General features: G+C 72.7%; 52 protein-coding genes, 1 tRNA gene and 3 pseudogenes (1 of these 56 running past the window's edge). 17 read left to right on the plus strand and 39 right to left on the minus strand.

All coding sequences use genetic code 11. The features are described 5' to 3' along the window. Positions 1–1753: 3-hydroxyacyl-CoA dehydrogenase family protein (locus BM414_RS24410; protein WP_093583853.1), on the minus strand; the 1753-nt coding region annotated here is incomplete at its 3' end. Positions 1754–1847: 94 nt separating this feature from the next. On the opposite strand from BM414_RS24410, the gene BM414_RS24415 reads away from it, so the two are divergent. Beyond that, on the plus strand, positions 1848–2336 hold the full coding sequence (locus BM414_RS24415) for an AAA family ATPase (protein WP_217644916.1): 489 nt from the start codon (positions 1848–1850) through the stop codon (positions 2334–2336). On the opposite strand, the gene nucS is transcribed toward BM414_RS24415, so the two are convergent. Next, entirely contained in the window at positions 2333–3004 is a 672-nt protein-coding gene (gene nucS / locus BM414_RS24420; RefSeq protein WP_093583855.1) for an endonuclease NucS, read from the minus strand. The two genes, BM414_RS24415 and nucS, sit on opposite strands and share 4 nt — an antisense overlap. A gap of 65 nt (positions 3005–3069) precedes the next feature. Between nucS and BM414_RS24425 the strand changes: the two genes are divergently transcribed. Next, positions 3070–3909 carry a hypothetical protein gene (locus BM414_RS24425; RefSeq protein WP_093583857.1) on the plus strand — a complete coding sequence of 280 codons (840 nt, stop codon included), beginning with the start codon at positions 3070–3072 and terminating at the stop codon, positions 3907–3909. Here BM414_RS24425 and BM414_RS24430 read toward each other — a convergent pair. Together BM414_RS24430 and BM414_RS24435 are read right to left on the minus strand one after the other, a co-directional pair. Further along, positions 3906–4484, minus strand: coding sequence for a DUF6273 domain-containing protein (locus tag BM414_RS24430; protein WP_093583859.1), 579 nt, complete (start codon positions 4482–4484; stop codon positions 3906–3908). The genes BM414_RS24425 and BM414_RS24430 overlap by 4 nt on opposite strands. Before the next feature lie 3 nt (positions 4485–4487). Then, a complete protein-coding gene (locus BM414_RS24435; RefSeq protein ID WP_093583861.1) occupies positions 4488–5261 on the minus strand; it encodes an enoyl-CoA hydratase-related protein in 774 nt (257 codons plus the stop codon). Positions 5262–5319: 58 nt separating this feature from the next. On the opposite strand from BM414_RS24435, the gene BM414_RS24440 reads away from it, so the two are divergent. Further along, positions 5320–6045, plus strand: coding sequence for a YqjF family protein (locus BM414_RS24440; RefSeq protein ID WP_217644917.1), 726 nt, complete (start codon positions 5320–5322; stop codon positions 6043–6045). Between the two features lie 59 nt (positions 6046–6104). Beyond that, positions 6105–7316, plus strand: a complete 1212-nt coding sequence (locus BM414_RS24445) for a sensor domain-containing phosphodiesterase (protein WP_093583865.1) — start codon at positions 6105–6107, stop codon at positions 7314–7316. A 75-nt stretch (positions 7317–7391) separates the two neighbouring features. Here BM414_RS24445 and BM414_RS24450 read toward each other — a convergent pair whose 3' ends face one another. Then, the gene (locus BM414_RS24450; protein WP_093583867.1) at positions 7392–9410 is read right to left on the minus strand and encodes a protein meaA; all 2019 of its coding nucleotides are present in this window, start codon (positions 9408–9410) and stop codon (positions 7392–7394) included. A 60-nt stretch (positions 9411–9470) separates the two neighbouring features. On the opposite strand from BM414_RS24450, the gene BM414_RS24455 reads away from it, so the two are divergent. Next, on the plus strand, positions 9471–9869 hold the full coding sequence (locus BM414_RS24455) for a hypothetical protein (protein ID WP_245784961.1): 399 nt from the start codon (positions 9471–9473) through the stop codon (positions 9867–9869). A gap of 7 nt (positions 9870–9876) precedes the next feature. Here the strand turns inward: BM414_RS24455 and murA are convergent, their stop codons facing one another. Next, the gene (gene murA, locus BM414_RS24460; RefSeq protein WP_093583869.1) at positions 9877–11157 is read right to left on the minus strand and encodes a UDP-N-acetylglucosamine 1-carboxyvinyltransferase; all 1281 of its coding nucleotides are present in this window, start codon (positions 11155–11157) and stop codon (positions 9877–9879) included. A gap of 90 nt (positions 11158–11247) precedes the next feature. Here murA and BM414_RS24465 point away from each other — a divergent pair, with 90 nt between their 5' ends. Beyond that, a complete protein-coding gene (locus BM414_RS24465; protein WP_093583871.1) occupies positions 11248–11850 on the plus strand; it encodes a cob(I)yrinic acid a,c-diamide adenosyltransferase in 603 nt (200 codons plus the stop codon). A 7-nt stretch (positions 11851–11857) separates the two neighbouring features. On the opposite strand, the gene BM414_RS24470 is transcribed toward BM414_RS24465, so the two are convergent. From BM414_RS24470 to argS, 23 genes are all read right to left on the minus strand, one after another. Continuing rightward, entirely contained in the window at positions 11858–12259 is a 402-nt protein-coding gene (locus tag BM414_RS24470) for a DUF2550 domain-containing protein (protein WP_093583873.1), read from the minus strand. Between the two features lie 30 nt (positions 12260–12289). Then, entirely contained in the window at positions 12290–12679 is a 390-nt protein-coding gene (locus BM414_RS24475) for a F0F1 ATP synthase subunit epsilon (protein WP_093583875.1), read from the minus strand. 141 nt (positions 12680–12820) lie between these two features. Further along, positions 12821–13033, minus strand: a complete 213-nt coding sequence (locus BM414_RS24480) for a hypothetical protein (RefSeq protein ID WP_093583877.1) — start codon at positions 13031–13033, stop codon at positions 12821–12823. Between the two features lie 252 nt (positions 13034–13285). After that, positions 13286–14722 carry a F0F1 ATP synthase subunit beta gene (atpD, locus tag BM414_RS24485; protein WP_093583879.1) on the minus strand — a complete coding sequence of 479 codons (1437 nt, stop codon included), beginning with the start codon at positions 14720–14722 and terminating at the stop codon, positions 13286–13288. A 65-nt stretch (positions 14723–14787) separates the two neighbouring features. Continuing rightward, positions 14788–15729, minus strand: a complete 942-nt coding sequence (locus BM414_RS24490; RefSeq protein ID WP_093583881.1) for a F0F1 ATP synthase subunit gamma — start codon at positions 15727–15729, stop codon at positions 14788–14790. A 1-nt stretch (position 15730) separates the two neighbouring features. Further along, entirely contained in the window at positions 15731–17446 is a 1716-nt protein-coding gene (gene atpA / locus BM414_RS24495) for a F0F1 ATP synthase subunit alpha (protein ID WP_245784962.1), read from the minus strand. Between the two features lie 55 nt (positions 17447–17501). Beyond that, entirely contained in the window at positions 17502–18320 is an 819-nt protein-coding gene (locus BM414_RS24500; protein ID WP_093583883.1) for a F0F1 ATP synthase subunit delta, read from the minus strand. Beyond that, positions 18320–18901, minus strand: a complete 582-nt coding sequence (locus BM414_RS24505; protein ID WP_093583885.1) for a F0F1 ATP synthase subunit B — start codon at positions 18899–18901, stop codon at positions 18320–18322. Before BM414_RS24505 ends, BM414_RS24500 begins: the two co-directional genes overlap by 1 nt. Positions 18902–18950: 49 nt before the next feature. Beyond that, positions 18951–19178, minus strand: a complete 228-nt coding sequence (atpE, locus tag BM414_RS24510) for an ATP synthase F0 subunit C (RefSeq protein WP_093583887.1) — start codon at positions 19176–19178, stop codon at positions 18951–18953. 91 nt (positions 19179–19269) lie between these two features. After that, positions 19270–20100 (minus strand): F0F1 ATP synthase subunit A, encoded by an 831-nt coding sequence (atpB, locus tag BM414_RS24515; protein WP_093583889.1) that lies wholly within the window; start codon positions 20098–20100, stop codon positions 19270–19272. Then, positions 20097–20423 carry an AtpZ/AtpI family protein gene (locus BM414_RS24520; RefSeq protein WP_093583891.1) on the minus strand — a complete coding sequence of 109 codons (327 nt, stop codon included), beginning with the start codon at positions 20421–20423 and terminating at the stop codon, positions 20097–20099. Before BM414_RS24520 ends, atpB begins: the two co-directional genes overlap by 4 nt. 13 nt (positions 20424–20436) lie before the next feature. Then, complete coding sequence (locus BM414_RS24525) at positions 20437–20913, minus strand: Cg1360 family ATP-synthase-associated protein (RefSeq protein WP_093583893.1); 477 nt, start codon at positions 20911–20913, stop codon at positions 20437–20439. After that, positions 20910–22229, minus strand: coding sequence for a glycosyltransferase family 4 protein (locus tag BM414_RS24530; protein ID WP_093583895.1), 1320 nt, complete (start codon positions 22227–22229; stop codon positions 20910–20912). The genes BM414_RS24525 and BM414_RS24530 overlap by 4 nt, the downstream gene beginning before the upstream one ends. A 197-nt stretch (positions 22230–22426) precedes the next feature. Then, a complete protein-coding gene (locus BM414_RS24535; RefSeq protein ID WP_093583896.1) occupies positions 22427–23068 on the minus strand; it encodes an L-threonylcarbamoyladenylate synthase in 642 nt (213 codons plus the stop codon). Between the two features lie 6 nt (positions 23069–23074). After that, a complete protein-coding gene (prmC, locus tag BM414_RS24540; RefSeq protein ID WP_093583974.1) occupies positions 23075–23938 on the minus strand; it encodes a peptide chain release factor N(5)-glutamine methyltransferase in 864 nt (287 codons plus the stop codon). Then, complete coding sequence (prfA, locus tag BM414_RS24545; RefSeq protein WP_093583897.1) at positions 23935–25014, minus strand: peptide chain release factor 1; 1080 nt, start codon at positions 25012–25014, stop codon at positions 23935–23937. The genes prmC and prfA overlap by 4 nt, the downstream gene beginning before the upstream one ends. 112 nt (positions 25015–25126) lie before the next feature. Continuing rightward, entirely contained in the window at positions 25127–25351 is a 225-nt protein-coding gene (rpmE, locus tag BM414_RS24550) for a 50S ribosomal protein L31 (RefSeq protein WP_093583899.1), read from the minus strand. A 140-nt stretch (positions 25352–25491) separates the two neighbouring features. Then, a complete protein-coding gene (gene rho / locus BM414_RS24555; protein WP_093583901.1) occupies positions 25492–27786 on the minus strand; it encodes a transcription termination factor Rho in 2295 nt (764 codons plus the stop codon). 243 nt (positions 27787–28029) lie between these two features. Then, a complete protein-coding gene (thrB, locus tag BM414_RS24560; RefSeq protein ID WP_245784964.1) occupies positions 28030–28965 on the minus strand; it encodes a homoserine kinase in 936 nt (311 codons plus the stop codon). Positions 28966–28980: 15 nt separating this feature from the next. Then, positions 28981–30060 carry a threonine synthase gene (thrC, locus tag BM414_RS24565; RefSeq protein ID WP_093583905.1) on the minus strand — a complete coding sequence of 360 codons (1080 nt, stop codon included), beginning with the start codon at positions 30058–30060 and terminating at the stop codon, positions 28981–28983. Further along, positions 30057–31349, minus strand: a complete 1293-nt coding sequence (locus tag BM414_RS24570; RefSeq protein WP_093583907.1) for a homoserine dehydrogenase — start codon at positions 31347–31349, stop codon at positions 30057–30059. The genes thrC and BM414_RS24570 overlap by 4 nt, the downstream gene beginning before the upstream one ends. Beyond that, positions 31346–32836, minus strand: a complete 1491-nt coding sequence (lysA, locus tag BM414_RS24575; RefSeq protein WP_093583909.1) for a diaminopimelate decarboxylase — start codon at positions 32834–32836, stop codon at positions 31346–31348. The genes BM414_RS24570 and lysA overlap by 4 nt, the downstream gene beginning before the upstream one ends. Then, positions 32833–34494 (minus strand): arginine--tRNA ligase, encoded by a 1662-nt coding sequence (argS, locus tag BM414_RS24580; RefSeq protein WP_093583911.1) that lies wholly within the window; start codon positions 34492–34494, stop codon positions 32833–32835. Before argS ends, lysA begins: the two co-directional genes overlap by 4 nt. A 190-nt stretch (positions 34495–34684) precedes the next feature. On the opposite strand from argS, the gene BM414_RS24585 reads away from it, so the two are divergent. The 3 genes from BM414_RS24585 (at position 34685) to BM414_RS24595 (ending at position 36382) form a co-directional block, all read left to right on the plus strand. Continuing rightward, complete coding sequence (locus tag BM414_RS24585; protein WP_093583913.1) at positions 34685–35542, plus strand: thioredoxin-like domain-containing protein; 858 nt, start codon at positions 34685–34687, stop codon at positions 35540–35542. Between the two features lie 7 nt (positions 35543–35549). After that, on the plus strand, positions 35550–36248 hold the full coding sequence (locus tag BM414_RS24590; protein WP_093583915.1) for a DUF305 domain-containing protein: 699 nt from the start codon (positions 35550–35552) through the stop codon (positions 36246–36248). Positions 36249–36310: 62 nt separating this feature from the next. Further along, positions 36311–36382 (plus strand) — tRNA-Arg (locus tag BM414_RS24595). A 208-nt stretch (positions 36383–36590) separates the two neighbouring features. On the opposite strand, the pseudogene BM414_RS24600 reads toward BM414_RS24595, so the two are convergent. From BM414_RS24600 to mobF, 5 genes and pseudogenes are all read right to left on the minus strand, one after another. Next, positions 36591–37595 (minus strand): annotated as a pseudogene (locus BM414_RS24600) (tyrosine-type recombinase/integrase); the annotation flags it as partial. Between the two features lie 114 nt (positions 37596–37709). Next, a complete protein-coding gene (locus tag BM414_RS24605) occupies positions 37710–38021 on the minus strand; it encodes a hypothetical protein (protein WP_093583917.1) in 312 nt (103 codons plus the stop codon). Then, on the minus strand, positions 38018–38293 hold the full coding sequence (locus BM414_RS24610) for a hypothetical protein (RefSeq protein ID WP_093583918.1): 276 nt from the start codon (positions 38291–38293) through the stop codon (positions 38018–38020). Before BM414_RS24610 ends, BM414_RS24605 begins: the two co-directional genes overlap by 4 nt. 11 nt (positions 38294–38304) lie before the next feature. Continuing rightward, positions 38305–38538 (minus strand): helix-turn-helix transcriptional regulator, encoded by a 234-nt coding sequence (locus BM414_RS24615; protein WP_093583920.1) that lies wholly within the window; start codon positions 38536–38538, stop codon positions 38305–38307. A gap of 322 nt (positions 38539–38860) precedes the next feature. Continuing rightward, complete coding sequence (mobF, locus tag BM414_RS24620; RefSeq protein WP_093583922.1) at positions 38861–42487, minus strand: MobF family relaxase; 3627 nt, start codon at positions 42485–42487, stop codon at positions 38861–38863. 616 nt (positions 42488–43103) lie between these two features. On the opposite strand from mobF, the gene BM414_RS24625 reads away from it, so the two are divergent. Further along, positions 43104–43715: a hypothetical protein gene (locus BM414_RS24625; RefSeq protein WP_139246034.1), complete on the plus strand. Its 612-nt coding sequence runs from the start codon at positions 43104–43106 to the stop codon at positions 43713–43715. 230 nt (positions 43716–43945) lie between these two features. On the opposite strand, the gene BM414_RS24630 is transcribed toward BM414_RS24625, so the two are convergent. After that, a complete protein-coding gene (locus BM414_RS24630) occupies positions 43946–44161 on the minus strand; it encodes a phage major capsid protein (RefSeq protein ID WP_245784965.1) in 216 nt (71 codons plus the stop codon). Positions 44162–44306: 145 nt separating this feature from the next. Between BM414_RS24630 and BM414_RS24635 the strand changes: the two genes are divergently transcribed. The 4 genes and pseudogenes from BM414_RS24635 to BM414_RS24665 form a co-directional block, all read left to right on the plus strand. Beyond that, on the plus strand, positions 44307–44486 hold the full coding sequence (locus tag BM414_RS24635; protein ID WP_245784969.1) for a hypothetical protein: 180 nt from the start codon (positions 44307–44309) through the stop codon (positions 44484–44486). A 1698-nt stretch (positions 44487–46184) separates the two neighbouring features. Continuing rightward, a complete protein-coding gene (locus BM414_RS24650) occupies positions 46185–47042 on the plus strand; it encodes a hypothetical protein (RefSeq protein ID WP_093583932.1) in 858 nt (285 codons plus the stop codon). Between the two features lie 415 nt (positions 47043–47457). After that, positions 47458–47691: pseudogene (locus tag BM414_RS31115) on the plus strand (IS481 family transposase); the annotation flags it as partial. A 1322-nt stretch (positions 47692–49013) separates the two neighbouring features. Further along, positions 49014–49176, plus strand: a pseudogene (locus BM414_RS24665) (IS5/IS1182 family transposase); the annotation flags it as partial. 11 nt (positions 49177–49187) lie between these two features. Here BM414_RS24665 and BM414_RS24670 read toward each other — a convergent pair. Continuing rightward, positions 49188–51323, minus strand: coding sequence for a transglycosylase domain-containing protein (locus BM414_RS24670; protein WP_093583938.1), 2136 nt, complete (start codon positions 51321–51323; stop codon positions 49188–49190). Between the two features lie 364 nt (positions 51324–51687). Further along, complete coding sequence (locus BM414_RS24675) at positions 51688–53427, minus strand: arabinofuranosyltransferase (protein WP_175551786.1); 1740 nt, start codon at positions 53425–53427, stop codon at positions 51688–51690. Between the two features lie 431 nt (positions 53428–53858). Between BM414_RS24675 and BM414_RS24680 the strand changes: the two genes are divergently transcribed. Genes BM414_RS24680 through BM414_RS24690 form a run of 3 tightly spaced genes read left to right on the plus strand, consistent with a single transcriptional unit; the run spans position 53859 to position 55737 of the window. Further along, positions 53859–54359, plus strand: coding sequence for a phosphatase PAP2 family protein (locus BM414_RS24680; RefSeq protein WP_093583942.1), 501 nt, complete (start codon positions 53859–53861; stop codon positions 54357–54359). Next, positions 54356–55255 (plus strand): decaprenyl-phosphate phosphoribosyltransferase, encoded by a 900-nt coding sequence (locus BM414_RS24685; RefSeq protein ID WP_245784966.1) that lies wholly within the window; start codon positions 54356–54358, stop codon positions 55253–55255. Before BM414_RS24680 ends, BM414_RS24685 begins: the two co-directional genes overlap by 4 nt. Further along, positions 55252–55737 carry a GtrA family protein gene (locus BM414_RS24690; RefSeq protein ID WP_093583946.1) on the plus strand — a complete coding sequence of 162 codons (486 nt, stop codon included), beginning with the start codon at positions 55252–55254 and terminating at the stop codon, positions 55735–55737. The genes BM414_RS24685 and BM414_RS24690 overlap by 4 nt, the downstream gene beginning before the upstream one ends. Here BM414_RS24690 and dprE2 read toward each other — a convergent pair. Both dprE2 and dprE1 read right to left on the minus strand, forming a co-directional pair. Then, a complete protein-coding gene (gene dprE2 / locus BM414_RS24695; protein ID WP_093583948.1) occupies positions 55718–56473 on the minus strand; it encodes a decaprenylphospho-beta-D-erythro-pentofuranosid-2-ulose 2-reductase in 756 nt (251 codons plus the stop codon). The two genes, BM414_RS24690 and dprE2, sit on opposite strands and share 20 nt — an antisense overlap. Beyond that, a protein-coding gene (dprE1, locus tag BM414_RS24700) for a decaprenylphosphoryl-beta-D-ribose oxidase (RefSeq protein WP_245784967.1) crosses the window boundary here: on the minus strand, positions 56470–57671 show its 3' portion. 100 nt of this gene lie beyond the right edge of the window; 1202 of the gene's 1302 nt are visible here — the last part of the coding sequence; its start codon lies off the right edge, out of view — the gene reads right to left on this strand; the stop codon is at positions 56470–56472. The genes dprE2 and dprE1 overlap by 4 nt, the downstream gene beginning before the upstream one ends.

The following is a 57671-nucleotide window of genomic DNA, read 5'->3' on the forward strand; positions in this document are numbered from 1 at the left end:
GGCCGGTCTTGCGGCCGAGGTAGCCGGCGGTGACCAGGTGCTCGAGCAGCGGCGCCGGCGCGAAGCCCGGCTCCCGGAACTCGGTGTACAGCTCCCGCTCGATGGCCAGCGACACGTCCAGGCCCACGACGTCGAGCAGTTCGAACGGGCCCATCGGGTAGCCGCAGCCGACCTTCATGGCGGCGTCGATGTCGTCGGCGGTCGCGTAGTGCGCCTCGAGCATCTTCACCGCGTCGTTGAGGTAGGGGAACAGCAGCGCGTTGACGATGAACCCGGCGCGGTCGGTGCAGGAGACCGCGTGCTTGCCCAGCTGCGCGCAGACCGCGTGCGCGGTGGCGGCCACGTCGGGGGCGGTGGCGATGGTGCTGACCACCTCGACCAGCTTCATCACCGGCGCGGGGTTGAAGAAGTGCAGGCCGACGACGTCGGCGGGGCGCTCGCTGGCCTTGGCGCACTCGATGACCGGCAGGCTCGACGTCGTCGTGGCCAGCACGGCGCCGGGCTTGGCGATCTCCCCCAGGGCGGCGAACAGCGCCTGCTTGACCGGCAGCGACTCCACGACGGCCTCGATGACCAGGTCTGAGTCGGCGAAGTCGTCCAGCGACGTCGTGCCCCGCACGCGGCCGAGGACCTCGTCGCGGCCGGCCTCGTCGAGCCGCCCGCGGGCGACCTGCTTGTCCAGCGACCTGCGCAGGGCCGCGGTGACCGCCTCCACCTTCTCCGGCGAGCGGGCCTGGAACAGCACGTCGTAGCCGCCCTTGGCGACGACCTCGATGATCCCGGTGGCCATCGTCCCGGAGCCGACGACGCCGACGGCCGAGACCGGGCGGGCGCCCGTGGCGGCACCGCCGGCCGGCGGGGTGTGCTCGTCGGCGACGACCTCGGCCGAGCCCGGGGTGGCGTAGGTGTAGAAACCGCGGCCGGACTTCCGGCCCAGCAGGCCCGCGGTCATCATCTGCTTGATCACCGGGCTGGGCGCGTGCAGCCGGTTGCGCGACTGCTTGTACATCGTGTCGAGGATCTCGTAGGCGGTGTCGATGCCGATGAGGTCCATCAGCGCCAGCGGGCCCATCGGCAGGCCGCAGCCCAGCCGCATGGCCGCGTCGATGTCCTCGCGGCTGGCGTAGCGGTTCTCGTACATCGAGACCGCGTGGTTGAGGTAGCCGAACAGCAGCGCGTTGGCGATGAAGCCGGCCTTGTCACCGATGGTCACGTCGACCTTGCCCAGCCGGTCGGCCAGCGCCTCGACGTCCTCGACGACCGGCTGTTCGGTCACCACTGTGCGCACGACCTCCACCAGCTTCATGACCGGCGCCGGGTTGAAGAAGTGCATCCCGATGACCTTGCTCGGCCGGCCGGTGGCCACCGACAGCTCCGTCACCGACAGGCTCGAGGTGTTGGTGGCCAGGATCGTGTCCGGCGGGCAGATCTTGTCCAGCTTCGCGAAGAGCTCCGTCTTGAGCTCCATCCGCTCCGGGACGGCCTCGATGACCAGCTCGGCCGAGGACAGGTCCTCCAGCGACGTGCTGAACCGGATCCGCCCGAGGATGGCGTCGCGCTCGGCCGGCTCCAGCTTGCCGCGCGAGACGGCCTTGTCCGTCGACTGGTCGACGTGGCCGCGACCGCGGGCCAGGGCGTCCTCGCTGATCTCCACGGCGGTCACCGACAGGCCCGCGCGGGCCAGCACCTCGGCGATGCCCGCACCCATGGTGCCCAGCCCCACCACGCCGACCTCGGTCAGTTCTCTGGCCACGCTGCCATCTCCTCCCGTCCGTTGGACCCCCGGAGTCTCCCACCCCGGCAGCACGGTCCCGCCCCTGGGTGGCGGTCCCCGCTACCGTCCCCGGGTGGTCGCGATCCTGGTCACCGGCATGTCCGGGACGGGCAGGTCGACGGCGCTGGCCGAGCTGGCCCGGCGGGGCTCCCGCGTCGTGGACACCGACTCCGGCGGCTACGCCGTGGAGGTGTGGTCCGCCGAGGAGGGGCGCCCGGAGCAGCTCTGGCGCGAGGACCGGATCGACGTCCTGCGCGCCCGGCACGAGCAGGACGCAGCCGGCGAGCCGCTCTTCGTCGCCGGCTGCGTGTCCGGCCAGGGACGCTTCCGTCCGCGGTTCGCCGCCGTCGTCCTGCTCAGCGCCCCGGTGGACGTGCTGCTCCGGCGGCTGGCCGGCCGGACGACCAACGGCTTCGGCGAGAGCGACGCCGAGCGCCTCCTGGGCGGCCTTGCCGCCGTGGAGCCGCTGCTGCGCGCCACGGCCGACGCGGGGATCGACACCCGCGCCCCCGCCGCGGAGGTCGCCGACCGCCTCGTCGCGATCGCCCGGGACGTCGGCTAGAAGAGGCGCTGCGAGGGGTCGTCGGTCCCCTTGAGGACGGCGTAGTCGACGGTCACGCAGTCGATGCCGCGGTCGGTGGCCAGCACCCGTGCCTGCGGCTTGATCTCCTGCGCGGCGAACACGCCCTTCACCGGCGCGAGCAGCGGGTCGCGGTTGAGCAGCTCGAGGTAGCGGGTCAGCTGCTCGACGCCGTCGATCTCCCCGCGCCGCTTGATCTCCACGGCCACGGTCCGCCCGTCGGCGTCGCGGCAGAGCAGGTCGACCGGGCCGATCGCGGTCGGGTACTCGCGGCGGACGAGCTGCCACCCCTGCCCGAAGGTCTCCACGTGCAGGGCGAGCAGCCGCTGCAGCTCGGCCTCGACGCCGTCCTTCTGCAGGCCGGGGTCCACGCCGAGCTCGTGGGCGGAGTCGTGCTCGACCGACTCGATGGTGATGACCAGCTGCTCACCGGCCCTGTTGGTGACCGTCCAGGTCCCCGCGCCGTCGACGAGCTCGTCCTTCAGCGTGCACGGCGGGCTCATCCAGTTCAGCGGCTTGTAGGCCCGGTCGTCGGCGTGCACCGACACCGAGCCGTCGGCCTTGACCAGCAGCAGCCGCTGGGCCATGGGCAGGTGGGCGGTCAGCCGCCCGATGTAGTCGACCGAGCAACGGGCGATGACCAGGCGCACGGGCGCCGACGGTACCGGTCGGGTCACGACGGGAACCGCCGAGCCCGGTCACGCGTGCCAGGACCGTGACGACGACGTCGACGGTGCGCGCGGCCGGCCTGCTGGTCCTCGCGCTGGGCCTCGCCGGGTGCGCGCAGGACGCTGCCGACGCGGGCTCGCCGTCGTCCCCGGCGGCTCCCCTGCCCCCGGGCCTCGTGCTGCAGGTCGCGCACACCGGCGGGTTCACCTCACCGGAGGAGTTGGCCACCCGGCTGCCGCTGGTCAGCGTCTACGGCGACGGGCGGGTGCTGACCCAGGGCGCGCAGATCGAGATCTGGCCGTCGCCGGCGCTGCCCAGCGTGCAGGTGCAGCAGGTCGACGAGGCCGCCCTGCGCGACCTCGTCGACCGCGCCGTCCAGGCCGGCGTGACCGAGGACGGCGACCTCGGCGAGCCGCCGGTGGCCGACGCGCCCACCACCCGGTTCACGCTGACCACCGGCGAGGGCACGACGGTGCGCGAGGTGTACGCCCTCGCCGAGACCCCCGACGACGCGCTGACCGCGGAGCAGGCCGAGGCGCGCGGGCGGCTGCGCGACCTGCAGGACGAGCTGACCGGCCTGGTGGCGGGCCCGGCCGAGGTCTACGTGCCGCAGACGGTCGCCGCGGTGGTCCAGCCGCACCGCGGCGGCGACCCGGAGCTGCCGCAGCCCGACGTCGCCTGGCCGGGGCCGGCGCTGCCGGGCACGCCGCTGGGCGCGGGGATCACCTGCGTGAGCGCCACCGGCCAGCAGGCGGCCGACGTCCTCGCGGCGGCGGCCTCGGCCAACGTCCAGACGCCGTGGGTCACCCCGGACGGCGCGCGGTGGTCGATCGCCTTCCGGCCGGTCCTCCCCCATGAGACCGGCTGCGCCGACCTCGGCGGCTAGCCGGCCTGCGGACCGACCGCGACGCGGGAGGCGTCGAGCACGACGGCCGGCCGCACCCCGATGCGGGACCGGTCGACCCGGCCGTGGCTGTTGACGTCCCCTCGGGGGCCGACGGACGCGGCTCGCGTCGCGGTGCCGTCCTGCGCCTGCGGCTGGGACCTGAGCCACCACCACGAGCGCCCGCGCCGCTCCTCGTCGACGACGAGGAAGTCCGCCTCGACGGTCTCGTCGTACACGTGGAGACGGCTGCCGTCGCTCTTCCGCTGCACCGCGAAAGGGGTGGCCACCGCCCGTCGGTCCACCCCGTCCCCTCGGCCGCGGTGGGTGAGCGCCCGGACCTCCGGCACGCCGAGCAGGAACACCCGGTCGACCGTGTCGGGCGTCCCGTCACCGTTGTCGTCGCACCGGTGCGCGACGAGGAGCTCCTGCTCGGCCCCGGTGGAAGCCCGCCGCAGGAAGGTCCCGCCCAGCCACGAGACCGGGGTGCTGTCGGCGCCGTCGGCCTGCTGGGGGTACCGGCCGAGGTCGACGAGGACCCCGGGCCGGGCGTCGGCGAGGGCGGGCGCGACCGGCACCCCCTAGTCGGTCCAGACCGGCCGGCGCTTCTCCAGGAACGACCGCATGCCCTCGCGGGCTCCGTCGAGCTGGCTGGCGCCGGCCATCACTTCGACGGCGACAGCATAGGCGTCCCGCTCGGGCCGGTCGAGCTGGGCGTACATCGTCTGCTTGCCCCACGCCTTGCTCGCCCGCGAGCCGCGCGTGGCCCGGGCCATCAGCTCGTCCACGGCGGCGTCGAGCCCGTCGTCGGGCACCACGCGGTTGACCAGTCCCCAGTCCAGCGCCGTCCGCGCGTCGATGACGTCGCCGGTCAGCGCGAGCTCCATGGCCCGCTTGCGGCCGACGTTGCGGGCGATGGCGACCATCGGCGTGTGGCAGAACCAGCCGCCCTTGCCGCCGGGGGCGGCGAAGCCGGCCGACTCCGCGGCCACCGCGAGGTCGCAGGAGGCGACCAGCTGGCAGCCGGCCGCGGTGGCCAGGGCGTGCACCCGCGCGACGACGACCTGCGGCACCTCCTGCAGCGCCCGCATCAGTTCGGTGCACAGCGCCAGGAGGCTGCGCACGTCGGCCACGGGCGCGTCGAGGACGTCGGCGAAGTCGTGGCCGGCGCTGAAGACCGGCCCCTCCGCGCCGAGGACGATGCCGGTCGCGTCGCTCTCCCCGGCGTCGGCGACGGCGGCCAGCAGCTGCTCCAGGTGCTCGCGGGACAGCGCGTTGCGCCGCTGCGGCCGGCACATGGTGATGCGGACGACGTCGCCGTCCCGCTCGACGCGGGGCGCACCCTCTGCGGTCATGTGGGCGACCTCACCACGCCCGGCGGCCCGGCGGCAACGTCGCTGGGACGCTGGGGTGGTGGACGTCGAGGAGGTCACCGACACCGCGCCCCGCCCCGCCGGCCGGACGCTGTTCAGCCAGGGCTGGCGCGACGTCGCGTTCGTGCACTGGGCGCTCGACCCCGCCGCCGTCGCGCCGCTGCTGCCGCCGGGCACCAGGCCGGACACGACGCCGGACGGGCGCACCTGGGCCGGGCTGGTGCCCTTCCGCATGCGCCGCATCGGCGTCCTCGGCTCGCCGGGACTGCCGTGGGTCGGCTCCTTCCTCGAGACCAACGTGCGGCTCTACTCGGTCGACGAGGAGGGCCGCCGCGGCGTCGTCTTCCGGTCCCTGGACGCCGACCGGTTGCTGCCGGTCTTCGTCGCCCGGGCCGCGGGACTGCCGTACCTGTGGTCGCGGATGCGCTTCGACCGGGACGGTGACCTGCTGACCTACACCTCCCGGCGGCGCTGGCCGGGGCCGCGGGGCGCCGGCGGCCGCGTGGAGCTGCGGGTGGGCCCGCGGCTGACCGATCCCGGGCCGGTCGAGCGGTTCCTCACGGGCCGCTGGGGGCTGCACCAGACCGCCTTCGGCCGCACCCGCTACTGGCCCAACGAGCACCCGGCCTGGCCGCTGCACCGCGCCGAGCTGCTGGCCTGGGACGGCGACCTGCTGGCCGCGGCCGGCCTGCCCGGCGTCGAGGGGCCGCCCGACAGCGTGCTGTTCTCCCCGGGCGTCGACGTCCGGTTCGGCCCCCGCCTCTGACGTACGGGGCCGTTCCGCAACCCCTGGGCAGGAGCGCCCCCAGCCGCGAGGATGTGCCCGTGGCAGCACCACGGTCCGCCGCGACCGCCGTCGTGGAGACCGCCGTCGTGGAGACCGCCGACCGTGCCGACGACTGGGTGCACCGCCTGCTGGACCTCGCGCGCGATCGGCTCGGGATGGACGTGGCGTGGCTCTCGGTGTTCTCCGAGGACCGCCAGGAGATCACCTCGGCCACCGGCGACCTGGACGGCATGCACGTCTCCGAGGGCATGTCGTTGCCGCTGGAGGAGTCGTTCTGCGTGCGGGTGCTGTCCGGTCAGCTGCCACCGGTGGTCACCGCGGCCGACCGCAACCCGCTCACCCGCGACCTCGCCGTCACCGGGAAGCTGGGCATCGGCTCCTACGTCGGGGCGCCCGTCCGCAGCCCCGACCGGCGACCGGTCGGGATGCTGTGCTGCATCAGCCGGGACGCCGGCGAGCAGCTCGACGGCTCCTCGGTGCGCACGGTGGAGATGCTGGCCGAGCTGATCGGTGACCGGATGGCCGCCGAGGAGCTCGCCGAGGCCGAGCTCGCCGCCCGCCGGACCCGCGTCCGCCAGGTCCTGGACCGGGGCGCGGTCACCGTGCACGTGCAGCCGGTGGTGGACATGCACACCGGCAGGGTCGTGGCCCACGAGGCACTGTCGCGCTTCCCCGGGCACGAGGGCGGTCCGGCGACGCTGTTCGCCGACGCCGCGGCGGTGGGCCTGGGGGTGGAGCTGGAGCTGCTGGCGGTGCGGTCGGCGCTCGGCGTCGCGGGCCGGCTGCCGCGGGGGCTGCGCCTGGCGGTCAACCTGTCCCCCATCGCGCTGGTGTCGCCCGCGGTGGCCGCGGTGCTGCTCGACGGGGCGGACACGACGGCGCTCACCGTGGAGATCACCGAGCACTCGCCGATCGAGGACTACGCGCCGGTCCTGGCCGCGCTCGAGCCCCTCCGCGCGGCGGGCATCCGGCTGAGCATCGACGACGCCGGTGCCGGCTACGCCAGCCTCCGGCACATCCTGCGGTTGTGCCCGGACACCATCAAGCTCGACATCGCGCTGGTCAGCGGGGTCGACACCGACCCGGCCCGGCAGGCGATGACCGCCGCGATGGTGGCCTTCGCCGCCGAGACCGGGGCCCGGCTGGTGGCCGAGGGCGTCGAGACCCCGGCCGAGCGCGACGCCCTGGTCGCCCGCGGCGTCCGCTACGGCCAGGGCCACGTGTTCGGCCGCCCCGCGCCCGTGGATTGATCCTCCCTGCCGCTGCCGGCCCCCTGCCGGGCACCGCCCCGAGCCTGCGAGGGGTGGGGAGCAGGGGTCCTTCGACTAGACGGGGGTGGGGACCCTCTCGTCGAGGCCGTTGGCCTCGCGGACCACGTCGACGACGTGGCCCATGATGTCGTTGAGCCCGAAGTCCTTGGGCGTGAACACCCGGGCCACGCCCTGCTCGCGCAGCCGGCGGGCGTCGCTGTCGGGGATGATCCCGCCGACGACCACCGGGACGTCGTCCAGCCCGGCCTCGCGCAGGCCCTGCAGCACCGCCGGGACCACCTGCAGGTGCGACCCGGACAGCACCGACAGCCCGACGACGTGCACGTCCTCCTCGACGGCGGCGGACACGATCTGCGCGGGCGTGAGCCGGATGCCCTGGTAGACGACCTCGAACCCGGCGTCGCGGGCGCGGACGGCGATCTGCTCGGCGCCGTTGGAGTGCCCGTCGAGGCCGGGCTTGCCGACCAGGAACCGCAGCCGGCCGCCGAGCTCCTCGCCGGTGGCGTGCACCCGCTCGCGCACGAGCACCAGCGACTCGTCGGCCTCGCCGCTGCCGGCGGCCGCGGCCACACCCGTGGGGGCCCGGTACTCGCCGAACACCTCGCGCAGCACGCCGGCCCACTCCCCCGTCGTCGCGCCCGCACGGGCGCACTGCAGCGTGGCCTCCATCAGGTTGACGTCGCTGCCGGCGGCCTCGCGGAGCGCGGCGAGCGCCCGCTCGACCGGCTCGGGGTCGCGCCCGGCGCGCCACTCCCGGACGGCCTCCTGCGCGGCGGCCTCCACGGCCGGGTCGACGACCATGATCGCGGTGTCGAGGTCGGCGGTCAGCGGGTTGGGCTCCGTGGTGTCGAACCGGTTCACGCCGACGACGACGTCCTCGCCGCTCTCCATCCGGCGGCGCCGCTCGGCGAGCGAGCCGACGAGCTGGCCCTTCATGTACCCGGACTCGACGGCGGCCACGGCCCCGCCCATCTCCTGCACCCGGGCGATCTCGGCGCGGGCGCCCTCGACGAGCTCGGCGACCTTCCGCTCCACCACGACCGACCCGGTGAACAGGTCCTCGTACTCGAGCAGGTCGGTCTCGTAGGCGAGCACCTGCTGCAGCCGCAGTGACCACTGCTGGTCCCACGGCCGGGGCAGGCCCAGCGCCTCGTTCCACGCCGGCAGCTGCACCGCGCGGGCGCGGGCGTCCCTGGACAGCGTGACCGCGAGCATCTCCAGCACGATCCGCTGGACGTTGTTCTCCGGCTGCGCCTCGGTCAGGCCCAGGGAGTTGACCTGGACGCCGTAGCGGAACCTCCGGTGCCTGGCGTCCTGGACGCCGTAGCGCTCCCGCGTCAGCTCGTCCCACAGCTGGGTGAAGGCGCGCATCTTGCACATCTCCTCGACGAAGCGGACGCCCGCGTTGACGAAGAAGGAGATGCGCGCGACCACCTCGCCGAAGCGCTCCTGCGGCACCTGGCCGGAGTCGCGCACGGAGTCCAGGACGGCGATCGCGGTGCTCATCGCGTAGGCGATCTCCTGCACCGGCGTCGCCCCGGCCTCCTGCAGGTGGTAGCTGCAGATGTTGATCGGGTTCCACTTCGGCATCGCCGTCACGGTGTAGGCGACCACGTCGGTGATCAGCCGCATCGAGGGCCCGGGCGGGAAGACGTAGGTCCCCCGCGACAGGTACTCCTTGATGATGTCGTTCTGCGTCGTCCCGGCGAGCTCGGTGACGTCGTGCCCCTGCTCCTCGGCGACCGCCTGGTAGAGCGCCAGCAGCCACATCGCGGTGGCGTTGATCGTCATCGACGTGTTCATCCCGTCGAGCGGGATGCCGTCGAAGAGCGCCCGCATGTCGCCGATGTGCGTGACCGGGACGCCGACCTTGCCCACCTCACCGACGGCGAGCTCGTCGTCGGGGTCGTAACCGGTCTGCGTGGGCAGGTCGAACGCGACCGACAGGCCCGTCTGCCCCTTCGCCAGGTTCCGGCGGTAGAGCGCGTTGGACTCGGCCGGCGAGGAGTGGCCGGCGTAGGTGCGCATGACCCAGGGGTGGTCGCGCTCCTTCGGCGATGAAGGGAACGGCATGCCAGCGGAGTGTAGGGGCCGCTACTGGTGAGTAGCAGCACCGGTCCGGGTGCTCCGGCGGTGGCACACTCGATCGTGTGCGACCGGGCCGGGAGGGCCCCGGCGCCGCTCGTCGAGGGGGTCGGGATGCTGCAGCCGGGCGGTCTCAGCTACATCGCCGGGCCGGTCATCGCGATCGTCGTCATGGTCCTGCTCGTGCTGTTCATGCGCTGGGCCTTCGGCGGGAACTCCACCGGCGGCATGCGCCGCGGCCGTCCCTCGCCCGCCGACGACGGCCTGCTCACCCGCGTGGCCACCCTGTCCCGCCGGGAGTCGGCGCTGGCGCTGCGCGCGGTGCTCTCCGACGCCGGGATCCGCTCGACGATCCGGTTCCCCGAGGCGCACCGCGCCGACGTCTTCGTCTTCCCGGAGGACGCCGCCCGCGCCCGCGAGCTGGCCGCCTCCTTTCCTGCGGCGTAGCCGCGGCTCAGTCCGGGCGCTCGATCCGCTCGATCCCGGCGCCGAGGCCGCGCAGCAGGTCGACGAAGTCGGGGTAGCCGCGGTCGACGTGGTGCACGTCCTGCACCTCGGTCACCCCGTCGGTGAGCAGCCCGGCCAGGACCAGCCCGGCACCGGCGCGGATGTCGGTGGCCAGCACCGGCGCCGACGACAGCCGCTCGCGCCCGCGGACGACGGCGTGGTGGCCGTCGATGCGCACGTCGGCGCCGAGGCGCACGAGCTCGTTGACGAACATGAAGCGGCCCTCGAACACGTTCTCGGTGATCAGGGCCGTGCCGGTGGACACCGCGGCCAGCGCGACCGCCATCGGCTGCAGGTCGGTGGGGAACCCGGGGAAGGGCAGCGTGACGACGTCGACCCCGCGCGGGCGCTCGTCCATCGCGACCCGGATGCCGTCCTCCACCACCTCGACGGTGGCGCCGGCGCTGACCAGCTTGTCCAGCGGGACGGCGAGGTGCTGGGGCAGGGCCCGCTCGACGACGACGTCGCCGCGGGTCATCACCGCCCCGATCGCCCAGGTCCCGGCCACGATCCGGTCGGGCACCGTCGAGTAGGTGACCGGCGCGAGAGAGTCGACGCCCTCGATCGTGAGCGTGGAGGTGCCGGCGCCGTCGATGCGCGCGCCCATCGCGGTGAGCATCGAGCAGATGTCGACGATCTCCGGCTCGCGGGCGGCGTTGTCGATGACCGTCGTCCCCTCGGCCAGGACCGCGGCCATCAGCAGGTTCTCGGTGGCGCCGACCGACGGGAAGTCCAGCCAGATCGACGTGCCCTTGAGGCGCGGGGCGGTGGCGACGAGGAAGCCGTGCTCGCTGTGGATCGAGGCGCCGAGCCGCTCGAGGCCGGAGATGTGCATGTCCAGGCCGCGCGAGCCGATCGCGTCGCCGCCCGGGAGAGCGACCCGGGCGCTGCCGCGGCGGGCGACCAGGGGGCCGAGCACGCTGATCGAGGCGCGCATCTTGCGCACGAGGTCGTAGTCGGTCTCGGTGTCGGGGTCCTCCGGGACGTCGACGACGACCCGTCCCCCGCCGCCGGGCTTCCCGGACCGCTCGTAGGTGACGCCGCAGCCGAGGCGGCGCAGCACCTCGCTCATGATCGCGACGTCGAGGATGTCGGGGACCTCGTCGATCGTCGTACGCCCGGCCGCCAGCAGCGCGGCCGCCATGAGCTTGAGGGCACTGTTCTTCGCCCCCGTGACCCGCACGCGTCCGGTCAGGGCCGTGCCGCCGGTCACCTCGAAGCACTGCACCGGGCCACCCTACGGCGGCCGCGCGGACGGCTCCGGTCAGCGTCCCGGGCCCGGGGGCACGCGCCGCAGCACCGCCTAGGCTCAGGGACCATGACAGTCCGGCTCACCCGCATCTACACGAAGACCGGAGACGCCGGGCAGACGCACCTCGGCGACATGAGCCGGGTGACCAAGACCGACCCGCGGCTGATCGCCTACGCCGACGTCGACGAGGCCAACAGCGTGCTCGGCCTGGCGCTGGCGCTCGGGTCGCCGTCCGAGGACGTGGTCAGGCTCGTGCGCAGCGTGCAGAACGACCTGTTCGACGTCGGCGCCGACCTGTCCACGCCCGTGGTGCCCGACCCCGCGCACCCGCCGCTGCGGGTGACCGCCGCCTACACCGAGCGGCTCGAGGTGGCGTGCGACGAGCACAACGAGGCGCTGCCTCCACTGACCAGTTTCGTGCTGCCCGGCGGGACGGCGCTGGCGGCGCTGCTGCACCAGGCGCGCGTGGTCGTCCGGCGGGCCGAGCGCAGCGTGTGGGCGCTGCTGGAGGCCGACGGCGGGCGCACCAACGCCGAGACCGCGCGCTACCTCAACCGGCTGTCGGACCTGCTGTTCATCCTCGCCCGCGAGGCCAACCCGGACGGCGACGTGCTGTGGGAGCCCGGAGCGCACAGCGGCGTGCACGCCCAGCGGGCCGCCAGAACCTGAGGAGGGACTAGCGGATGGGTGGGGCGGACTCCACCCAGGACAGGAAGCCGGTGACGGTCGAGAGGTCCATGGCCAGCTCGGTGGGCCCGCGGTTGGTGTCGCAGCGGAGGACGACGGCGTCGTCGGGCAGGGCGACGTCGTCGCGGCCCGGCCCCCGCCGGCTCTCGACGTGCACCTCGGTGCGGCACAACCGCTGCTGAGGGCGTACCGACAGCGACACGGCCCGGTACCAGAGCAGCGCGTCCCCGCCGTACCAGGCGACGCCCACCGACCACCGGGAGCTCCCGGCCGGACGCAGCCACATGGTCACCGCGCCGAGCCCGGAGAGCAGGAAGCGGCGGCGGATCAGGAAGGCGACCACCAGGACGACGACCAGCACCCCGGCGAGGACGAGGAGGGCGGTGGTCACCGGCGGGTCGGCGGTCGCGGTCCGGTCGGGTCAGTCGCCCTGACCGGCGGCCCGCAGGCGGGACTGCGCGCGGCGGGCGGCGGCGAGGGCCTCGGGGTCGTCGCCGGCCTGCTCGGCGCGGCGCAGCGCCTCGCGGGCGCGCTCGACGTCGATCTCGGAGGCGATCTCCGCCGTCTCGGCGAGGATGGACACGCCCTGCGGCGTCACGGAGAGGAAGCCCCCGTGGGCGGCGGCGACGACGTCCTGGCCCTCGGTCGTGCGGATGGTGACCACGCCGCCGGGCGCGAGCTCGCCGAGCAGCGGGGCGTGGCTGGGCAGGACGCCGATCTCGCCCTCGGTCGTGCGGGCGATGACCATGCTGGCCTCACCGGACCAGATGGTCCTCTCGACGGCCACCAACTCGACCTGCAGGGTCGCCACGACACTCCTCCGGGTCCACCGACGAGCGGTGCTGGGACGCCGGCCGGGAAGCGGGCGCGGCGACGGTCGTCCTCACTCTAGCCGCGGGTCCGGGCGTGTCCGGCGCGGGTCGCCCGGCGGTCACCCGCCCGGGCGGCCGGGCTACGACGCGCGACGGTAGAGCAGCGTCCAGCGCCCGACGCGCACCCACGGGTGGCGCACGCTGGAGGCCGGGGCCCAGTCCTCGGTGTCGTAGGAGATGTCCTGGACGGAGGACACGACTGCCGACGGCGGCCAGGTCCACCCGGGGTCGGCGGTCCCCGCCGGCAGGCGGGTCACCGTGCCGTCGAAGCTGGTCGCATCCAGCCAGTCCATCGTCGTCTCCTGCGCGGCACGTCCGGTCCCTCCGGGCGCCATCTGCTCGATCGGCAGCGAGGTTCCCGCTCTTGAGGGTGTGTCGGGAAGCCCACTGCCCATCTCGGCGGTGAGGTCAACCCCTCCGGGTGTCACCGCCGGGCACGTCCCGACGCTGCGTCACCGGTCGGGCACGCACCCGCAGTCCCGGGACGCACGACGGCCGGGCACCCCCGAAGGGGCACCCGGCCGTCGTCACGCTCCGGTGGAGCCTCAGCCGCGCTTGAGCTTCTCCGCGTTGCGCTCGAGGTCCTCGAGGCCACCGCACATGAAGAACGCCTGCTCCGGCACGTGGTCGTAGCGGCCCTCGGTGAGCGCCTTGAACGCCTCGAGGGTCTCCGACAGCGGCACGTAGGAACCGGGCTGCCCGGTGAACGCCTCGGCCACGAACATGTTCTGCGAGAGGAACCGCTCGATCCGCCGCGCGCGCTGCACGGTGACCTTGTCCTCCTCGGAGAGCTCGTCGATGCCGAGGATCGCGATGATGTCCTGCAGTTCCTGGTACCGCTGGAGGATCTGCTTGACGGTCTGCGCGACCTGGTAGTGCTCCTGCCCGACGTACTGCGGGTCGAGGATCCGGCTGGTGGAGTCCAGCGGGTCGACGGCCGGGTAGATGCCCTTCTCCGAGATCGGCCGCGAGAGCACGGTCGTCGCGTCGAGGTGGGCGAATGTGGTGTGCGGCGCCGGGTCGGTGATGTCGTCGGCGGGCACGTAGATCGCCTGCAGCGAGGTGATCGAGTGGCCGCGCGTCGAGGTGATCCGCTCCTGCAGCTCGCCCATCTCGTCGGCGAGGGTCGGCTGGTACCCCACGGCGGAGGGCATGCGGCCCAGCAGCGTGGAGACCTCGGACCCGGCCTGGGTGAACCGGAAGATGTTGTCGATGAAGAGCAGCACGTCCTGGTTCTGCTCGTCGCGGAAGTACTCCGCCATCGTCAGCGCCGAGAGCGCGACGCGCAGCCGGGTGCCCGGCGGCTCGTCCATCTGGCCGAAGACCAGAGCGGTCGAGTCGATGACGCCGGACTCGGTCATCTCGGTGATGAGGTCGTTGCCCTCACGGGTGCGCTCGCCGACGCCGGCGAACACCGAGACGCCACCGAACTCCTGGGCGACGCGGCGGATCATCTCCTGGATGAGCACCGTCTTGCCCACGCCGGCCCCGCCGAACAGGCCGATCTTCCCGCCGGCCACGTAGGGGGTCAGCAGGTCGATGACCTTGATGCCGGTCTCGAGCAGCTCGGTGCGGCCCTCGAGCTGGTCGAACCGCGGCGCGTGCCGGTGGATCGACCAGCGCGGGAGGTCGCGGCCGTAGCCGGGGGTGTCCAGGCACTCGCCGAGTGCGTTGAACACGTGGCCGGTGACGCCCGGGCCGACCGGGACGTTGATCGCCGTGCCGGTGTCAGTGACCTCGGCGCCACGGACGAGGCCGTCCGTCGGTGCCATCGAGATGGTGCGGACCACGTTGTCGCCGAGGTGCTGGGCGACCTCCAGGGTCAGGGTCTTGCCCAGGTCGGCGAGGGTCACGTCGACGTGCAGGGCGTTGAACAGGTCGGGCATCGAGTCGCGCGGGAACTCGACGTCGACGACCGGCCCGGTGACCCGGACGACGCGGCCGCTCGTCTGGGTGGTCGGACGGTCCTCGGTGACGGTCATGGGTGCTCCTGGGCTCAGGTGGATCTCAGGTCCAGTGTCCCCGCCGGAGAGGCGGGGTGGAGTGGTCAGTCGTCGGCGCCGGCGGACACCAGCGCGTCGGCGCCGCCGACGATCTCGCTGATCTCCTGGGTGATCTCGGCCTGCCGGGCCTGGTTGGCCTGGCGAGAGAGGTTCTTGGCCAGCTCCTCGGCGTTGTCCGACGCCGACTTCATCGCCCGCCGGCGCGAGGCCGACTCCGAGGCCGCGGCCTCGAGCAGCGCCGCGTAGATGCGGGTGGTGACGTACTTCGGCAGCAGCGCGTCGAGCAGCGCCTCGGGCGAGGGCTCGAACTCGTAGGAGGTCGGGACGCCGGAGTCGCCGGTGTTCCTCCCCTCCCCGTCCTCGGCCGGGTCCTCGAGCTCGCTGGTGTCCATCGGCGCCAGCCGGCGGGCGGTGGGCACCTGGGCCAGCAGCGACTTGAACTCGGTGTAGACGATGTGCACCTCGTCCACGGCGCCGCTGCGGTCGGCGTCGTCACCGGGGGTGAAGACGTCGATCAGCGCCCGGCCGACGTCCTGCGCGTCGGAGTAGGCCGGCTGCTCGGAGAAGCCGGTGAAGGTCTGCTCCACGGGGCGGTCGCGGAAGGAGTAGTAGGTCTCCCCCTTGCGCCCGACGACGTAGAGCACCGGCTCCTTGCCCTGCTGGCGCAGGGTGCCCAGCAGCTCCTCGGTCCGCCGCAGGACGTTGACGTTGTACGAGCCGGCGAACCCGCGGTCGGAGGTGACCACGAGGACCGCCGCCCGGCCGGTCCCGGTCTGCTCGTTGAGCAGCGGGTGCTCCAGGGACGCCGACGCCGCGAGGGCGGACAGCACGCGGGTGATCTCGCGGGCGTAGGGCTTGGACGCCTCCACCCGCGCCTGGGCGCGCACGATGCGGGCACCGGCGATCAGCTCCTGGGCCGAGAAGATCTTCTTCGTCGACTGGGTGGAGCGGATGCGACGCCGCAGCGCACGGAGGGAACCGGCCACGTCAGGCGCTCTTCGCCGCGGTGGCGCCCTGCGCCGTCGCGCCGCCCTGCGTCGTCCCGCCAACCTGGGCGCCGCCACGCTGGCCGTCGGTGCGCTGACCGGCGGTGCGCTGGCCGTCGGTGCGCTGACCGGTGGTGCTCGCGTCGTCGTCCTCGTCGGTCAGCGAGCTGCCGTCCGACGTCGTGAACTGGCTGTAGAAGCCCTCGACGGCGCGCCCGAGGCTGCTGACGGCGTCGTCGCCGAGCGCCCGCGAGGTGCGGATCTCGTCGTACACGCCGGGCTCGGCCCGGGCGATGTGGTCGAGGAACTCCGACTCGAAGCGCCGCACGTCGCCGACCGGGACACGGTCGAGCTTGCCGGTGGTGCCCAGCCACAGCGAGACGACCTCGCGCTCGACCGGGTAGGGCTGGTACTGGCCCTGCTTGAGCAGCTCGACGAGGCGCTGGCCGCGGTCGAGGGTGGCCCGGCTGGAGGCGTCGAGGTCCGACGAGAAGGAGGCGAAGGCCTCCAGCTCTCGGTACTGCGCCAGGTCCAGCCGCAGGCGGCCGGCGACCGACTTCATCGCCTTGATCTGCGCCGAGCCGCCGACACGGGACACCGAGATGCCGACGTTGATGGCGGGGCGGACACCGGAGTTGAACAGACCGGTCTCGAGGAAGATCTGCCCGTCGGTGATCGAGATGACGTTGGTCGGGATGTAGGCCGACACGTCGTTGCCCTTGGTCTCGATGAGCGGGAGACCCGTCATCGAGCCGGCGCCCAGGTCGTCGGAGAGCTTGGCGCAGCGCTCCAGCAGGCGGGAGTGGAGGTAGAACACGTCGCCGGGGTAGGCCTCGCGGCCCGGCGGGCGGCGCAGCAGCAGCGAGACGGCGCGGTAGGCCTCGGCCTGCTTGGACAGGTCGTCGAAGACGATCAGGACGTGCTTGCCCTCGTACATCCAGTGCTGGCCGATGGCCGAGCCGGTGTAGGGGGCGATGTACTTGAAGCCGGCCGACTCCGACGCCGGGGCGGCGACGATCGTCGTGTACTCCATCGCACCGGCCTCCTCGAGGGAGGCGCGGATCGCCGCGATCGTCGAGCCCTTCTGGCCGACGGCGACGTAGATGCAGCGCACCTGCTGGGCCGGGTCACCGGTCTCCCAGGCCTGCTTCTGGTTGATGATCGTGTCGGTGACGATCGCCGTCTTGCCGGTCTGCCGGTCGCCGATCACCAGCTGGCGCTGGCCACGGCCGATCGGGGTCATGGCGTCGATGGCCTTGATGCCGGTCTGCAGCGGCTCGTGCACCGACTGCCGCTGCACCACGGTGGGCGCCTGCAGCTCGAGGGCGCGACGGCCGGTGGTGGTGATCGGGCCGGCGCCGTCGATCGGGTTGCCCAGCGGGTCGACGACGCGGCCGAGGTAGCCGTCACCGACCGCCACCGACAGGACCTCGCCGGTGCGGCGGACCTGCTGGCCCTCCTCGATGCCGGCGAAGTCACCGAGGATGACGACACCGACCTCGCGGACGTCGAGGTTCAGCGCCAGGCCGCGGACGCCGCTCTCGAACTCGAGCAGCTCGTTGGTCATGACCGAGGGCAGGCCCTCGACCCGGGCGATGCCGTCGCCCGCCTCGGTGACGGTCCCGACCTCTTCCCGGGAGACGTCCGGGGAGTACTCGGTGACGTAGTTCTGGATGGCACTGCGGATCTCGTCTGCGGAGATGGTCAGCTCGGCCATGGCGCGCGTCCTCTTCCCTGCTGGGTCGTGAGTCTGTGGTTCTGGGGTGGTCGCGTCAGCCGGCGAGCCGGCGGCCCGCGACCTCGAGCCGGTTGGCGATGCTGCCGTCGATGACCTCGTCGCCGACGCGCACGATCAGGCCGCCGAGGACCTCGGGGTCGACGGTCACCTGCAGACCGATCGTCCGCCCGTAGATGCGGCCGAGCACCTCACGCAGCCGCTGCTCCTGCGGCGCGGACAGCGGCACCGCCGTCGTCACGTGGGCGACCGACCGGCCACGCCGGGCGGAGGCCGCCTCGGAGAGGCGCTCGACACGGACCTCGGCGTTGCCCACGTGCCGGGCGGTCAGCGAGTTCCGCACCAGCTGCTCGGTGACGGGGCTGACCCGGCCCGACAGCAGCCGGTCCAGCAGCGCCGCCCGGCCCTCGGCCGGGGCCGCGTCGTCGGAGAGGATGCGGGACAGCTGCGGGTCGCCGCCGACGATCCGGCCGAACCGGAACAGCTCGTCCTCGACGCCCTCGAGCTCGCCCCGGGCCTCCGCCGCGTCCAGGGCGGTGTCCGTGGCGAGCGTCTCGACGGCCTCGACCAGGTCGAGCGGCCGCGACCAGCGCTGCCGGGCGACGGTCTCGACCAGGTCGACGGCGGCGGCCGAGACGCGGCTGTCGAAGATCCGGTGGGCGAGGCCGGCCCGGTCGGCCGGCTTGCCCGCCGGGTCCGACAGCGCCCGGCGCAGCGCGACGTGCCCGTCGAGCAGCCGCGCGACGGCGAACAGCTCGTCGGCCAGCGCCAGCAGCCCCGGACCGGCGGCACCGCTGGTGGTCTCCGCCAGGCGCTCGCGGCTGGCGATGAGCGCCGCCCGGCTGGAGGCGTCCATCAGCGGTCGCCGCCGGGGACGAACACCGTGCTGCCGGTGCGGCCGTCGGAGGCGCCGCCCCCGGACATGCCGTCGAGGTCGTCGAGGAACCGGTCGACGGTGCCGCGACGGCGGGACTCGTCCTCCAGGGACTCCCCCACCACGCGGCCGGCGAGGTCGACGGCGAGTGCGCCGATCTGGCCGCGCAGCTCGTTGATGACCGACTGCCGGTTGGCGGCCAGCTGCTCCTCGCCGCGGGCGACGATGCGCGCCGACTCCTCCTGCGCCTGGGTCCGCAGCTCCTCGAGGATCTGCTGGCCCTCCGCGCGGGCCTGGTCCCGGATCTGCGCGGCCTCGGTGCGGGCCTCGGCCAGCTGCGCGCGGTACTGCTCCAGCGCGGCCTTGGCCTCGGCCTGCATGGCCTCCGCCCGCTCGATCCCGCCCTCGATCGCCTCGCGGCGGGCCCGGAAGACCTGCTCGAAGCGCGGTGCGATGAACTTGAAGAAGACGAACATCACGACCGCGAAGGCGATCAGGCCGATGATGATCTCGCCGAGCGGCGGCAGGAGCGGGTTGGCGCTCTCCGCAGCGAGGATGCTCATGGTCTCAGTGTCCTGTCTCGATGTCGCCGTCCGTACCCGGAGGGACGGATCAGGTGCCGTAGACGAAGGGGACGACGAAGCCGATCAGCGCGAGGGCCTCGGAGAGGGCGAACCCGAGGAAGGCGTAGGTGCGGGTCAGGCCGGCCGACTCGGGCTGGCGGGCGGTGGCCTGGATGTAGGCCGCCCAGACGATGCCGACGCCGATGCCCGGGCCGATCGCCGCGAGGCCGTAGCCCACGGAGCCGATGCTGCCGTTCAGCTCAGCGAGAAGATCCATGTCGGGGTGTTCCTCCTGTGTCGTCGCCCGGGACGTCCGGGCGGCTTGCGGGGGTCGTGCGGGTGGTGCGGTCGGGGGGCGGGTCAGGCCGTCAGTGCTCGGCCTCGATCGAGCCGTTGAGGTAGGTCCCCATCAGCACGGTGAAGACGTAGGCCTGCAGGAAGATCACCAGCAGCTCGAAGAACGTCATCACGATCGCCATCAGCGCCGAGATGGGCCCGAAGACGATCGAGAAGTTGTCGCGGCTGAACAGGTAGACCGCGCCGAGGGAGAAGACGACCAGCAGCATGTGGCCGGCGAACATGTTCGCGAAGAGCCGGACCGCGAGGGTGAACGGCCGCACGATGAAGTTCTGCAGGATCTCGATCGGGGTCACCAGGACGTACATCGCCTTGGGCACACCGGGCAGGAACAGGATGTCCTTGAAGTACTTGCCGGCGCCCTGCTCGCGGATGCCGATGTAGATGTAGAGCACCCAGCAGATCAGGGCGAGGACCAGCGGGAACGCGAACTTCGACATCGGCGAGATCTGCGCCAGCGGCAGGATCGACATGAAGTTGTTCGCGAGGATGAAGAAGAACAGCGACGCGAGGAACGGCGCGAACGGGATGCCCCGGGGACCGACGACGTCGCGGGCGATGCCGTCGCGGACCAGCGAGTAGCCGCTCTCGCCGACGAACTGCAGCTTGCCCGGCACGATCTGGGGCCTGCGCACCGTCATGACCATGAACACGAGCATCGCGAGCGTGGCGAACCACAGGCCCAGCGTGATGCGGGTGATGGCGAAGTCGACGCCCAGGAGTGAGAACTCGGCGATCGGCTCGGGGTAGAACTCGCTGAGGCCGGGGGCCTGGAAGCCGTCCCCGCCGCCGCTCTCCTCGACCGCGAGCACGCCTGCGAGCGCGAGGGCGCTGGAGGTCACCGTTGTCCCTTCTGCGTCCTGGGCCGGCTCCGTCGTCCGCCCGGGGTCTTGCCGTCGTCCGTTGCCCCCGGTGCTGGGGGCAGGCCGCCGTACCGCGCGACGACCAGGTAGATGGCCACCGAGATGCCCAGGAGGATGCCGACCGGCACGAACACCCGCGTGTCCAACCACCGGTCGAGCAACCACCCGGCTCCGCCCCACACGGCCATCCCGGAGATCATCGTGCCGATGACCGCGTAACCGGTCTCGGCACCGCTGCCCTGAGAGGGTGCCCGCGCAGGTCGGGGCCGGGGCTCCCTACGGGTGGGGTCGTCCTCGGCCATCGCGGGGACACTATCAGCCGCGTGTCGCGGTCCCGCCCGGTGCCGGGGGGACGGTCGCCTGACCGGGTGGTGCGGGCGGGGTCACGTAGTAGAGCTGGCGGGTCCACACCCACCGCAGCTGGACGCCGCTCCACAGCAGGGCCCCGACGACGACCGACCAGGCCATCGTCAGCCGGTCGAGCCAGCCGTCCTCCGGCAGGGCGCCCAGGACCCCGAAGAGCACGACCGCCTTGACGAAGAAGGTGCCCAGCGCCGCAGGCAGCGTGAAGGTCTCGTTGATCCGCCCCGCCCAGGCGATGACGACACCGGAGACGACGAAGAACGCCGTCACCACGAGCGCGCCGACCAGGACGCCCACGGCGTCGGCCCAGCCGGCCACGACCCCCGCGACGAGCGCCGCGACGACGGCCACGGCTCCGGTGACCAGCGCGCCGACCTTGAGGAACGACAGGTCCCACGGGACCGGCGTCGCCGACCGCGGCGCGCTCACCGCACACCCCGGCCGGCACCGGCGGCCCGCGGGGCGGCCGGCCCGGGAGCCGGCCCGGACGGCGGCGCGGACGCCGGCGGCGTCGGCGACAGCGGCGCGCTGGTGGACGCCGTGGCACCGGCGGGCCGGCCGCCCGTGCGGTGGGCCCGGGCGGTCGGGTGGGCGGCGCGGCTGCGCCGGCGCTGGGCGGCGATCTCGGCGGCCCGAGCCTCGCGGGCCGCACGGCGGGCGTGCGGCCCGAGGACGACGACGACACCCACGACGAGCAGCACCCCGATCACGACGAGCAGCTCGACCGTCCCGCCGGTGACCGAGAGGGCCACCGCACCGAAGGACAGGAGAGCCGCCCAGAAGTACATGGTCAGCACCGCCCGGCGGTGCGAGTGTCCGATGGACAGCAGCCGGTGGTGCAGGTGCATCTTGTCCGGTGAGAACGGTGACTGTCCTCGCCGGGTCCGGCGGACGACGGCCAGGAGCAGGTCGATGAACGGGATGAAGAGCACCGCCACCGGCACCAGCAGGGGCAGGGCCAGCGGCAGCAGGCTCGCGGCGGAGTCGAAGGACTGCGCGTCGACCCGGCCGGTGGCGCTCACCGCGGCGGCCGACAGCATCAGGCCGACGAGCATCGACCCGGAGTCGCCCATGAAGATCCGCGCCGGGCTGAAGTTGTGCGGCAGGAAGCCCAGGCAGGCCCCGGCGAGCACCGCCGTCACCAGGGCCGGGGCGCTGGCCACCTCGTCGTAGCCGACGCTGCTGAGGTTGTAGCTGTAGGCGAAGAAGGCCAGCGCGGCGATGGCCGAGACGCCGGCGGCCAGCCCGTCGAGGCCGTCGATGAAGTTGAGCGCGTTGACCGTCATGACGGTCAGCAGGATGGTCAGCGGAACGCCTACGTCCGGGCCGAAGGAGATGGTCCCGATGTCGGCGAACGGCAGGAACAGGAACGCCAGCTGGACGCCGAGCAGCACCATGACGCCGGCCGCGGCGATCTGCCCGGTCAGCTTGGTGAGCGCGTCGAGGCCGAACTTGTCGTCGAGGACGCCGAGCAGGCAGATGAGGCCGCCGGCGACCAGCACCGCGGCGGTCTGCGAGTCGTCGAAGGTGCGCTGCAGCGCCGGCAGGCGGGTGGCCACCATCACCGCCGCCGCCACGCCGAGGTACATCGCCACTCCCCCGCCGCGCGGGGTCGGGATGACGTGCACGTCGCGCTCGCGGGGCGCGGCCATCATGCGCAGCCGCACCGCCGCGATCCGCACGACCGGGGTGGCCAGGAAGGTGACCAGGCCCGCGGTGAGCAGGACGACGGCGTACTCGCGCACGGCTCAGCCCTGGTGCAGACCGCGCAGGGTCCCGGCCGGGCGCGCAGCGGGCGTGCTCATCGCGACGGTGCTCCCGGAGGCGAGACGACGGGCGGACGGGACTGGCGGTGCCCCCACGGTATCCCCCCGTCACGGGACGGAGCGGGACCCGGAGCGCCCGGGCCCCGCTCCGGGTGTGCGGAGGACGGGGTCCCTACTCAGTCGGTCGTCTCGGGGACGACCTCGCGCAGCCGCTCGACGGAGACGGCGCCGACGCGCAGCACCCGTGGCACCGGGCCGGTGCAGTCGACGATCGTGCTGGGCGCCGAGCCTGCCCGCGGGCCGCCGTCGAGGACGACCGCGGCGTGCTCGCCGAGCTGCGCCGTCGCCTCCTCCGCGCTGGTGGCGGCGGGCCGGCCCGAGCGGTTGGCGCTGGAGACGGCCAGCGGGCCGGTGCGGCGCAGCAGGGCGCGGACGACGTCGTCGTCGGGGAGCCGGACGGCGACGGTGCCCTCGGCGTCACCGAGGTCCCAGGCCAGCGAGGGTGCGTGCTCGATGACGAGGGTGAGGCCGCCGGGCCAGAACGCCTCCGCCAGCCGCGAGGCCACCCGCGGCACGCTCATCGTCAGGCCGGCCAGCGTGGAGGCCTCGCCGACCAGCACGGGCACCGGCATGGCGCGGCCGCGATTCTTCGCCGCCAGCAGCCCGGCGACCGCCGTGGGCGAGAAGGCGTCGGCGGCCACGCCGTAGACGGTGTCGGTGGGGACGAGCACCAGCTCGCCGCGGGCGATCGCGGCGGCGGCGGCGTCGAGACCCGCCGCGCGCTGCTCGGGGTCGGTGCAGTCGTAGAGGTCGGCCACGGCCGGTCAGTCTCGCGTGGTCCGGCGGGCGGTCGTGAAGCGGGGGCGGCCGGCGAGGTCCGGGTGGTCGGCGACGTCGGTGAACTCCCCGGTGGCGCGCACCAGCGCGGGCACCGCGCTCCCCTGCTGGTCGGCGTGCTCGATGCCGAGAGCGCCGCCGGGGCGCAGCAACCGCGCCGCCGTGACCAGCAGGCCACGGACGACGTCGAGACCGTCGGGGCCGCCCCAGAGCGCGAGCGGCGGGTCGTGGTCGGCGACCTCGCGCGGCACCCGGGCGCCGTCGGGGACGTAGGGCGGGTTGGAGACGACGAGGTCGACCGTGCCGTCGAGGTCGCGCAGCAGCGCGGGGTCGGTCATGTCGCCGGCCAGCACCGTCACCGGGCGGTCGCGGGCGGCCGCGCGCAGGGCGGCGTTGTGCCGCGTCCACTCGATCGCCTGCGGATCGCGCTCGACGGCGGTGACCCGCGCGCCGCGGTGTTCGTGCGCCAGGGACAGTGCGATCGCCCCCGACCCGGCGCCCAGGTCGACGACGACCGGCTCGTCGACGCCGGCCAGCTGTGCCAGCGCCCACTCGACGAGCTGTTCGGTCTCCGGCCGGGGCACGAACACGCCCGGCCCGACGGCGAGCTCGAGGTGACGGAACGGCGCCCGGCCGGTGAGGTGCTGCAGCGGCACGCGCCCGGCGCGCTGGTCGAGCAGCGCGGCGAAGCGGGCGGCGGCCGCGCCGTCGACGTCGTCGCGGGTGAGCAGGGCCACGCGGGGGACGCCGAGGGCGTGGGCGAGCAGCAGCTCGGCGTCCACGCGGGGTGACTCGATGCCGGCTCCGGCCAGCCGCCGGGCCGCGTCGGCGAGCAGCGTGCGGGTGTTCAGGAGCCGGCCGCCAGCAGCTCGGTGGTGTGCGCGCGGGTGAGGGCGTCGATGACCGGGTCGAGCTCGCCGTCGAGGACCTGGTCGAGGTTGTGCGCCTTGAAGCCGACCCGGTGGTCGGAGATGCGGCTCTCCGGGAAGTTGTAGGTGCGCACCCGCTCGCTGCGGTCGACGGTGCGGACCTGGCTGCGCCGCTGGTCGCTGGCGGTGGCCGCGGCCTCCTCGCGGGCGGCGGCCAGCAGCCGCGAGCGCAGCACGCGCAGCGCCGACTCCCGGTTCTGCAACTGGCTCTTCTCGTTCTGCGAGCTCACCACGATGCCGCTGGGCAGGTGGGTGATCCGGACGGCGGAGTCGGTGGTGTTCACGCTCTGCCCGCCGGGGCCGCTGGAGCGGAAGACGTCGATGCGCAGGTCGTTCGGGTCCACGGTGACGTCGACGTCCTCGGCCTCGGGCAGCACCAGGACCCCGACGGCGGAGGTGTGGATGCGGCCCTGGGACTCCGTCACCGGCACGCGCTGCACGCGGTGGACGCCGCCCTCGAACTTCAGCCGCGACCAGATGCCCTCGTCGGTGCGCGACTTCACCGCGATCGCGACGTCCTTGTAGCCGCCGAGCTCCGCGGGGACGGCGTCGAGCACCTCGGTGGCCCAGCCGCGGCGCTCGGCGTAGCGCAGGTACATGCGCAGCAGGTCGCCGGCGAACAGCGCCGACTCCGCACCGCCCTCCCCCGCCTTGATCTCGAGGATGACGTCCTTGTCGTCGTCGGGGTCCTTCGGCAGCAGCTGCTCGCGCAGCCGGTCGGTGAGCTCGTCGATCTGCGTCTCGAGCCCGCGGGCCTCCTCCGCGAAGGACGCGTCCTCCGCGGCGAGCTCCTGCGCGGCCGCCAGGTCGTCCCGGGCGGCGTCGAGGGCACGTGCCGTCTCCACCACCGGCGCGAGCTGCGCGTAGCGGCGGCCCAGCCGGCGGGCGCGGGCGGTGTCGGTGTGCACCGCGGGGTCGGCCAGCTCCGTCTCGAGGGCGGCGTGCTCCTCGAGCAGCCCGTGCAGCCGGTCGGGTGCGGCGTCGGTGGGGCTGCTCATCGCAGGACCTCTCGGCAGGAGCGGCAGAAATGGCCATCTCTGCCGGGGGACGGGGGCGGACACGACGACGGCGCCCGTCCCACGCGAGGTGGGACGGGCGCCGTCGGGGGTGCTACTTGCCGGCGTTGGCGCCGCGCTTGCCGAACCGCTTCTCAAAGCGGGCCACGCGGCCACCGGTGTCGAGGATGCGCTGCTTGCCGGTGTAGAAGGGGTGGCAGGCCGAGCAGGTCTCGACGGTGAGCGTGCCGCTGGGCGAGGTGCTGCGGGTGGTGAAGGTGTTGCCACAGCCACAGGTGACCGTGGTGGTGTGGTACTCGGGGTGGATACCGGGCTTCATGATGCGGGGCCTCTTCCGGGGACGTCTCGGTGCTGTCTGGCTGAACGCCGGCGGCCAGCCGGTCATTCCGGCCGCCAGCGCGGGGCTCGGCCGACCAGTATCCCCGGTCGCCGGGCCCCACCGCCGGTGGGGGTCCTTGCTCAGTCCCGCTCGGGACCGAGCGTCGTCTTCTGGATCTGCATGAGGAACTCGATGTTGTTGCGCGTCTTGCGCAGCTTGTCGAGCAGCAGCTCCAGCGCCTGCTGCGGCTCGAGTGCGGAGAGCACCCGGCGCAGCTTGATGACGATGGCCAGCTCGTCGGGTGCGAGGAGGATCTCCTCCTTGCGGGTGCCCGACGCGTTGACGTCGACGGCCGGGAAGACCCGCTTGTCCGCCAGCCGGCGGTCGAGCTTGATCTCCGCGTTACCCGTGCCCTTGAACTCCTCGAAGATGACCGTGTCCATCGTCGAGCCGGTCTCGACCAGCGCCGAGGCGAGGATGGTCAGCGAGCCGCCGTTCTCGATGTTGCGGGCGGCGCCGAGGAAGCGCTTGGGCGGGTAGAGCGCCGTGGAGTCGACACCACCGGAGAGGATGCGCCCGCTGGCCGGGGCGGCCAGGTTGTAGGCGCGGCCCAGGCGGGTGATCGAGTCCAGCAGGACGACGACGTCGTGGCCCATCTCGACCAGGCGCTTGGCGCGCTCGATCGACAGCTCCGCGACCGTGGTGTGGTCCGACGGCGGCCGGTCGAAGGTCGAGGCGATGACCTCGCCCTTCACCGAGCGCTGCATGTCGGTGACCTCCTCGGGCCGCTCGTCGACGAGGACGACCATGAGGTGGCACTCGGGGTTGTTGGTGGTGATCGCGTTGGCGATCGCCTGCAGCACCATCGTCTTGCCGGCCTTGGGCGGCGAGACGATGAGGGCGCGCTGCCCCTTGCCGATCGGCATGACCAGGTCGATGACCCGCGTCGTCAACTGCTGCGGGTCGGTCTCCAGCCGCAGGCGCTCCTGCGGGTAGAGCGGCGTCAGCTTGGTGAACTCGGGCCGGTTGCGCGCCTGCTCGGGGTCCAGGCCGTTGACCGAGTCGAGCCGGACCAGCGCGTTGTACTTGTCCTTGCGCTCGCCCTCGCGCGGCTGGCGGACCGCGCCGGTGATCGCGTCACCGCGGCGCAGGCCGTGCCGGCGCACCTGCGACAGCGAGACGTAGACGTCGTTGGGACCGGTCAGGTAGCCCGAGGTCCGGACGAACGCGTAGTTGTCCAGGACGTCGAGGATGCCGGCGACCGGCAGCAGGACGTCGTCCTCGCTGACCGTCGGCTCGCTGGGCTGGTCGAAGCGCTCGCGCCCGTTGCGGCGGTTGCGGTCGCGGTAGCGGCGCCCGCGGCGGCCGCGGCCGCCCTCGAAGTCGTCGTCGTCCTCGTCGTTGCGGGCGTCGTTCCGTGTGTCGGTGCGGGTGTCGGGGCGCGTGTCGGGCCGGTCGTTGCGGTCCGGGCGGTCGTTGCGCTCCGGCCGGTCGGTGCGCTCCGGCCGGTCGTTCCGGTCCGGGCGGCCGGTGCGCTCGCTGCGGTCCCCGCGCTCGGGGGCGCGGTTGCCGTCGCGCTGGCCGTCGCGCTGGGTGCGCTCGCCGTCGCGGGGGGCGCGCTCGGCACGCTCGCCGTCGCGGGGGGCGCGCTCGGCGGCGTCCCGGTTGCCCTCGCGGCCGTTGTCGCGGCCGTCCCGGCTGCGGTTGCGGTCCCGGTTGCGGGCCGGACGCTCGCCCTCGGCACGGTCGCCGTCGGTGCGGTCGCCGTCGGTGCGGTCGCCCTCGGTCCGCTCCGCGGGCGGGGCGGACTGTGCGGGGGCAGCGTCGGCGGGGGCCTCGGGGGTGGGTGCCTCGGCGGCGGCCGGGGCCTGGGCGGCGGGTGCCTCGGCGGCACCCGCGTCGGACGGGGCACCGGCGGGACGGCTGGCCGCACGGCGACGGCGCGGGGCGCCCTCGGCCGGCGCCTTGACCTCGGTGGCGGCGTCAGGGGTGGCGGTCAGCGGACCGCCGTTGGCGCCGCCGCTGACGGGGGCCTCGAGCGGCGCGGCCGTCGCGGCGACGCCGCGTGCCTCGGGAGGAGCGGACGCCCCGGTGGCAGCGGGCGCCTCGGCTGCAGCGGGCGCCTCCGTGGCAGCGGGCGCCTCGGGAGCGGCAGGAGCCGCGTCGGCCGGGGTGCTGGGCGCCGGGACACCGTTGCCGGGGGCGCCGCTGCCGACCTGACGGGCGGAGATGGCGGCGACGAGGTCGCCCTTGCGCATGCGGCCGGTGCCGGGGATGCCCAGCTCGGCCGCCAGCCGCTGCAGCTCGGGGAGCAGCATGCCGGCCAGCCCGCTGCCGCGGCGGCGGGACCGGCCCGCGGCGCCGGAGGCGGCAGGTGCCTCGCCCGCAGCGCCCTCGGGGGCGCCGCCGGTGGCGAGGTCGGTGGTTTCGCTCACGTACAGGTCCTTCCCTGCGGTGGCCTGCGCCTACCAGCGCAGGAGGTGACCCGGCATCTGGACCGTCCGGCCGGAGCGGGACGGGAGGACGCGGCGGATCGAGTGGGTGCGAGACGGATCAGCGCCGACGGAGAGAACGTCTGCAACGCCCCGCGCGAGGCTCGCCCGAGAGAGCGGCTGTGTCCGAAGACTAGACTCGCGCCACGGACGGGACAACACCGCTGTACAGCGGAGTGTTCCTCGTTACGAAGACGATACCCCAGGTGCCACACGGGTCACCCGGGCGCCGCTCAGGTCCACCTCCAGGGGGTACACGCGCCACCCCTCCGGGGTGGTGCAGGTCACCTCGCGCACGCGCACGGCCGCGGCCGGGTCACCGGGGACGTCGTCGGGATGCCGCCGGGTGAGCACCAGGACGCTCGGCCCGGCGCCGGACACCACGGCCGCGTGGCCCGCGGCGCGCAGCCGGTCGACCAGCGCGATCGTCCCCGGCATGGCGGCCGCGCGCTGCCGCTGGTGCAGCCGGTCCTCGGTGGCCTCGAGCAGTTGCGACGGCTCGGCGACGAGGGCGTGCACCAGCAGCGCCGCGCGGGCGGCGTTGAAGGCGGCGTCGGCGTGCGGCACAGCGGCGGGCAGCAGCGTGCGCGCCACGTGGGTCGACAGCGTGGCCTCCGGGACGAGCACCACCGGCAGCACCTCGTCGCTGACCGGCAGCCGGTCGGCCCGGGCACCCTCGGGCGTCGTCCACGACAGTGTCGCGCCGCCCAGGAGGCAGGCGGCCACGTTGTCGGGGTGGCCCTCGATCTGGCTGACCAGGCGCAGGACCGCGTCGCCGTCGATGGCCTCGACCTCGGGGCACAGCACCCAGGCACCCACGACCCCGGCGACGACGGCGGCCGCCGACGAGCCCATCCCCCGCCCCTGCGGGATGGCGTTCACGGCACGCACGCACAGGCCGGGCGGGGTCCAGCCCAGCTGCTCGCACGCGGCGCGGAAGGCCCGCACGACCAGGTGCGACTCGTCGGCGGGCAGCTCTCCGGCCCCGACGCCGGACACCTCGACGCTGAGCCCGCTGTCGCGAACGGCGAACTCCACGACGTCGTGCAGCGTCAGCGCGAGGCCGGCGCAGTCGAAGGCGGGACCGAGGTTGGCGCTGGTCGCGGGCACGCGAACCCGCACGGCGGGCTCCCCCACTCAGAGACCCAGCTGCGCGGCGGCCGCCGCGGCGTCGACCGGGATCGTGACCGGCGCGGGCGCACCGGAGATGGCCCAGTCCGGGTCCTTGAGCCCGTTGCCGGTCACGGTGCACACCACGCGCTGGCCCGGCTCGAGCTCGCCGGCGGCGGCGACCTTGAGCAGCCCGGCGACCGAGGCGGCCGAGGCCGGCTCGACGAAGACGGCCTCGCTGCGGGCCAGCAGCCGGTAGGCCGACAGGATCTCCCGGTCGGTGACGGCGTCGATGCGGCCGCCGGACTCGTCGCGGGCGGCCAGCGCCTTGGTCCACGACGCGGGGTTGCCGATGCGGATGGCCGTGGCGATGGTGCTCGGCTGCTCGACCACCTTGCCGGTGACGATCGGCGCGGCACCAGCGGCCTGGAAGCCCCACATGCGCGGCCGCCTCGTGGCCGGGCCGTCGTCGGAGTACTCGCGGTAGCCCTGCCAGTAGGCGGTGATGTTGCCGGCGTTGCCGACCGGCAGGCAGTGCACGTCGGGGGCGTCGCCGAGGACGTCGACGATCTCGAACGAGGCGGTCTTCTGCCCCTCGATGCGGTACTGGTTGACGCTGTTGACCAGGCTGACCGGGTAGTCGATGGACAGCTTGCTGGCCAGCGCGAGGCAGTCGTCGAAGTTGCCCTCGACCTGCAGCAGCTTGGCGCCGTGCACCAGCGCCTGCGCCAGCTTGCCGAGCGCGATCTTGCCCGTGGGCACGAGGACGGCGCAGACGATCCCGGCACGCGCGGCGTAGGCGGCGGCGCTGGCGCTGGTGTTGCCGGTGGAGGCGCAGATGACCGCCTGTGCGCCCTCCTCGACGGCCTTGGTGATGGCCATCGTCATGCCGCGGTCCTTGAACGACCCGGTCGGGTTGGCGCCCTCGACCTTGAGGAACACCTCACAGCCGGTCCGCCTCGACAGCTCGACGGCGGGCACCAGCGGCGTGGCGCCCTCGTGGAGGGTGACCACCGGCGTCGACGCGGTCACCGGCAGGCGGGACCGGTAGGCCTCGATCAGCCCCGGCCAGAACGGCGAGACGGCACCGCGCAGCGTTCCGGTCATGACAGACCCTCCACCCTCAGCACGCTCGTGACCCCGCGGACGGCGGGGAGCTCCCGCAGCGCGGCGATCGTCGACGACAGCGCGGCGTCCGGGGCGCTGTGCGTGACGATGACCAGGGTGGCGGCGTCGCCGTGCCCGTCCTGGCGGACGGTGGCGATGCTCACCCCGTGCTCGGCGAAGGCGGTGGCCACCGTCGCCAGGACGCCCGGGACGTCGGCCACGTCGAGGCTGACGTGGTACCGCGTCGGCGTCTCGGCGATGGGCCGGGCCGGCAGGTCGGCGTAGGCGGTGGGCCCCGCGCCGGCGGCGCCGGCCACCCGGTTGCGCGCGACGGCGACGAGGTCGCCGAGGACGGCGCTGGCGGTGGGCTCCCCGCCGGCCCCCTGGCCGTAGAACATCAGCTGCCCGGCGGCCTCGGCCTCGACGAAGACGGCGTTGAACGCCCCGCCGACGGCCGCCAGCGGGTGCGACGTCGGGATCATCGCCGGGTGCACGCGGACGGCGACGGTGTCGCCGTCCTCCCCCGCCACCCGCTCGCAGATGGCCAGCAGCTTGACCGTGCAGCCGATCTCTGCGGCGCGGGCGACGTCGGTGGCGCTGACCGCGGAGATCCCCTCGCGGTGCACGTCGGCGGCGGTGACCGCGGTGTGGAAGGACAGCGACGCGAGGATCGCGGCCTTGGCGGCGGCGTCGAACCCGTCGACGTCGGCGGTCGGGTCGGCCTCGGCGTAACCGAGCTCGGTGGCCTCGGCCAGCGCCTCGCTGAACCCGGCGCCGGTCTCGGCCATGCGGGACAGGATGTAGTTGGTGGTGCCGTTGACGATGCCGACGACGCGGCGGATCTGGTCGCCGGCCAGCGACTCCCGCAGCGGGCGCAGCAGCGGGATCGCCCCGGCCACCGACGCCTCGTAGTACAGGTCGACGCCGGCCTTCGCGGCCGCGGCGTGCAGCGCGACGCCGTCCTCGGCCAGCAGCGCCTTGTTGGCGCTGACCACGGACTTCCCCGCCTCGACGGCGGCCAGGATCAGCGAGCGGGCCGGCTCGATCCCGCCGATCACCTCGACGACCAGGTCGACGTCGTCGCGGGCGACCAGGCCGAGCGCGTCGGTGGTCAGCAGGTCCGCGGGGACCTCCGGGTGCCGGTCGGGCCGGCGGACGGCGACCCCGGCGACCTGCACCGGGCGGCCGATGCGGGCCGTGAGGTCGCCGGCCTGCTCGTCGAGCAGCCGGAGCACGGCGCCGCCGACGGTGCCGCAGCCGAGCAGCGCGACGCGCAGCGGGGCGGTCACGACCGCGCCCCGACCGGGTGCTCGGGTGCGGGCTGGTCGATCGCCGGGGACGGCGCCGGGCGGCCGGCGAGGACCGCGTCGAGGGCGAACACGTCCAACAGTGTCTGACGCCGCACGATCTCGGTGGCGGCGCCGTCCCGCACGGCCACCACCGGCGGCTTGAGCAGGTAGTTGTAGTTGCTGGCCATCGACCAGCAGTAGGCGCCGGTGGCGGCGACGGCGAGCAGGTCGCCGGGCTGCACGTCCGAGGGCAGCCACAGGTCGCGGACCAGCACGTCTCCGCTCTCGCAGTGCTTGCCGACGACGCGGCACAGCGCCGGCGGGGCGTCGGAGGTGCGGTTGGCCAGCACGCAGGTGTAGCTCGCGTCGTAGAGGGCGGTGCGGATGTTGTCGCTCATCCCGCCGTCGACGGAGACGTAGTTGCGCACCTGCGGCGCGCCCTGCCCGCCGCTGCCCAGCCGGACCGGCTTGATGGTGCCGATCTCGTAGAGCGTCACGGTGCCGGGACCGGCGATCGCTCGGCCGGGCTCGACGGCCAGCCGCGGCACCGGCAGGTCCAGCGCGGCGCACTCGGCGGCGACGACGGTGCGCAGCCGCTCGGCGACGTCGTGCGGGGTGACCGGGTCGTCGTCGGGCAGGTAGGCGATGCCGAAGCCGCCGCCGAGGTTGAGCTCCTCGAGCACCTCGCCGGTGGCCTGGTGCACCTGGCCGAGCAGGCCGACCACCCGGTGCGCGGCGGCCTCGAACCCGGCGGTGTCGAAGATCTGCGAGCCGATGTGGCTGTGCAGCCCGGCCAGGTGCAGCGCGGGCTCGCGGATGACCCGGACGGCGGCGGTCAGCGCGTCGCCGGTGGCCAGCGAGAAGCCGAACTTCTGGTCCTCGTGCGCGGTGGCGATGAACTCGTGGGTGTGCGCCTCGATGCCGACCGTGGTGCGGATCAGCACCGACACCGGGCTGCCCCCGGCCTCCATCCGTGCCAGGGCCATCGGCACCAGCCGGTCGATCTCGTCGAAGGAGTCCACGACGACGTGGCCGATGCCGGCGTCGACGGCCAGCTGCAGCTCGACCAGCGACTTGTTGTTGCCGTGCAGCGCGATCCGCTCGGCCGGGAAGCCGGCGGCCAGCGCGACGGCGAGCTCGTTGCCGCTGCAGGCGTCCAGGTGCAGTCCGTCGTCGGCGATCCAGCGGGCCACCTGGCCGCAGAGGAAGGCCTTGGAGGCGTAGTGGACGTCGGCGCCGTCGAAGGCGGTGGCGAAGTCGGCCGCGCGGCCGCGGAAGTCGCCCTCGTCGAGGACGAACAGCGGGGTGCCGTGCGTGCGGGCCAGCTCGGTGACCGGCTTGCCGCCCAGGTGCAGCTCGCCGTCGACCCGGCGGGCCGAGCGCGGCCAGACCTGCTCGTCGAGGGCTCCCAGGTCGGCCGGGGGCATCCCGGCCGACGGCGGCGGGGCGAACGCGCCGTGCAGCGGCCCCGCGGGGTGCGCCCTCACATCCGCTCCGGGGCGGAGACGCCGAGCACGCCCAGGCCGTTGCGCAGCACCACCGCGGTGGCCGCGCACAGCCAGAGCCGCGCGGTGGTGAGCGGGGTCGCCTCCTCGTCGCCGCGGGGCAGCACCCGGCAGGCGTCGTAGAAGCGGTGGTAGGTGCCGGCCAGCTCCTCGAGGTAGCGAGCCACCCGGTGCGGCGCGCGCAGCTCGGCGGCCGAGGTGACCACCCGCGGGAACTCGCCGATCGCCCGCAGCAGGTCGTTCTCCCGCTCGTGGGTGAGCAGGCCCGCGTCGACGTCGCCGGGGTCGCCGAGCGCCAGCCCGAGGTCGGCGGCGTTGCGCAGCACCGAGGAGATCCGGGCGTGCGCGTAATGGACGTAGAAGACCGGGTTGTCGTTGGTGCGCCGGCTCCACAGGTCGGCGTCGATGTCGATCGTCTGGTCGACCGAGGCGCGGGCCAGCGCGTAGCGGGCGGCGTCGGTGCCGACGGCGTCGACGAGGTCGGTGAGCAGCACGAAGTCCCCCCTGCGCTTGCTCATCCGGACCGGCTCGCCGTCGCGCACCAGGTTGACCAGCTGGCCGATGAGGATCTCGAGGTGGGTGCCGGGGTCGTCGCCCGCCGCGGCCACCAGCGCCTTGTACCGACCGACGTAGCCGGAGTGGTCGGCACCGAGCATGATCACGACCCGGTCGAAGCCGCGGGTCCGCTTGTCGAGGTAGTAGGCGCAGTCGGCGGCGAAGTAGGTCGGCTCGCCGTCGGCCTTGACCAGCACGCGGTCCTTGTCGTCGCCGAAGACCGTCGTCCGCAGCCAGACCGCGCCGTCGGCCTCGAAGACGTGCCCCTGCTCGCGCAGCGTGGCCACCGCCTTCTCCAGCGCGCCGGACTCGTGCAGCGTCCGCTCGGAGAAGAAGGTGTCGTAGCGGACGCCGAAGTCCTCGAGGGTGGACCGGATGTCGGCCACCATCGCGGCCACGCCGCGCTCGGCGAACCGCGCCACCTGCTCGTCCTCGGGCCGCTCGAGCAGCCCGGGCTCGTCGGCGACGACGCGGGCGGCCACCTCGCCGACGTAGTCGCCCTGGTAGCCGTCCCCGGGCACCGGCCGGCCCAGCGCCACGGCCTGCAGGCTGAGGGCGAACCGCTCGATCTGCGCGCCGGCGTCGTTGACGTAGTACTCGCGGCTGACCTCGGCGCCGCTGGACTCCAGCAGCCGGGCCAGCGCGTCGCCGACCGCGGCCCACCGGGTGGAGCCGAGGGTGACCGGGCCGGTCGGGTTGGCCGAGACGAACTCCAGGTTGAGCCGCTGCCCGGCGAGGGTGTCCGTGCGGCCGTAGCCCTCGCCGGCGGTGACCGCCCGGACGGCGATCTGCCCGAGCGCGCCCTGGGCGAGGGTCACGTTGAGGAAGCCGGGACCGGCGACGTCGACCCGCGCGACCCCCGGCTGCGCGCGCAGCTCCTCGGCCAGCAGGTCGGCGACGGCGCGCGGTGGCATGCCGGCCGGCTTGGCCAGGCGCAGCGCGACGTTGGTGGCGTAGTCGCCGTGCTCGGGGTTCTTCGGACGCTCGACGAGGACGTCGTCGGGTACGGCGACGGCGAGCGTGCCGCGCTCGACGACCGCCGCGACCGCGGTCCGGACGAGGTCGCGCAACTGCTCGGGTGTCACCGCGTGATCGTACGCAGCGGGCGCGACCCGGTTCCCCGCCGTCCCCACTTGCCGGGGTGCGCACAGGGAGGCGACCTAGACTCGCAGGCGCTGCCCCGCGGTGGCGGGCGCGAGGCCCGCCGCGCCGGCGCGCACCCATGCTGCGCCACGACCGGCGGACGCACCACTCGACGAGCACCGAGGAGAGCACGTGGCCAAGGACCGCAAGCCCGATGCCGGCCGCGCCGGGGGCGGGTCGAGCCGGTCCGGTTCCGGCGCACGTCCGGTGTCGACGACGAAGGGTTCGTCGGCGAGCCGGGGCCCGGCTCCGCGCAACGGCGGCCGCGGCCGCACCCGCCCGCCGACGCAGGTGGTCACCCAGTCGCGGCCGTGGGGGCTGATCGCCGCCGCCGTCGCCGTCGTGGTGTTCGCCGCCGCGGCCATCACCTACGCCGTCGTGCAGGTGCGGGCGTCCGACGCCGCGAAGGTCGACGCGCTCGACGAGATCTCGGGGATCCAGAGCTTCGACTACGCCGCCGGCCAGGAGCACGTGAGCACCCCGGTCGAGTACGACCAGACGCCGCCGGTCGGCGGGCCGCACGACGGCGAGTGGGCCGACTGCACCGGCACCGTCTACGACGCCGACATCCGGCACGAGAACGCCGTCCACTCGATGGAGCACGGCGCCGTGTGGATCGCCTACGACCCCGACGAGGTCTCGGGCGACGACGTCGCGAAGCTCGCCGAGCTGGTCGACGGCGTCTCCGGTCGGCTGCTGTCCCCCTATGCCGGCCTGGACTCCGCCGTCAGCCTGCAGTCCTGGAACCACCAGCTGGAGGTCGACTCGGTCGACGACCCGCGGATCGAGCAGTTCGCCGACTTCCTCACCTTCAACGGCGAGGTCGAGGGCCACTACCCCGAGATCGGGGCCAGCTGCGAGAACCCGACCTTCGTGGCCGACCCGCTCGTCGTCGGTGACAGCAGCCGCGGTGCCGACGCCACCACCACCGACGCCCCCACCACGCCGACCATGGGCGCCGACGGTTCCACCGAGACCCCCACGGAGTGAGCCCGCGATGACCGCCACCGTCGTCCGCCCGGAGCAGGAGGCACCGGCGCCGGTCCACCGCGGGCGCGGCCTGCGCGCCGCGCTGCTCGCCGTCATCGCCGTCGCGCTCGTGGTGCTCGGCGGCGCGCTGGCGGTGGGGCTGGGCATCGGGCGGGAGGAGACGCCGACGGCCGAGTCGGTCGACGCCGGCTTCTCCCGTGACATGGCGCTGCACCACCGGCAGGGCGTGGAGATGGCGAACCTGGCGCTCGAGCGGAGCACCGACCCGGAGATCCGGCAGCTGGCCTTCGACATCTCCAGCACCCAGACCAACCAGGCCGGGCAGATGGAGGGCTGGCTGGCGATGTGGGGCCTGTCCCGCTCCGGCGGTGACCACATGGCGTGGATGGGCGGCGGGCACTCCGGGCACGACGTGTCGGCCATGCCGGGCGACACCGACGGCGCGCTGATGCCGGGCATGGCCACCGAGACCGAACTGGCGAACCTGCGGTCCCTGACGGGGACCGGGTTCGACGTCGAGTTCCTGCGGCTGATGATCCGCCACCACCAGGGCGGCCTGGAGATGGCGCAGTACCAGGCGGCCAACGGCACCCAGTCGGCGGTGCGGACGCTGGCCACCTCGATCGCCGAGACGCAGACCGCCGAGGTGACGACGATGGTCGGCATGCTCACCGCGCGGGGCGGGACGCCGCTGCCGGCCCCCTGATCCGGGGCCGACCCGCCCGCCGGAGCTCCCGGGGAGGACTGGTAACTTCTCTCCTGCCCCGAGCCCCCGTAGCTCAGGGGATAGAGCACCGCCCTCCGGAGGCGGGTGCGCAGGTTCGAATCCTGCCGGGGGCACTTCGTGAAAGACCTGGTCAACCAGGGCTTTTCGTCTCTCCGGGACCCGAGCTTCGTCGGTCGGGTCCGCGGGGGTACACATCCGGTACACGGCAGCTGCTCGTGCGGCCTCCATCGCCTCCGCCACCTGGTCGAGACGGTCGCCGAAAAGGTGCCCGTACTGGTCGAGCGTCATCGCGGCCGACGCGTGGCCGAGCATCTGCTGGACGACCTTCACGTCCGCACCCGCCGCGATCGCCAGCGACGCCGCCGTGTGCCGCAGCTCGTGCGGGTGCAGCCCCTCCAGCCCAATGGACGCCGCGGCCTCGTCGAAGGCGGCCCGCCGGAACACCGTCGCCCGGAGCGCTCCGCCGCCGCGCACGCCGCTGAAGACCAGCTCGTCGTCGCTCCTGCCCTCGACGAGCGTGCTCAGCTGCTCGACGAGGAAGCCCGGAACGGGCACCTCCCGCCGGGTGTGGCCCTTCGGGGAGCCCCACACCTGGCCGGCGCGGTGGACGGTGGTGACGGACTCCGCGATGACCGCGCGACGGCGGGCGAGGTCCAGCCGTCCCACCTTCAGCGCCGCCAGCTCGCCGAACCGGACGCCGGTGTAGGCGAGGAAGAGGACCACCAGTCGGTAGGTGTCGTTCTCGCGCTCGCTGAGCCGCCGGTGCTTGCTGACCACCGGCGGCCGGGCGCACGCCGTCGCGAGCTGGTCGACCTGCCGGTGGGTCAGGTAGCGCCGTTCCCGGCCGACAGCCCGGGGCAGCTTGATGCCGGCGGCGGGGTTCCTCGCGAGCCGGCCGTCGCGTACGGCCAGGTCTAGGATCAGCGAGAGCACGCGGTGGACCTTGCGCACCGTGGCCGGCTCCCCTTGAGCCGCCAGCCGTGTCACCCACCGCTGCACCTCGGCATGGGAGACGTCGGCCAACCTGACCGTGCCCCAGGTCGGCGAGATGTGACGGCGCACGATCCCGGCGTAGCGCTCCAGGGTCGAGGGCTTCAGGTGCACCTGCCCGGCGAGCCACCGGTCGGTCCACTCCCCCATGGTCAGCCGGGCGAGGGCGGGATCGACATAGGACCCGCCGAGCTTCGCCGACTCGACGGTCGTCAGGTAACGCTCGGCGTCGATCCGTCGGTCGAAGACCTTGACCCGCTGACGCCCGGTGGGGTCGCGATAGCGGGCATACCACCGGTTCTGTCCGGAGCGCTGACGCTTCTCGATGCTCGCCATGCCGACCTCCTAGCAGGAGCCTGTGTCACGTCGGTGCTGGTCATCCACAGACATCTCGTCATCCACAGACGTCCTGCATTCCTCCGGTCCTCCCGGAGCCGTCGACGTCTCTGGTTATGACGCTGCGACGCGGGCTTCGAGGGCCTCACGAGCGAGTTGGGAGATGGTCTTGCCCTCCTGGGCAGCGATCTCGGCGGCGCGGTCGCGAACGCTGGGGGTGACGCGGAAGACGATGCGCGGGGAGGCGGCCGCCTCGCCGGTCAAGGAGGGTCGGCCGCCGTGGCGGCGCACCTCCTCGACGATCTCGCTGGCGCCCTGCTCGGTCAGCCGGGTCCCGTCCGCGAGCCGGATGTCCTCGACGTCGAGGTCGACGTCGGGCCCGATCGGCGAGGCGGTGGTGACGGGTGGCGGGGTGCGCTCGGTCATGGGTGTCGTCCTCGGGGCTGGGTCGGCATGACGTGGATAACCAGCAGGTAGGGCGAGGCGCCCTCTGTCGGTCCGACCTCGACGGCGATGACCTCCAGCTGTCGCCCCCGCTCGTCGGGTCCGACATAGAGCCAGGCGTCCGTGTCACGGTTGGTGGTGACCGGCGTCGGCGCGGTGCTGGCCATGACGTGCCGTGCGGATGCCCGGCCGATGCGGTGCTTGCGCGCCGCCTGGGTGAACCGGATCTCCCAGGCGCTAGTATTGTCTGACATAAAAGACTCGGTCAAGGGCAACCGGAGGTGCCCTGCTGGCGCTGGGCGTCGATCCAGGTGTCCAGGTCGTCGCGGCGGTAGACCACTCGGCGGCCGAGCCGGAAGCTGTCCGGGCCGGTGCCCAGGTGGCGCCAGTACCGGAGGGTGGCGACGGGGGAACGCAGCAGCAAGGCTGCTTCGGCGATGGTGAGCAGCTCGGCAGGTGGCTCGGCGCTGGGTTCGCGACCCAGAGGGTGGTCGGTCATGGCTGTCTCCGAGGGCTGGACGGGTCCGGACGGCTGTCCACCTGGAGAAGGCACCGTTTTCCGGCCGTTGGTGACAGCCCACATCCAACTTCTCCGGTCGACCTCCTGTTCTCCTCCGGTGCGTGTGCTGTCGCTGCTGGCTCGGCAGGTGCGAGCCGCCGATGTGACGGCCCGCGGTCGAGGCCGGCGCCGGGAGGTGGCCTCCGGCAGGAGACCACCTCCGGCAGGACCGCCGGAGGTCGACGAATCCTTCAGTAGTCCTTCAGTTCTCCTGCAGTGCCCGCCCGCCCCGGCCCGGCAGCAGGCCGGCAAGCGGCCCCGCTCACCACCCGAGGCTCGGGGTGACACCCCGCGTGGCCCGTGGCCCATGGCGCTCGGACTCGGGCCGCGGGACACCCGCCGGGGCGGCCGGCTCCGGGGCGATGGCTCGGCGCTGCTGGCGGTCGGCGTCGTAGTGCGCGCGCCAGGCGTCGCGGGCTGCGGTGAGCCGGTCGGGCGGCTGGCCCAGCAGGGCCGGGTCGGCCTGCAGGTCGGCGATGCGGGCCCGGGCGGCGGCCAGTTCGTGCCGGGTGGTGGCGACGGATCGCTCGAGGGCGGTCAGCCGCGCTGCCGGGTCGGGTGCCCAGGCGATCGGCCCGAGCGGGTCGAGCCGTTCGGCGCGCCGGCGCTGCGCCTCGGCCAGTGCGGCCTGGGCCTGCTCGCCGGCGCGCCGGGCGGCTTCAGTGGCGGCGTGCAGCCCGGCGCGCTCGGGATGCTGCTGTGCGGCAGCCCGGCGGGCGATGGCGTCGAACGCCCGCCACAGCGCGGGCCGGTCGTCGGACCGGTCGGCCACCCGGGCGAGCTGCTCTGCGTCGGTGGGCAGTCCGGGCAGGTGCGGGCGCCACCGGTCGGCCCAGCCGGCCAGCTGCTCACCGGCGCGGATGACGGGTGCGCGCTTGAGCCCCCACCAGCCGGGCCCGTCGAGCACCACCCTCGCCGCGGCGCGGGCGGCGTCGCGCTCGGCGTCCCAGTCGGTGAGCAGGCCCTCCCGGATCCGGTCGGCGTCCTCGGCGAGGGCAGCGTCGGCGGCCTGCACCCGCTGCGTGGCTCGCTGAGCGGCGTGAGCTGCGTGCTGAGACCGGTCCTCCAGCCGGGCCAACTCGCCGGCGTAGAGGCTCTCCAGCGCCACGGCCTGGCGCAGCACGTCACACCAGGGCTCCAGGACGGCCAGCTGCTCGAGGCAGCGCTGCTCGACCGTCCACGCCAGCTGCAGCTCGGCCAGCACCTGTCCGAGCGGGCGAGGGGTGGCGTAGCTGGCCGCCTCGGCGGCAGCCTGCGCGGCGGCGTGGCCGGGGCCGAGGTCGGCCCGGTCCCGGGCGAACACCGCGATCCACTGCTCCCGCGCTGCGGCCAGGTCGGTGGCGATCAGGTGGGCGGTGTTGGCGGTACGCCCGCGGGTCATCCCGACGTAGGCCGACGCCGCACCGGTGTGCTCACCGACCACCAGGTGCGCGGCGGTAACCGTGTCGCCCTGCGCGCCATGCGCGGTGCTGGCGTAGGCCCACTCGACGTGCGAGGTGACATAGCCGGGCGGCAGCACCCGTTCCGCCACCCCCGCCGGGGTGACACCCGACGGGACGGCGTCGGTCGGGGTGACCTCGGCCGGCACGACGGCCAGCCCCCCGTCGTGCCCGACCGCGACGACGGTCCAGGTGTCGCGGTTGGCCACGCCGAGGTCGCGGTCGTTGCGGCGGGTGGCGATCCGGTCCCCGACCCCGATCCGCTGGCCGGTGCGCGTGGTGGTCACGGCGCGGTCGTCGACGCGGCCGTCGGCAACCAGCCGCTCCCGGATCGCGGTACCCAACTCGGCGGCCTGCTCGCGAGTGTCGACCACCACGGCCACCGGCTCGCCGTCACAGTGGTGTGCGATTACAAGCATGGCCAGCGCCTCCTGCAGCGCTGCCGGGTCGGGGTGCAGGCGGATCCGGCCGCGGGCGGCCAGTGCGTCGAAGACGTTGCCCGGGTCGTCCCCGGTGCGCATGGTCAGGGTCAGCTCGGCGTACTCCGCATCCGAGTTCGTCTGGCCGGCGTCGTCGGTGCGGATAAAGCGGTGCACCGCATCCAGGGTTAGATGCGCTTCCGGATCAACCTGGGAAGCGGCCAGGTCCAGCACGCCGCCGCGTCCGACCGCAGCCAGCTGATGGCGGTCACCCAGCAGCGCCAGCCGGGCTCCGGCCTCGTCAGCGACGGTCAGCAGCGCCCGGGCGGTGTCCTGGTCGAGCATCCCGGCCTCGTCGACGACGAGGAGATCCCCCGCGGCCAGCCGCGCCGTTCCCCGTGGGCCGACGTGGGGTGCTCCGGTGACCGGGTCGGCCTGGCCGGGGGTCAGCCGGGTCCAGGCACTGTCGTCGGTCCAGCGCCAGCCGTGCTGATAGGCCAGGCCGGCAGCTGAGCCGGTGTGAGCGCCGACCTCGGCGGCGGCGACCTTGGCCGCCTTCAGCGTCGGGGTGACCACCACCAGCCGGCGCCCCCGCGCCTCGAGCAGCTGCCGGGTGGCGGCCAGGGCGGTGGTCTTACCCGCACCTGCCGCGCCCTCGACGACCATCAGGAGCCGGTTCCCGGCCAGTGCGGTGACCGCCGCCGCCTGCCCGGCATCCAAACGCCCGCGCACGGCATCCGGCAGCGCCGGCCCGTCGACGCCGGCACCGGTGCTGGTGCTGCTTCGAGCGGCCAGCCGGTCGCTCAGGTCCGCCTCGACGTCGAGCACCGGCTGGGAGGTCCAGGCCCGGATGTGCTCCGGGACGCCGGCCCGGTCCCGGTCCAGCAGCGGCACACACCGGCCCATGGCGCGGGCGCTGAGGTCCTCAGCCAGCTCGATTCGCACGCCGGCATCGACGACGACGCCGGCGGCGGCGAGCAGCTGCTCGACCTCCCCGCGGATGTCGGCGGGGTTCCACGCCGAACGGGCGGCCGCTAACCGAGTCAGCACCCGCTCGACCGCCCCGTCACGGTCCATCCCGCCGATCGGCGTGGGGGCCATAGCGACGGGTCGCTCGGGGTCGCGGTAGCCCAGGGTGGCCAACTCGCCAATCCACTGGGCGGTGAGGTCGGTGCCCGGTCGTGGGGTGACCTTGTCCGGGCGGCCCTCGGCCCACGCCCGCGCGTCCCAGGTCCGCCGCAGCCCCGGCCCCGGGACCTCACCGGGGTGCGCAGCCATCCATTCCCGCTCGTAACAGTCGATGTTGCGGCCGATCTGCGCCGCGCGGGCGCTGAACGCGGCAGCGTAGGCGGCCAGCTCCGGTACGTCTCCGGTTACATCCATCGTGTAGCCGTGCGCGGCCAGCGCGGCCCGGAACTGCGGGTCGCACGCCACCGCGGCGTGCCCAATCCCGTTGACCGCTGAGAGGAAGTCACGCACCCCGACGGTGTGCAGCCCCCGCCACCGCCCGGCGGCGAACACCCGGGCGTTGATCTGCAGGTGCAGGTGCCGGTGCGGATCCCCCGCCCGGGAGGTGTGGTGCCGCACCGTCACCGCCTCCAGGCGCTCGACCGGCACCTGCACCTGCCCGCCGCGCGGGCCGACCCGGGTGGTGGCGTGCTGCGCGAGCCAGCCGATGATCTGGACCGCGGCGCGGTCCTGGGCGGCGTCGTAGGCGGCGGCGGTGTCGGGGTGCAAGGCGGCGGCCAGCGACCAGGACTTCGGCCCGTTGACGATCACCTCGACGAACCGCACCGCCCGGTCGTCGGTGCGGAGCCGACCGCGTAGCTCACCGGTATCGGGGTCGGTGCCGGCGACCCACGCCTGGTAGCCGTCCCCGGCGAGCGGCGCGAGCTCAGCCACCCTGCCGTCTGTGGCGGTGTAGCGGCGGGCGAGCCCGGTGCCCTCGGTCAGGTAGTAGTCATCGGCCCGGCCCCGGTCGGCCTCTACGTAGTGGCGGGCCGCGGCAGGGGCGCCAGCGTAGATCTTCATTCCGCCGTGCATTTTCAATACCTGCCAACAACGACCAACACGTCACCCCCAGAAACGGCAGTGGCCCCGCGAAGCGGGGCCCGGACTACCACTATTGGTAGCATGCGTGCCGTTCTTGAGTAAAGACTCAAATGTGAGCGGTGAGAGTTGGATGTTATGGGCATTAAGTCGTCGCGTGTGTCAGCTCGTTGGCCGCGTATGGCGATTGTTGGGCGCATACAGGATGACTGCTTAGCTTCTCATGGTGGTGGCGGCGGGCTGCGCGGTGGCAGTAGGTTCGCGGTCACGCAGCGGCCTTCTATGAGACGGTGGCTTGGGTGTAGGGCGGCCGGTCGATGACACAGCTCTGCCGCCCATGAGGGGGTCCCGGTTGCCCCCCGGCGTACGGGACGGGTCACCGGGCGGGTCTTACGGGACGGCGGTCGAGGGGCACGTGCTCTGTCCGGCGATGTTCCCGGTTGAGGTTGCTCAACTTCCTGTGCGCGGCGATCCCGGCGAGGGGAGCGGGTGATCACTTGCGAGGAGGTCTTCGAGCTGCCGAAGGCAAGTCGGATGCACATGTGTCAGGGGCTACCCGCCGGGCTGTGACATGGCGTGATGAGCTACAGCTATGTCAGTGACCCACTCGTTGACGATCTTCACGAAGACCGTCAACCGCTCCCGTGCTTTCCTGCGCATCTTCGACAGTCACCGGGGTGGTCCTGGCAGACCGTCCGCCGACGAGAAGGAGCTGCTGCGCGGCGCTCTTGTGTTCGCGGTTGGCGCTCTCGACGCCTACCTGAGTGACCTGATCATCGAGGTTGTGCCTGGACGTTCGCTCGCCTCGCAGCCGTTTCGTGAGGCGCTGAAGGCCATCGCGAAGTCAGACCCCGGACTCGCACTGCGTGTGTCGCTCGCGGGGAGTCCGGAGGCCAGTCAGGACGAATTCCGGGTGGCGTTGACTGAGTGGCTGGATACGAAGTCGTGGCACGGGCCGACTGGCGTCGCCAGCGCCCTCGGGTTTCTCGCCTGTCCGGTCCCCTGGCGAGACTTCGACACGGTGACCGGACTCGACACGGCAAAGGAGCTGGACCGAATCACGACCGACCGGCATGACATCGTCCACCGTGGTGGTACTCCGTACATCAAGCGGGCGTTGGCGGAGGAGTCCGTCACGCTGGTCGAGGGCATCGCACGCCATGTCGACAAGGAGGTGGTGGCGCAGTTCAGCCTCGCGAAGGCGAGCTGAGTGCCACACCTACGTCGCCGGTACCGCGCCCACTGAGGTAGACGCCCACGGGGGTAGATGACGGAGCCCGGCGGAGGCGACGATTCTCCGGCGGGCTCCATCATGTGCTGACGTCCGGCGCTGGCGAGCCGCCCCAGGGACTGGGGCGCATGGGCTCCCATCGCTCCGGCGTGCGGCCTGCCGTCGTGTCGACAGGTCCCGGTGGCGTTGACGCCGGGCCAGGTGGTCGGTCAGCTCGCGGTGAGCCGGATCCGGACCAACGCGGCGGCGTGCGGGAATCCGAAGCCCACGCGACATGTGGCCCGCACGGCGACCCGGTCGCTGGTGAAGAACACCGACCGGTCGGCCTTGACCTCGGCGTCGCGCCGGACGGCGGTGACCACCCGCTCGGCAGGCAGCCCCCAGATAGTGCCGACCGGGGCCTCCGGGGAGGTCAACAGCGGCACACCGAAGATCATCCGCCGGGTCGGCAGGGTCGGGTCTGGCTGAAGCAGCGGTCACCGTCGGCGCGTTCGCCGTCGCCTTCGGCGCGGGGATGCATGGACCGTCGGCGCCGAGCAGATGGCCCCGCGGCGCTGGTCCGGTGAGGTCGTGGAGATGCCAGCCGGTCGGCTGCACGCGGTCAACGGCGCCGGCTTGATCCTCGGCCGGGCGCTGTGCCTGGCCCCGGTGACCCTGCTGGACCCGCGCGACTGGCGCTGGCCCAATGACGGCGATGAGGACTGGCCGCTGTGCTGGATCTGCCTCACGCTGACCCATTCGCCGTCCTGACCCGGAGACCGGCCGCCCGAGGGACACTGACGTTGCGCAGCGCCCGGGGACGGCGACGCCTGCCAGGTACCGACCCACCTCATCGCGCAGAAGAGCGGATGCTGGTGGCGGTGGACCGGCACGACGCCCGGGACCCCTCCCGCCAATCGGCCGGCGGCGAGCTGATCGGCTTCTACTGTCCCGTGTGCGGCTACCTCACCGCCCAGGACCGCCAGCCGACGTCCGCGCCGACGTGTGCCGGCTCCAAGGCCAGGACCGGCAAGCAGCATGAGCGACCCAGATGAGGACCCTTCCTTTCGACTGAACGCTTTGCTCGTCTTGTAGCGCTCAGGCAGCTTGGACGATCACGTGCGCCGGCGACGCACGAAGGGGAAAATTGGAGCGGTGCGGTCCGGGTGCATGCTATCCGTGATGTATGGGGCAGCCCGACTTCTATCAGGTTAAGCGGGGCTGACGCTCAGTGGACAACTGCAGGTCTGCAGCTGGTCAGTCGCTTAATCGTAGTTGCGCATCAAGATCAAGCCCCACGCGCACGAGACCCCAGAATCGCGCTTATCTTGCGCGAGCCCAGTAGGGATACTTCGGAGATACCCCCAGTGGACGCTCGTCGCTTCGGTTATGCAGAGCGTGACCAGTGGCTACGAAAGTAATCAGGGTTCTCACAATCCACGAGCGCTGGAGAGTCGATTTGGTATCGTCGTTGCCAGATTATCCTCTCGAGGGAACCCCTCATCTGTCGCACGCGGCTTTGAAGTGACCCGTCGGCTAAACACCGCCTTGCAGGAGTCAAGCAGGGAGGGCCCGGAAGGGCCGACGGAGCAAGCATCCCGAAAGGTTCCGGCAGCGTGGCCAGCAACCGGTCGATGAACACCAGCCGATGCTGGGCACCGGCCCCGATCGCTCGTTGACGCGGCCGATCGGCCAACCGTGCGTCCTGGCGCGCCTGCCAGCGCGACCCCAGCTCGGCGACCAGCTCCGCCAGCACTTCTCGGGACAGCCCCGTCACATGGCGATCGGCGACAGCGGCGGCTCGGGCCAGCGGCCTGAACACATTATGACCCTGCACCGTCGGTCACGAGCAAGCCGTCCCGCTTACCGTGCACGAGGTCGTAAGCGCTGACCGGTAATCCGTTCGGCCGATCAGCGCGCGGACCCCGCGCTGGCTCCAATCCGCGGTGGCCACGGTGTCGTTGGAGCGGGGCGGCCAGCACGTAGGCAGGCCGTGCTGCGCACACCACACCCGCAGCCGCTTATCCTGCCCATGGACTTCATCGGCGGTCAGCCCGCCCGCCGGTAGACCGGCGTCGATCACCTGTTGCACTATCCGGCGGGCCGCTCCGGCTTGGTGACGATCGGCACGGCATCGTCGATGTCGGCGGCCAGCGCCCGGTCGCGGTCGTCGGTCGAGGCCCGAGGCGACTCCTGGTGGATGACTTGTGCTCGGCTGGGGCGGCGTCAGCCAGCGACACTCCGACCTGGGGTCGGAGGCGAGCCCCGCGCGGTGTGTCAGGTGCCCTACCTCGGGGCACATCAGCTTCCTGTCTGCTCTGCGGCGGAACCCGCGTTCGAGCACAGGAGGAATGCGTGCCTTTCCTCGATGACCGTGCGGGTAGCCCTGGCCGGCCCGCGGGTGGACACGCCCACCGGCGACCCGTTCCGGTCGCTCGACGCCGCAAGAGGCGACTGGTGTGGGCTGGCGTGCTGGCCGCCGCGGCCCTCGGCCTGGCGCTGTGGCTGGTCCCCACTGTCGTCGGGGAATCGTCTAGGAGCAGCCCATCGGCCCGCTCAGCGCAGTCGACGGAGGCGGCCAGCCTGCCCTCACTGCCCGCCACCGCTCGGATGCCGGACGAGCAACTCCGCGCAACGATTGTCGACCTCGGGGACCTGGTGCAGGGCGACCCCGACGCCGCGGGACCTGAGACGGACGAGGTGCTCGACAACCTCCGGCAGGTCGAGGTGCTCGGCGGGGGAGAACAGCGCTCGGCCGCGGTCGTGGCGCACGACGCCGTCGGCGCGGCGGTCGCTGATGGAGGGCTCGCCGCCGCCGTCGGGCAGCAGGTGCAGGAGGTGCTGGCCGGTGTGGCCCGGCCCGAGCGGCTGATCGACCTTGTACAGACGGTCGGTGCGGACCCGCCCGCTATCGGCCCGGCCGGCCCGGGCCTGCATGACCCCCTCATCGCCCTCGACCATCAGGTCCCCGCCGACCAGACCGCCGACCGTGCCGCCGCACTGCTGGAGGACGTGCGGAACGCTGCGGAGCAAGGCGAGTTGAGCAAGGCCTTTGCTGACGCTGCCCTCCCCACGTTGCAGGAGCTGGCCGACCCGGGGCCTCACCGCGCCCTGCAGGACCTCCTCGCCGACGCCGAGCAAGACCCGGGCGCCATCGGCCCGGCCTCCGAGGAGGTGCTGACGTCCCTGCGCGCTATCGCGGAGCTGCCGGTGTGGCCGCAGGGCAATGAGGTCGCCGCACTGTTGGACCTCGTCCGCCAGGACGGTCAGGTGACGCCAACCTTCCGGGAGGCCGTCATCCCGGTCCTGGTGCCGTTGGCGCGCTGATCGGCGCCAGGCCCGGGACGAGTGGTGTTCGCCTGAGCGTGTCACTCCAGAGATCTGCTTTGTTAGGTCTTGTGTCCGCTGATCCTCGGCCTTGAGATGAAGGGATGAGTCGGAGAAGCTGGCGGCGGCGAGCTACATCATCAGGCGGTGACCTCGGCGGTGCTTGAGTGGAGGTGTTGCCGGCCAGTGGGCGTGACGTCGCTGGCTCCATGTGGAAGCGGCTGGAGTTAGACGGCGCCGATCCGGGTGTCTTCGCGAGCTGGGAGTGGACACGGACCTAGCTGGAGCACTGGAGAACGACCGTCCCTCACTGCTTCGCCGCGGTGGGTACCGAGGAGGAGCCGGTGGGAGCCGCGCTCCTGACCCTCGATCGCTGGCACCGTGGCCCGTTCGTGTTCCGGCGGGTGCACATCGGGACGGCGGCGGGTGGCGGGTGCACGGCCGGGCGGCTACTGCCGACCACCGGCACAAGCCGGTGCCTCTCGGCTTCGACTGCGTGCACGTCACCGTCGATGACCACACCCGGCTGGCCTACGTCGAGGTCCTTCCCGACGAGCGGGTGGCCGCCTGCGCCGGCTCCCTGCGACGCGCGGCAGCCTGGTTCGCCGACCACGGCATCACCGCCCGCCGGAGGCTGACCGACAACGCGCGTAGTGAGTCGTGGGAGCTGACGCACTACGACTCGATACATACCGGCCGTGCACTCTTTCCGAGCATGCGACGAGGGGCCAAGGAGTCAGGCGAACCCTGGCGGTCCCTCACGGCTCAGGTGGACCGGCAGTTTGTGGTGACAGGTAGCCTGACGAGGGCTTCTTAGTCGCCGCTGGGCCGGTTGCCGCTGTGGTGGTTACCGGGGCTCTGGCCCCCGTCCTGGTCATCGCCCCTGTCCTGGTCATCGCCCCCGTCTTGGTCGGTGTCTCCACCGCGGTTGTGGGCGGTCGGCTCAGGGATCTCAGCCGGCTCGGTGACCGGGAGCGTGCTGGTCGGCTCCGGTCTCGGGTCGGGCATCGCGGGATGGTCGCCTTCGGCGGTTGGGTAGTCGGCGCCAGCCTGATCGGACGGCTCCAGTTCGGCTGCCGTCGCCGACGGAGCCGGGTTCGGCGCAGGCTGCTCCGGGTCGGGCGCCGGCACGGTTGTTGGCACCGGGCTCGATGTTGGAGTGGCGAGTGCAGGACCTTGCACGCTGGCGGGGGATGACTCGGACACCGGCGCACCGGCCGATGAGCTACCGGCCGGCAGTGGGTCCGCCGAGGACGCCGCGGGTGGCTGCACTGCCGTGGGCGACCCGGAGTCGGTGGCCACCATCGCCTGCTCGGCACCCGTAGGCTCAACGGTGCCCATCGGCACGGTCGCCGGCTTCGGCGCTTCCTCCGCGGCCGTGGTGCTCACGCTCCCTCGGCTGGTGCTCGCCTGCGTGGCGGGCGACGGGTCGCCCGGCGGGGACTCGGCCTCGTTCAGGGGTTGCGTCGCTGAGGCGCCGTCCACGCCACCGCGGGTCGCGACCAGCGCCGTCGCGGCGCCCAGCCCCACCAACATGACGACCACGACAACCGCGCGGAGCACCCGGTCCTGACGCGTTCCGACCACCGGCGGGTGAAACGTCCGGCACGGGCAACGCCCACAGCGGTCAGTGTCGCGCCGGTGCTCATGGGCCCTCGATGAGTGACCGCACCGGCACGGCCGCGGGGTCACTTCGCCGCCCTGGCCTGCTCGTGCAGCTCCGGCTCGCGCTCGGCCAGCTCAAGCCCGGAGCAGGTCGCCGGCACCGTCGCGCCACGGTCCCCGTGGTGGTTCGTCGTCATGCGGCTGGTCCTCTCCGGGCTCCTGTCGCGCAGGCTGGCCGTGGACGGGGAAGGCGGTGCGCCGGGACCTCGCTTCCCAGTGAAGCAAGTCCAAGCGTCATCCGCTCCTTGGTCTTGCGCCCAGCCACGGTGGTCCACGGCCGCTGCGTGCCTGGGCGGTCGAGCCGTGCACGGTCTCGGCCTGGGCCAGCAGTGCTGGGTCGTCGAGCGGCGTTTTGCGTGGCGGCACGCGTTCAAGCGGCTGCGTACCCGCTATGAGCACCGCGCCGACCTCTACCTCGGTCGGCTCCAGTTGGCCTGTGCTGGTCTGGTGCCGCCGCCTGCGCTCGTCTCAGACGACTGCTCAGTCCTCACCGCCGTCGTCGGGCGGGGTGCCGGTGCCGAGCGTGTTGCCGTTGTCGTCCTCAGGCGCCTCACCGCCGGTGGTGGCCGCTGCGGGGGGCGGGCCGGCCGGGACGGTGCTGCCGGCGAGGACCGGGTCGGCTGGCGGGAAGGGGACCATCGGTGCGCCGGTGAGGATGGGGAGCATGGCGTTGTGCCAGATGGTGCCGCCGATGCCGCCGCCCTGCCCACCGACGTCCTGGTTGGTCTTGGGGTTGAGCACCATCACGCTGGCGGAGTACTGCGGGGTGTAGCCGGCGAAGGCGATCGAGAAGCCGTTCTGCGTCGTTCCGGTCTTGCCGGCGATCTGGTGGCCGGGGACGTAGGCGGCTGAGGCGGTCTGCCCGGGATATCCCGGTTCGACGTCCTTGCGCATCATCTGGGCGAGGGTGTTGGCCACAGCCGGCGAGACGGCTCCGGCAATGCAGGTGTCCCCGCTGCCGGCCGGTTTACCGTCGGGCCCGGTCAGCGGCTCGCCGTCGCGGTCGAGAACGGCGGTGACCGGCGTCGGGTCGCATCGGGTGCCGCCGGCGGCCAGCGTGGCGTAGGCGCTGGCCAGGTCCAGCGGGCTGGTGGCCTCGGCGCCGAGGGTGAACGACCCGCGGTTCCCGCCGATGATCTGGTCGGCGGAGGAGGCGGTGAAGTGCATGCCCATCCGCTCGGCGACGCGCACCGGACCCTCCACGCTGCCCAACTCGTCCTGCAGCGCCATGAAGTAGGGATTGGAGGACCGGTAGAGCGCCTCCTCCATGTTCATCGTCCGCTGGTCGGCACCGGCGAAGGCCTGCACGACGTAGGGCCGGCCGTTGTTGGTGTAGACCCGGGAGACGTAGGGGTTGCTCGTGGTCAGGATGTGGTCGGCGGGAATCCCCCGCTCCAACGCGGCGGCGGCGGTGAACACCTTGTAGGTGGAACCGGCGCCCTGGCTGTAGGCGGTGTTGAGGACGACGGACTCGCAGTCGGCCTCCGAGCAGCCGTAGCGGCGGTTGACGCTCATCGCCAGCACGTGGCCGGTGCCTGGTTCCACCGCGGTGTACATGCCGGCCAGCGAGTCGCCCATCGGCAGCATGCTGAGCACCGCCTGGTCTCCGGCGGCCTGCATGTCCGGGCGCAGCGTGGTCTGGATGGTCAACCCGCCGTCGTCCAGCGTCGCCTGGTCGATCCCCAGGGTCTGCACCAGGTACTGCTGCAGATAGGCGCAGAAGAACCCGCCGATCGCGGCGTCGATGCAGCCGTTGGGTGATGCATCACCTGGCTGGACGGCGACCGGCGAGGCCGAAATCTCGGTGAACTCCTGCTCGCTGATGTGTCCCAGGTCGTACATCCGCTGCAGCACCTGGTTGCGGCGGACCTGCGCGTTGGCCGGGTTGGTAATCGGGTCGTCGTTGGTCGGGCTCTGCACCAGCCCGGCCAGCATCGCCGCCTGGGACAGGGTGAGGTCGGCGGCGTCCACGCTGAAGTAACGTTGGGCGGCGGCCTGGATGCCGTAGGCGCCCTGGCCGAAGTAGACGATGTTGAGGTAGCGGGTGAGGATCTCGTCCTTGGAGGCGGTCTCCTCCAGGGCCAGCGCGAGGCGGGCCTCGCGCAGCTTGCGCGCCACACCGGCTTGCCCGTCCTGCTCGGTCGCCGCCTGCCGGTCCTCGGCGGTGTCGGCGGTCTCCAGCAGGGTCTGCTTGACCAGCTGCTGGGTGAGCGTCGAGCCGCCCTCCTGCACCGACCCGGCGGCGGCGTTGGTCACCGCGGCGCGCAGGGTGCCCTGCACGTCCAGGCCGTTGTGTTGGTGGAAGCGCGCGTCCTCGATGTCGACCAGCGCCTGCTTCACCACCGCGGCGATCCGGTCGCCAGGCACCGGGGTGCGGTCGTTGGAGTAGAAGCTCGTGATCAGCGACCCGTCGGCGGCCAGCACCCGGCTGTTCCCCGACACGCTCTCGGTCAGCGCGGGAGGCAGCCCGCCGGCCAACGTCGCCGAGTTCTGCACTAGAAGACCGATTCCTCCCATCCAGGGCAGCAGCGTTGCAGCTACCAGCGCCCCGGCCACCACCACCGCCGTCGCCAGCCTCCCCAGAACGGCGGACCGCGAACGCCGGTAGGACCACATCGGCGCAATCTACGCGAGCCGTGCTCCCCACACGTTGCCGGCAGGTTGCAATACCGCGAAGGGATACATGAACAAATCCGACTCCACGCAAAGAGGGGCTGAACACGGACTCCGCGAAACAAGGGGCGGACCAAGGCCTCCTCTGAACCCGGGGCGGTTCCAACGGCCCACCCGCACCTTGCTGACCGAAGGGACCTACGCCCGATCCTTCAGCGTAGGTCAGCAGCAGGCCGAGGCTTAGCCTGGCTGCCTGCACACCTGCAACCATCACCGCCCCCACACCGCGCTCGGCGGACGCCCCCGATCGGCCGCATCACATCAACCACGTCACGAGCGCTACAGCTACCGTTCCCGGGCACCGGCGCTACTCACGAAGGGCGACGACGCGCCAAGGACCCACAGCTCGGCTGACGGCGTTAGGGTCGGTGATGATCTCAGCCGGGAAGCGGATCTCCCAGGCCCTCGTCTCTGCGGCAAGAGGATCCCAGGTTGAAGAGCGGTAGACGAGCATGCCTGCCTCCTCTCGCAGGATGAGAACGTCTGGGCCATCCGGCGCGTTCCGCAATTCGTCGACGATGCGGGGCGCGGATCCTCCGGCGAGGTCCTCCAGAAACGCCCGCCTCTCGGCGTATCCGCTCAGCGGATTGGCGTACAGCTCCCACCACTGCTGGTAGCCGTACCAGTTGGTCAGGGCCAGGAAGGGCACTTCGTCGGTAAGCACCACCGGGATCCCGTCGTGGCCGGCCTCCGCCGTCAGCTGCTCGACCGCAGTGACGATCTCGGCCACCGGCGGCTCCGCGGACTCTGGCGCCGCTCGGGCCTCGCGGCTCGCGGCCACGGGGAAGCGCCCGTCGGGATAACGCTCGTCGGCGGCCATCCTGGTGAGGTCGGAGGCGACCCACTCCGACGCGTGACCCGACGCGCCGAACCCCACGATCAGGAGCAACCCGGCGCGGACGGCTTGGCGGCCCACCCGGTCCGCCGCCGGTCCGAGCCGCACGGTGGCGTGCTGGCGCACCAGCAGGACCACGCCCAGCGTGCCGGCGGTGAGCAGTGCCAGGGCGAGCACCTGCAGGAGCTTATGGAGGAGGACACCCCGACCGGTCTGCCCCAGGGCCAGCTGGGCGACGGTGAGCACGAGCACGGCCGCCGCCACGGATCCCACACCGCCCAGACGGCGGTCCAGATGACGGAGGCTGAGCAGGACCACGGCGCCGAGCGCGGCGAGCAGGAACCACGGGCTGGCGCTGGGACGGAGGGCGAGTAGCCCGAACGATCCGTCGTTGACGTACGTCGTCGCCGCCGCCGGGGGCATGCCTTCCCTCACCCACGCGAGCGCGAATCGCCCCAGCCACGGGGCGACGACGACCACGCTGACAACTCCAGCGAGGACCAGCTCAAGCCACTTGACCGCGCTACGCCGAACCGCGGTCAAGAGGAGGAGGGCGAGGACGGCCAGCCCCGCGTAGAGCAAGTAGCACCAGGCGGCCAGGCCCAGGACTAGTCCCAGCCCGACACCCCGCCGAGCCGACAGCGGCCCATCGGTCGTTGCCGCCCACGCTAGGAGGGGTGGGATGACGCTGGCGACTAGCCATGCGTAGGGCTCGTACGCTGCGGACTGCAGCGTCTCCAATCCAAGCCATGCGCTTCCCTGTGAAGGGAGCCCGAGCGTGGTGACCAGGGTCAACAGGGCTGCAAGCCGAGTACTGCAGGTGGCGCGCCACGCGACAAAGGTCAACGCCGAGGCCGTCCACAGCGAAGCGATCGCGACCCACTTGTACGCCTGCCACGGCGTTGTATTGAGCAGGTTGCCCACCACCCCGGTGACCCAGAACCAGCCCGGGGAGTAGAAGGCCGGCACTCCTCGGTAGGTGTAGTCCGTCAGCGCGGTGGGGTCTTCGGCGAATCGAGCCGTGTACTCCAGCCGGAAGGACTGGTCCCCTTGCACTCCGGCGAAGTACCAGTCAGTGCCGTTGAGGGCGATGAGGGTCAGCCCGGGGAGGAACGTCGCCGTGAGTGCGGCGGCTGTGTGGTGAGCACGCCGATCGTTCTTACCCAGGGTCCACGCCACTCCCACTGCCATCAGCAGTGCCAGGGCGGCCACCTGGTAGTGGGTCCGGGCGGGAGTGGGGGCAGGGAGCAACGCCGCAGCCAGGAGAGCAGCGGCAGGCCATCCCACCCATGCGGCGGCGGGTACCACCCAGCCAGCCCGCTCCCGTCTCTCGGAGCCGAGGGGGTCGTGGCCAGGGTGGGCGACCTGCTCTACCGGGGCTGAGTTCATGCTGTTTCCCCACGTCGCGGGCGGAGGGCTCCCGCCTTCGGACTCGCTGGTACTGAAGGCGGCTGCGCGCAGGACAGACCCCGGGTACTCCTGGTGCCGCGCCTCGCAACGGCAGCGGTTGAGTGTAGGTGTCCGTGTCAGCCAGGCTCCCCCGGCGTCGTGATCGGCGCTGTGACGCCTAGAGTGCGCGGTGGTTGCGGACGATGTAGAGCCATCGCGCGGCGACGTCGCACCGACATGCCGGAGGTCTGACCATGGATGTTGAGACAAGGCTTCTCATCATCCTGCAGCGGGCCACCGGGCGTCCGCTCGGCCTCGCGTCCGCACGCGGCCTCAGCCACGCCGGTGAGCACGCCGGCGCCTGGCTGTCTGTCGCCGCGTTGGGAGCTGTTGCGGACCGCGAGCGGCGTGAGGACTGGGTGCGCGCGTGGGTCGCGGTTCTTGTCTCCCATGCCGCCAGCGTCGTGGTCAAGCGCCTTGTGCGACGAGTGCGGCCGCGCCACGACGCCGTCACCGTGCACGTCCAGACGCCGAGCCGGTGGAGCTTCCCCTCCTCGCATGCAGCGTCCACCACGACGGCCGCCGTGGTGCTCGCTCCGCTCGTGGGCCGCTGGGCGTTCGCGCTCCCGGCGATGATGGCCTGGTCGCGGATGGTGCTCGGGGTGCACTACCTCACTGATGTGCTGTCCGGCGCAGCCCTGGGTGTCACGATCGGCGCTGCCAGTGAGCGCTGCCGTACGGCGCTGCAGCGGTGAGCGCTCTGACCCAGGTAAAAGCGACCGCGCGTAGCGCTGCGCCCGGTCTGCTGCGTGCGATGCGGGTGCGGCAGTGGACCAAGAACGTCCTCGTTTTTGCCTCCCTGCTGCCGGCGGGAGCGGCCCTGCGCGACGTGAACCTCGTGGGTGTCTTTCTCGCCTTCGTCGCGTTCTGCCTCATCAGTTCGAGCGTTTACCTCATCAACGACTCACGGGATGTCGAGGCGGACCGCGCACATCCGATGAAGCGACACCGACCGATCGCTGCGGGTGTGGTCTCGGTGCCCACGGCGCTGGGGACGGCCGCCGTACTGGCCGTTGTGGCTCTGTCACTGGCAGCGCTCGGCGGGCCCGCGCTGCTGGTGACGGTCGCGGTCTACTACGCCATCCAGCTGGCGTACTGCTTCGGCATGAAGCACGAGCCGGTCGTGGAGCTGGCCTGCGTGGCGTCCGGGTTCATGTTGCGCGCCCTTGCCGGCGGCGTGGCCGCCGGCCTGCCGCTGTCTTCATGGTTCCTGCTCACCACGGCGTTCGGCTCCCTCTACATTGCCAGCGGGAAGCGTTACGGCGAGGCGCGGATGGGGGAGCGCACCGGTGGGCAGGTCCGGCGCGTGGTGCAGCGGTATACGACGAGTTACCTGCGGTTCGTATGGACGCTGTCCGCGACCGTGGTGGTCCTCACCTACGCGCTGTGGTCGTTCGAGGTGGCCGAGGTGACCCGCCCACCGTGGAGCGTGGTATCCGTAGTCCCCTTCACGCTGGCGATTCTGAGATTCGGCATTGACGTCGACGCAGGCACGGCCGAAGAGCCCGACGACATCGTCTTGCACGACCGAGTGCTGCTCGTGCTTGGTGGGATTTGGATGGCCGTGGTCGCGACCGCGGTATACGCATGAGCCCTGCGCCGAGCGGCTCGGAGCGATTCGGTGAGCTGGCCCGTTTCGCGGTGACCGGCCTGGCGGCATACCTGACCGACGTAGCGGTGTTCAACGCGCTGCTCCTCGGCGCGGAACTCGCCTCGACTTGGGCGAAAGTCGCATCTAGCCTCGTGGCGATCGGGGTCGCCTTCGCCGGCAGCCGGTGGTTCACCTGGCGACACCGGCGCAGTTCCCGAATCGGACGCGAGTACGCCCGGTTCTTCTTGGTCAGCTTGCTGGCGGCTGGAATTCAGTACTTCTGCCTGGTGATCACTCACCACGTGCTCGGCTGGACCAGCCCGCTGGTCGACAACCTGTCGGCGAACGTGGTGGGCATGGGCTTGGCCACGGCCTTCCGGTTCTGGGCCTTCCGGACCTTCGTCTTCCCGCCCGGCGCAGCTTCCCTGGCCGCCACGGACGTGGGGGCTCAGCGGGGAAGGGTCAGATCGGGAGGCGTCTGAAGACGGTCGCCGGCAAGTGGCGAAGGACTGACATCACGTAGCGCATCGGCGCCGGCACCCACACCGTTTCCTTGCCGGAGAGCAGCGCAGACACCGAAGCCTCGGCGACCTGCCCGGCGTCGACGGCAAGTGGAGCGGCGTCCAGGCCCGCAGTCATCTTCGTCCTCACGAAGCCAGGGCGGACGACGACGACCCGGATCCCGTCCGGACGCAGGGCTTCGCGCAGCCCGGTGAAGAAGGCGTCTAGCCCCGCCTTGGCGGACCCGTAGGCGAAGTTGGTGCGGCGTGGGCGCTCACCGGCCACGCTGGACAGCACGATGAGTGCACCGTGGCCCTGCGCGCGCAGGCGGCCAGCGGCGTCCACCCCCATGGTGACCGGTGCCGTGTAGTTGACTGTGGCCAGTCGCGCTGCGACATCCGGCTCCTGCCAGGCGCGTTCGGCGTCGCCGAGCAGGCCAAAGGCCACTACGACGACGTCCACGTCGCCGCTGGCGAATCCCTTCCCCATGACAGGTGCCCACGTGCCGCCGTCCTCAGCGTCGAAGTGGACGACCTCGACCTGGTGCCCTTCGCTCCGGAGCGCGCCGGCAGCGTCGTCCAAGCCCGGCGTGGGCCGTCCGGCGAGCACGGCGGTGATCCTGCGCTCCCCGGCTAGGCGGCGCAGCAGCGCCATGCCGATCTCGGAGGTACCGCCTAGGAGCAGCACCTTCTGCACGTCACCGACAGCATCGATCACAGGAACAACCTCCTGGCCTGGTCTGAGCTGAACACCTGGGCGGGGTCCACCTGGTCTCGGACCGTGCGCCACTCGTCGATGCGCGGATACATCTGATGCAGGGTCTCCGCCTGGGCGCGGGAGTCCTTGGCCAGGTAGAGACGCCCGCCTGCGGACAGCACGAGGTCGTCGAGTTCGTCCAGCAACCGGCCCAGGCCCGGTGCCACGGGGATGTCTAGTGCCAGCGTCCACCCGGGCGTCGGGAAGGACAGAAGGCCGGGGTTGCCCGGGCCGAACCGCTTCAGCACGGCCAGGAACGACGCGGCGCCAGCCGTGGACAGCCGTTCCACAGCCCGGCGCATGGCGTCCTCGGCTCCGAAGGGCACGACGAACTGGTACTGCAGGAAGCCCCGTTGCCCGTAGATGCGGTTCCAGTGCTTAGCGACATCAAGCGGGTGGAAGAACTGTCCGATGCTCTGGATGGCGCCGCGCTGCTCTCGGGGCGTCTTGCGGTAGTAGGCCTCGTTGAATGCCGCGATCGTCACCTTGTTCAGCAGCCCCGAGGGAAAGATGTTCGGGGCAGTGAACAGCGAACGCGAGGCGAAGTGGTAGGGCTGGCCTCGCAACCTCTGCGGCAATTGGTCGGCGCGGGCCGACCAACCGCGGGTGAGCACGGAGCGGCCCATCGCCGCCCCCCGGGCGACCAGGTCGATCCACGCGACCGAGTAGTCGTACTCGTCATCGTCGGCCTGCAGGCGGGCCATTAAGTCGTCTAGGTCGCGGGTGCGTTCGGTATCGACGACGAAGTAAGCGCTGTCGACCGGAGTCGCTACGACGGTGGCGCGCAGGATGATGCCCGTCAGGCCCATGCCCCCGACCGTGGCCCAAAAGAGCTCCGGCGCGCCTTGGGGCGTCAGCGTTCGCACGCTGCCGTCGGCCAATAGCAAGTCCATCGCGGCCACGTGGTTGCCGAAGCTGCCCTTGACGTGGTGGTTCTTGCCATGGATGTCGGCGGCGATCGCCCCACCCACCGTGACCTGGCGGGTGCCGGGTAGTACCGGCACGAGGAGGCCCAGCGGCAGGAGTACCCGGACGAGGGTGTCTAGCGACACCCCAGCCTCGGTGACGACATGGCCGGTGGTGGTGTCGACGGAGAGGATGCGGGCGAGTCCGCTCATGTCGACGACGGTGCCGCCGCCGTTCTGAGCGGAGTCACCGT

The organism is Geodermatophilus amargosae (genome assembly GCF_900116515.1).
GTDB lineage: Bacteria > Actinomycetota > Actinomycetes > Mycobacteriales > Geodermatophilaceae > Geodermatophilus > Geodermatophilus amargosae.

Excerpts from the sequence above, each read along its gene's own strand:
- BM414_RS24610 (WP_093583918.1), bottom strand. The coding sequence starts at position 38,293 with ATGTCAGACAATACTAGCGCCTGGGAGATCCGGTTCACCCAGGCGGCG.
- BM414_RS24505 (WP_093583885.1), bottom strand. The coding sequence starts at position 18,901 with ATGAGCATCCTCGCTGCGGAGAGCGCCAACCCGCTCCTGCCGCCGCTC.
- BM414_RS24680 (WP_093583942.1), top strand. The coding sequence starts at position 53,859 with ATGGATGTTGAGACAAGGCTTCTCATCATCCTGCAGCGGGCCACCGGG.
- mobF (WP_093583922.1), bottom strand. The coding sequence starts at position 42,487 with ATGAAGATCTACGCTGGCGCCCCTGCCGCGGCCCGCCACTACGTAGAG.
- BM414_RS24435 (WP_093583861.1), bottom strand. The coding sequence starts at position 5,261 with ATGACCGCAGAGGGTGCGCCCCGCGTCGAGCGGGACGGCGACGTCGTC.
- BM414_RS24590 (WP_093583915.1), top strand. The coding sequence starts at position 35,550 with ATGACCGCCACCGTCGTCCGCCCGGAGCAGGAGGCACCGGCGCCGGTC.
- BM414_RS24615 (WP_093583920.1), bottom strand. The coding sequence starts at position 38,538 with ATGACCGACCACCCTCTGGGTCGCGAACCCAGCGCCGAGCCACCTGCC.
- BM414_RS24605 (WP_093583917.1), bottom strand. The coding sequence starts at position 38,021 with ATGACCGAGCGCACCCCGCCACCCGTCACCACCGCCTCGCCGATCGGG.
- atpD (WP_093583879.1), bottom strand. The coding sequence starts at position 14,722 with ATGACCGTCACCGAGGACCGTCCGACCACCCAGACGAGCGGCCGCGTC.
- BM414_RS24465 (WP_093583871.1), top strand. The coding sequence starts at position 11,248 with ATGACAGTCCGGCTCACCCGCATCTACACGAAGACCGGAGACGCCGGG.
- BM414_RS24520 (WP_093583891.1), bottom strand. The coding sequence starts at position 20,423 with ATGGCCGAGGACGACCCCACCCGTAGGGAGCCCCGGCCCCGACCTGCG.
- BM414_RS24450 (WP_093583867.1), bottom strand. The coding sequence starts at position 9,410 with ATGCCGTTCCCTTCATCGCCGAAGGAGCGCGACCACCCCTGGGTCATG.
- BM414_RS24690 (WP_093583946.1), top strand. The coding sequence starts at position 55,252 with ATGAGCCCTGCGCCGAGCGGCTCGGAGCGATTCGGTGAGCTGGCCCGT.
- BM414_RS24480 (WP_093583877.1), bottom strand. The coding sequence starts at position 13,033 with ATGGACTGGCTGGATGCGACCAGCTTCGACGGCACGGTGACCCGCCTG.
- thrC (WP_093583905.1), bottom strand. The coding sequence starts at position 30,060 with ATGACCGGAACGCTGCGCGGTGCCGTCTCGCCGTTCTGGCCGGGGCTG.
- atpA (WP_245784962.1), bottom strand. The coding sequence starts at position 17,446 with ATGGCCGAGCTGACCATCTCCGCAGACGAGATCCGCAGTGCCATCCAG.
- prfA (WP_093583897.1), bottom strand. The coding sequence starts at position 25,014 with ATGAGCAGCCCCACCGACGCCGCACCCGACCGGCTGCACGGGCTGCTC.
- BM414_RS24670 (WP_093583938.1), bottom strand. The coding sequence starts at position 51,323 with ATGTGGTCCTACCGGCGTTCGCGGTCCGCCGTTCTGGGGAGGCTGGCG.
- rpmE (WP_093583899.1), bottom strand. The coding sequence starts at position 25,351 with ATGAAGCCCGGTATCCACCCCGAGTACCACACCACCACGGTCACCTGT.
- atpE (WP_093583887.1), bottom strand. The coding sequence starts at position 19,178 with ATGGATCTTCTCGCTGAGCTGAACGGCAGCATCGGCTCCGTGGGCTAC.
- BM414_RS24500 (WP_093583883.1), bottom strand. The coding sequence starts at position 18,320 with ATGGACGCCTCCAGCCGGGCGGCGCTCATCGCCAGCCGCGAGCGCCTG.